The 57671-nt window shown below is 38.8% G+C and carries 49 protein-coding genes and 2 tRNA genes; 40 read left to right on the top strand and 11 right to left on the bottom strand.

Annotation, left to right across the window (positions count from 1 at the left end; genetic code table 11):
* Positions 1 to 83 precede the first annotated feature (83 nt).
* A complete protein-coding gene (locus J2746_RS04245; protein WP_209616826.1) occupies positions 84 to 1946 on the top strand; it encodes a DNA topoisomerase VI subunit B in 1863 nt (620 codons plus the stop codon).
* A 4-nt stretch (positions 1947 to 1950) separates the two neighbouring features.
* A complete protein-coding gene (locus J2746_RS04240) occupies positions 1951 to 3060 on the top strand; it encodes a DNA topoisomerase IV subunit A (RefSeq protein WP_209616822.1) in 1110 nt (369 codons plus the stop codon).
* An 80-nt stretch (positions 3061 to 3140) separates the two neighbouring features.
* Here the strand turns inward: J2746_RS04240 and J2746_RS04235 are convergent, their stop codons facing one another.
* Complete coding sequence (locus J2746_RS04235; RefSeq protein ID WP_209616820.1) at positions 3141 to 3836, bottom strand: tetratricopeptide repeat protein; 696 nt, start codon at positions 3834 to 3836, stop codon at positions 3141 to 3143.
* A gap of 112 nt (positions 3837 to 3948) precedes the next feature.
* Between J2746_RS04235 and J2746_RS04230 the strand changes: the two genes are divergently transcribed.
* Complete coding sequence (locus J2746_RS04230; RefSeq protein WP_209616818.1) at positions 3949 to 5034, top strand: mechanosensitive ion channel family protein; 1086 nt, start codon at positions 3949 to 3951, stop codon at positions 5032 to 5034.
* Positions 5035 to 5111: 77 nt separating this feature from the next.
* On the opposite strand, the gene cutA is transcribed toward J2746_RS04230, so the two are convergent.
* Positions 5112 to 5432 (bottom strand): divalent-cation tolerance protein CutA, encoded by a 321-nt coding sequence (cutA, locus tag J2746_RS04225; RefSeq protein WP_245249981.1) that lies wholly within the window; start codon positions 5430 to 5432, stop codon positions 5112 to 5114.
* 50 nt (positions 5433 to 5482) lie between these two features.
* Here cutA and J2746_RS04220 point away from each other — a divergent pair, with 50 nt between their 5' ends.
* The 3 genes from J2746_RS04220 to J2746_RS04210 all read left to right on the top strand — a co-directional run bounded on the left by J2746_RS04220 (position 5483) and on the right by J2746_RS04210 (position 7345).
* Positions 5483 to 6010, top strand: coding sequence for a DUF6141 family protein (locus J2746_RS04220; RefSeq protein WP_209616816.1), 528 nt, complete (start codon positions 5483 to 5485; stop codon positions 6008 to 6010).
* A 403-nt stretch (positions 6011 to 6413) separates the two neighbouring features.
* Positions 6414 to 6722: a hypothetical protein gene (locus tag J2746_RS04215; protein ID WP_209616814.1), complete on the top strand. Its 309-nt coding sequence runs from the start codon at positions 6414 to 6416 to the stop codon at positions 6720 to 6722.
* A 215-nt stretch (positions 6723 to 6937) separates the two neighbouring features.
* Positions 6938 to 7345 (top strand): hypothetical protein, encoded by a 408-nt coding sequence (locus tag J2746_RS04210; RefSeq protein WP_209616812.1) that lies wholly within the window; start codon positions 6938 to 6940, stop codon positions 7343 to 7345.
* Here the strand turns inward: J2746_RS04210 and J2746_RS04205 are convergent.
* Complete coding sequence (locus tag J2746_RS04205; protein ID WP_209616810.1) at positions 7338 to 8531, bottom strand: nucleotidyl transferase family protein; 1194 nt, start codon at positions 8529 to 8531, stop codon at positions 7338 to 7340. The genes J2746_RS04210 and J2746_RS04205 overlap by 8 nt on opposite strands.
* A gap of 314 nt (positions 8532 to 8845) precedes the next feature.
* Here J2746_RS04205 and J2746_RS04200 point away from each other — a divergent pair, with 314 nt between their 5' ends.
* From J2746_RS04200 to J2746_RS04190, 3 genes are read left to right on the top strand one after another with little or no spacing between them, the layout of a single operon-like run.
* Positions 8846 to 9217: a response regulator gene (locus tag J2746_RS04200; RefSeq protein WP_209616808.1), complete on the top strand. Its 372-nt coding sequence runs from the start codon at positions 8846 to 8848 to the stop codon at positions 9215 to 9217.
* 34 nt (positions 9218 to 9251) lie between these two features.
* Complete coding sequence (locus J2746_RS04195; RefSeq protein WP_209616804.1) at positions 9252 to 13016, top strand: response regulator; 3765 nt, start codon at positions 9252 to 9254, stop codon at positions 13014 to 13016.
* On the top strand, positions 13013 to 16612 hold the full coding sequence (locus J2746_RS04190; RefSeq protein WP_209616801.1) for a response regulator: 3600 nt from the start codon (positions 13013 to 13015) through the stop codon (positions 16610 to 16612). Before J2746_RS04195 ends, J2746_RS04190 begins: the two co-directional genes overlap by 4 nt.
* Positions 16613 to 16622: 10 nt before the next feature.
* Here J2746_RS04190 and J2746_RS04185 read toward each other — a convergent pair whose 3' ends face one another.
* From J2746_RS04185 to J2746_RS04175, 3 genes are all read right to left on the bottom strand, one after another.
* Positions 16623 to 17099, bottom strand: a complete 477-nt coding sequence (locus J2746_RS04185; protein WP_209616798.1) for a hypothetical protein — start codon at positions 17097 to 17099, stop codon at positions 16623 to 16625.
* A gap of 99 nt (positions 17100 to 17198) precedes the next feature.
* Positions 17199 to 19142, bottom strand: a complete 1944-nt coding sequence (locus tag J2746_RS04180) for a PAS domain-containing sensor histidine kinase (protein ID WP_209616794.1) — start codon at positions 19140 to 19142, stop codon at positions 17199 to 17201.
* Positions 19143 to 19172: 30 nt separating this feature from the next.
* A complete protein-coding gene (locus J2746_RS04175) occupies positions 19173 to 20084 on the bottom strand; it encodes a hypothetical protein (RefSeq protein WP_209616791.1) in 912 nt (303 codons plus the stop codon).
* Between the two features lie 114 nt (positions 20085 to 20198).
* Here J2746_RS04175 and ala point away from each other — a divergent pair, with 114 nt between their 5' ends.
* The 6 genes from ala to J2746_RS14640 all read left to right on the top strand — a co-directional run bounded on the left by ala (position 20199) and on the right by J2746_RS14640 (position 24192).
* On the top strand, positions 20199 to 21179 hold the full coding sequence (ala, locus tag J2746_RS04170; RefSeq protein WP_209616788.1) for an alanine dehydrogenase: 981 nt from the start codon (positions 20199 to 20201) through the stop codon (positions 21177 to 21179).
* A gap of 47 nt (positions 21180 to 21226) precedes the next feature.
* On the top strand, positions 21227 to 21865 hold the full coding sequence (locus J2746_RS04165) for a hypothetical protein (protein WP_209616785.1): 639 nt from the start codon (positions 21227 to 21229) through the stop codon (positions 21863 to 21865).
* 171 nt (positions 21866 to 22036) lie between these two features.
* Positions 22037 to 22531, top strand: a complete 495-nt coding sequence (locus J2746_RS04160) for a PepSY domain-containing protein (protein WP_209616782.1) — start codon at positions 22037 to 22039, stop codon at positions 22529 to 22531.
* Between the two features lie 115 nt (positions 22532 to 22646).
* Positions 22647 to 22859, top strand: coding sequence for a hypothetical protein (locus tag J2746_RS04155; protein WP_209616777.1), 213 nt, complete (start codon positions 22647 to 22649; stop codon positions 22857 to 22859).
* Between the two features lie 72 nt (positions 22860 to 22931).
* Positions 22932 to 23225, top strand: a complete 294-nt coding sequence (locus J2746_RS04150) for an ArsR/SmtB family transcription factor (RefSeq protein ID WP_209616774.1) — start codon at positions 22932 to 22934, stop codon at positions 23223 to 23225.
* Between the two features lie 310 nt (positions 23226 to 23535).
* On the top strand, positions 23536 to 24192 hold the full coding sequence (locus tag J2746_RS14640) for a PEF-CTERM sorting domain-containing protein (RefSeq protein ID WP_245249980.1): 657 nt from the start codon (positions 23536 to 23538) through the stop codon (positions 24190 to 24192).
* Positions 24193 to 24224: 32 nt separating this feature from the next.
* Here J2746_RS14640 and J2746_RS04140 read toward each other — a convergent pair whose 3' ends face one another.
* Complete coding sequence (locus J2746_RS04140) at positions 24225 to 24824, bottom strand: class I SAM-dependent methyltransferase (protein ID WP_209616771.1); 600 nt, start codon at positions 24822 to 24824, stop codon at positions 24225 to 24227.
* Between the two features lie 139 nt (positions 24825 to 24963).
* On the opposite strand from J2746_RS04140, the gene J2746_RS04135 reads away from it, so the two are divergent.
* From J2746_RS04135 to J2746_RS04095, 9 genes are all read left to right on the top strand, one after another.
* Entirely contained in the window at positions 24964 to 25392 is a 429-nt protein-coding gene (locus J2746_RS04135; protein WP_209616767.1) for a hypothetical protein, read from the top strand.
* A gap of 76 nt (positions 25393 to 25468) precedes the next feature.
* Complete coding sequence (locus J2746_RS04130) at positions 25469 to 26578, top strand: metal-dependent hydrolase (RefSeq protein ID WP_209616764.1); 1110 nt, start codon at positions 25469 to 25471, stop codon at positions 26576 to 26578.
* An 85-nt stretch (positions 26579 to 26663) separates the two neighbouring features.
* Positions 26664 to 27050: a hypothetical protein gene (locus tag J2746_RS04125; RefSeq protein WP_209616761.1), complete on the top strand. Its 387-nt coding sequence runs from the start codon at positions 26664 to 26666 to the stop codon at positions 27048 to 27050.
* A gap of 274 nt (positions 27051 to 27324) precedes the next feature.
* Entirely contained in the window at positions 27325 to 27618 is a 294-nt protein-coding gene (locus J2746_RS04120) for a winged helix-turn-helix domain-containing protein (protein ID WP_209616757.1), read from the top strand.
* Between the two features lie 15 nt (positions 27619 to 27633).
* Positions 27634 to 28311 carry a molybdopterin-dependent oxidoreductase gene (locus tag J2746_RS04115; protein WP_209616754.1) on the top strand — a complete coding sequence of 226 codons (678 nt, stop codon included), beginning with the start codon at positions 27634 to 27636 and terminating at the stop codon, positions 28309 to 28311.
* Positions 28312 to 28365: 54 nt separating this feature from the next.
* The gene (locus J2746_RS04110) at positions 28366 to 29121 is read left to right on the top strand and encodes an ABC transporter ATP-binding protein (RefSeq protein ID WP_209616751.1); all 756 of its coding nucleotides are present in this window, start codon (positions 28366 to 28368) and stop codon (positions 29119 to 29121) included.
* 18 nt (positions 29122 to 29139) lie between these two features.
* Positions 29140 to 29814 carry a heme exporter protein CcmB gene (locus J2746_RS04105; protein ID WP_209616749.1) on the top strand — a complete coding sequence of 225 codons (675 nt, stop codon included), beginning with the start codon at positions 29140 to 29142 and terminating at the stop codon, positions 29812 to 29814.
* A 106-nt stretch (positions 29815 to 29920) separates the two neighbouring features.
* Entirely contained in the window at positions 29921 to 30631 is a 711-nt protein-coding gene (locus J2746_RS04100; protein ID WP_209616747.1) for a cytochrome c biogenesis protein, read from the top strand.
* 41 nt (positions 30632 to 30672) lie between these two features.
* Complete coding sequence (locus tag J2746_RS04095; RefSeq protein WP_209616745.1) at positions 30673 to 31782, top strand: NADH:flavin oxidoreductase; 1110 nt, start codon at positions 30673 to 30675, stop codon at positions 31780 to 31782.
* Here J2746_RS04095 and J2746_RS04090 read toward each other — a convergent pair.
* Entirely contained in the window at positions 31746 to 32450 is a 705-nt protein-coding gene (locus J2746_RS04090) for an HAD family hydrolase (protein WP_245249979.1), read from the bottom strand. The two genes, J2746_RS04095 and J2746_RS04090, sit on opposite strands and share 37 nt — an antisense overlap.
* An 11-nt stretch (positions 32451 to 32461) precedes the next feature.
* The gene (locus J2746_RS04085) at positions 32462 to 33382 is read right to left on the bottom strand and encodes a bile acid:sodium symporter family protein (protein ID WP_209616743.1); all 921 of its coding nucleotides are present in this window, start codon (positions 33380 to 33382) and stop codon (positions 32462 to 32464) included.
* Positions 33383 to 33472: 90 nt separating this feature from the next.
* On the opposite strand from J2746_RS04085, the gene J2746_RS04080 reads away from it, so the two are divergent.
* Positions 33473 to 34147 carry a S4 domain-containing protein gene (locus J2746_RS04080; protein ID WP_209616741.1) on the top strand — a complete coding sequence of 225 codons (675 nt, stop codon included), beginning with the start codon at positions 33473 to 33475 and terminating at the stop codon, positions 34145 to 34147.
* Between the two features lie 42 nt (positions 34148 to 34189).
* Entirely contained in the window at positions 34190 to 34786 is a 597-nt protein-coding gene (locus J2746_RS04075; protein WP_209616740.1) for a DUF2119 domain-containing protein, read from the top strand.
* Positions 34787 to 35618: 832 nt separating this feature from the next.
* Here the strand turns inward: J2746_RS04075 and thsA are convergent.
* On the bottom strand, positions 35619 to 37256 hold the full coding sequence (gene thsA, locus J2746_RS04070) for a thermosome subunit alpha (RefSeq protein WP_209616738.1): 1638 nt from the start codon (positions 37254 to 37256) through the stop codon (positions 35619 to 35621).
* 216 nt (positions 37257 to 37472) lie between these two features.
* On the opposite strand from thsA, the gene dph5 reads away from it, so the two are divergent.
* From dph5 to J2746_RS04000, 14 genes are all read left to right on the top strand, one after another.
* The gene (dph5, locus tag J2746_RS04065; RefSeq protein WP_209616735.1) at positions 37473 to 38276 is read left to right on the top strand and encodes a diphthine synthase; all 804 of its coding nucleotides are present in this window, start codon (positions 37473 to 37475) and stop codon (positions 38274 to 38276) included.
* 62 nt (positions 38277 to 38338) lie between these two features.
* A complete protein-coding gene (locus tag J2746_RS04060; protein WP_209616732.1) occupies positions 38339 to 40117 on the top strand; it encodes an ATP-binding protein in 1779 nt (592 codons plus the stop codon).
* Between the two features lie 34 nt (positions 40118 to 40151).
* Complete coding sequence (locus tag J2746_RS04055; RefSeq protein WP_209616729.1) at positions 40152 to 40433, top strand: DUF357 domain-containing protein; 282 nt, start codon at positions 40152 to 40154, stop codon at positions 40431 to 40433.
* A 45-nt stretch (positions 40434 to 40478) separates the two neighbouring features.
* Complete coding sequence (locus J2746_RS04050) at positions 40479 to 40820, top strand: DUF555 domain-containing protein (RefSeq protein ID WP_209616726.1); 342 nt, start codon at positions 40479 to 40481, stop codon at positions 40818 to 40820.
* 9 nt (positions 40821 to 40829) lie between these two features.
* Positions 40830 to 41729 carry a carbohydrate kinase family protein gene (locus J2746_RS04045; protein ID WP_209616724.1) on the top strand — a complete coding sequence of 300 codons (900 nt, stop codon included), beginning with the start codon at positions 40830 to 40832 and terminating at the stop codon, positions 41727 to 41729.
* A 104-nt stretch (positions 41730 to 41833) separates the two neighbouring features.
* A complete protein-coding gene (locus tag J2746_RS04040) occupies positions 41834 to 43525 on the top strand; it encodes a type II/IV secretion system ATPase subunit (protein ID WP_209616721.1) in 1692 nt (563 codons plus the stop codon).
* 11 nt (positions 43526 to 43536) lie between these two features.
* Positions 43537 to 45483, top strand: coding sequence for a type II secretion system F family protein (locus tag J2746_RS04035; RefSeq protein ID WP_209616719.1), 1947 nt, complete (start codon positions 43537 to 43539; stop codon positions 45481 to 45483).
* Positions 45484 to 45493: 10 nt separating this feature from the next.
* Entirely contained in the window at positions 45494 to 47461 is a 1968-nt protein-coding gene (locus J2746_RS04030; RefSeq protein WP_209616717.1) for a type IV pilin domain-containing protein, read from the top strand.
* Complete coding sequence (locus J2746_RS04025; protein ID WP_209616715.1) at positions 47458 to 48390, top strand: hypothetical protein; 933 nt, start codon at positions 47458 to 47460, stop codon at positions 48388 to 48390. Before J2746_RS04030 ends, J2746_RS04025 begins: the two co-directional genes overlap by 4 nt.
* Positions 48391 to 48455: 65 nt before the next feature.
* Positions 48456 to 49511 carry an AmmeMemoRadiSam system radical SAM enzyme gene (gene amrS, locus J2746_RS04020; protein ID WP_209616713.1) on the top strand — a complete coding sequence of 352 codons (1056 nt, stop codon included), beginning with the start codon at positions 48456 to 48458 and terminating at the stop codon, positions 49509 to 49511.
* Positions 49512 to 49755: 244 nt separating this feature from the next.
* Positions 49756 to 49828: transfer RNA gene (locus tag J2746_RS04015), tRNA-Asn, on the top strand.
* Between the two features lie 20 nt (positions 49829 to 49848).
* A tRNA-Ile gene (locus J2746_RS04010) sits at positions 49849 to 49923 on the top strand.
* Positions 49924 to 50584: 661 nt separating this feature from the next.
* Positions 50585 to 53872, top strand: coding sequence for a PAS domain S-box protein (locus J2746_RS04005; protein ID WP_209616710.1), 3288 nt, complete (start codon positions 50585 to 50587; stop codon positions 53870 to 53872).
* 53 nt (positions 53873 to 53925) lie between these two features.
* Positions 53926 to 57156, top strand: coding sequence for a PAS domain-containing hybrid sensor histidine kinase/response regulator (locus J2746_RS04000; RefSeq protein ID WP_209616708.1), 3231 nt, complete (start codon positions 53926 to 53928; stop codon positions 57154 to 57156).
* Positions 57157 to 57185: 29 nt separating this feature from the next.
* Here J2746_RS04000 and J2746_RS03995 read toward each other — a convergent pair whose 3' ends face one another.
* Positions 57186 to 57593 carry an ATP-binding protein gene (locus tag J2746_RS03995; RefSeq protein ID WP_209616705.1) on the bottom strand — a complete coding sequence of 136 codons (408 nt, stop codon included), beginning with the start codon at positions 57591 to 57593 and terminating at the stop codon, positions 57186 to 57188.
* Positions 57594 to 57671: the final 78 nt, after the last annotated feature.

Raw genomic sequence — 57671 nt, 5'->3', positions numbered from 1 at the left:
GAAAAAACATTTTTATATATTCGGAGATATTATTTTCTGGTCATAATGGATCGTGACCAATAACGGATGAGGAAGAAATTTTTATGGAAAATCCAATTGCAGAAGAACTTGCAAAAAATCAAAAATCAATAAGTGTTGCCGAGTTCTTTGAAAAGAACAGGCAAATACTTGGTTTTGACTCTGCACCACGCAGTTTGATAACAACGGTCAAGGAAGCAGTGGATAACTCACTTGACGCATGTGAGGAGTCTGAGATACTTCCTGATATTTTCCTTCAGATAGAACGCTCAGGAAAGGACAATGTGGTTATCATAATAGAGGATAATGGACCTGGAATTATCAAGGAACAGATTCCAAAGGTGTTTGCAAAACTTCTATATGGTTCAAGATTCCACGCCCTCAAACAGAGCCGTGGACAACAGGGTATCGGTATATCGGCATCAGTTTTGTATTCACAGCTAACATCCGGACATCATACAAAGATCATTTCTAAGATTGGTCATGGTAACCCTGCACACTATTACGAACTAATGATCAATACCAGTACCAATGATCCGGAAATTCTGACGGATGATGTTGTTGACTGGGATCGTCCGCACGGTACACGTATTGAAATGGAAATGGAAGCTTCCTATGTGAAAGGAAGACGCCAGTCAATTTACGAATATCTCAAGGCCACAGCAATTGTAAATCCTCACGCCAGGATCACTCTTATTGAGCCTGATGGAAATCAGGAGACCTTTGAAAGGGCAACAGACAAACTCCCTGTTCCTGCAAAAGAAATTCTGCCGCATCCTCATGGTATTGAACTTGGAACTCTCATGAAAATGCTGAGGTATACGGAGAGACAGAAATTATCTCCTTTCCTGCGTTATTCTTTCTCAAAGATAGGTCATCTTGCAGCAGAAGAAATATGCAAGGCATCAGGTCTTGATCCTGAACTCGACCCTCATGAGATGACAAGGGACCAGTCTCGTAAATTGCTTGATGCTTTCTCTAAAGTAAAGTTAATGGCTCCACCAACTGATTGCTTATCTCCTATAGGTGAGGAATTGATCTATAAGGGACTTGAGAAGGAATTCAGTGTTGACTTCATAGGTACTACTACCAGAAATGCATCGGTTTTCTCAGGCAATCCGTTCATAGTTGAAGTGGGTATTGCCTATGGTGGTGAACTCCAAAAAGATGACCGTGTTGATATCATGCGTTTTGCCAACAGGGTTCCTCTTCTGTATCAGCAGGGTGGATGTGTTATCACTCATGCAATTGAGTCTGTTAAGTGGAAGCAATACGGATTGAATCAACCTGGTGGTGGATTACCAACCGGACCTGTGGTAATTCTTGTACACGTAGCATCGACAAATGTTCCTTTTACTTCCGAATCCAAAGATGCTGTGGCAGAAATTCCTGAAATAAGGGATGAAATAGAGCTTGCCATCAAGGAAGTAGCCAGAAAGATGAACAGGTATCTTAACAAACGTAACGATCTTAAAAAGAGACGTGAAAAAGAGGTTATTATCACAAAAGTATTACCAAAGATGGCAAGCAAGCTTGCTGAAACACTTGAACGTGATGTTCCTGACATAAATCCTGTTGTTGCAAAAGTTATGGGTAATCTTCTGGTTGACAGAATAGTACAGCCAGATGGCAATGGTGGTGCAAATATCTCCATCAGGGCCAAGAACTACACAAGTAAAAAGCAGAATTTCAAAGTGCATGATATGGTTCCTTTCGAGATTGAAAATGCAGTTCCAGAACCTAAGGTCATAAACATGGGGAGTGATTTTGATTACATATGGAAGCTCAGTGTTTCTCCCGGAGCCTCCAAAGTTCTCAGTTATTCTGTAGCCACTCTGGATGAGGAAGGTATTTCAAGACTTCCTACGTTGATCGTGGAGGGTCTTGATGAAGAACTTGTTACAGGTGCAAAAGCTATAAAGGGGTGAATAGATGGCAGATAATCTTTCTCAACAGAAAAAAGAACATGATGAGATGGCAAGCAATCGTTTGCTTGGTCTTGCAGGGAAACTTTATGATAATTTCATTGATGAAATTGTTCCCAGTGTTTCTCTTCCAAGCCGTACAAAAGCGAATATAGAATACAGTGAAGACAGTGATGTATGGGTTTATGGCGACAGGGAAACCGAGAGAAGTGCAAAGACTGTAAAAGGTGCTTTCCAGTTATTGAAAACCTCTCATGTTATAGATTTCCTTATAAAGAATCATCTTGGTCAGGACAGGGGTTCAACGTTAAGGGAGTTGTATTATATTTCTGAGAACTGGGATGTAGCAAAATTCCGCGAGCAACCTGAAAGTGATAGGCTGGTCGAGGATCTGGAGATCATTTCCGGCCTTCAAAGAGAATATTTCCACATGCGTCCTGAGGAAGATGGTGCAACTATGTTCGGTCCACTCCGTCTGCGTGAAGAAACAAAGCGTGGAGACCGTGTGATACACTGTCAGGAAGATATCGGAGAAAGTGGTTATCAGATTCCTTTCAATGTGGAAAATATCGAGTTCCTCGATACTGATGCCAAGTTTATAATCGCTATTGAGACTGGTGGTATGTATGCAAGGCTCATTGAGAACGGTTTTGATGAACGAAACGATGCCATCCTTGTGCACCTTAAAGGGCAGCCCGCCCGTTCCACACGTCGCATAATTAAAAGGATGAATGAAGAACTGGACCTTCCGGTGGTTGTTTTTACTGACGGTGACCCGTGGTCGTATCGTATCTTCGCTTCAGTTGCATATGGTGCTATCAAGAGTGCCCACCTTTCCGAATATATGGCAACACCCGGTGCACAGTTTGTTGGTGTTCAGCCTTCTGATATTGTGGAATATGAACTGTCAACGGATAAACTTACGGAAAAAGACGTTGCTGCACTGAGGAGTGAACTTACTGATCCAAGGTTCGAAAGCGATTACTGGAAAGAACAAATAAACCTGCAGCTTGAAATAAACAAAAAAGCAGAACAGCAGGCCTTTGCAGGAAAAGGTCTCGATTTTGTGACGGAAAGATATCTTCCGGAGCGTCTGACTGACCTGGGTATCCTCTGATACCCTTCTGTCCTTTTAGCTTGTATTCACTTTCTCTTAGCTTTATATTTAGCTTATAGTTAGCTTATTTCAATCATTTTTTATTCTGGCCTGAAGTTTCTGCATATGGCACTGGATGAGATCAACATAGATTTTGTGTCTTTATGCTGACACAGGTCATTTTTATGGAAGCGACAGGTTCCGCAGCAATATATTCTCTGGTTAAGCTTGTCCTGGATTATCTTCTCTTTAACAAGGTCTTCCCCAAAACCCTTGTAATATTTTATGTCTTTGTGACTGCATTTCATCTCATAAGCAAGTAGTGTGCTTACTGCCGGAGGTTCCCATTGTGTGTATACCTTATTGACAGCAAGTTTCTCTTTTGGTATCTGTGCTTCCCTGCGCGGCCTGATCTCTCCTCTTCCTTCAACGATAAGTGTCAGGTTTTCAACATGCTTTTTAATTTTTTCATTATCTGGCTGTTGTTTCAGTGCCCTGTTCATAAAGGTCAGGGCAGCTTCAAAAAGTTCCATTTTTTTCAACGTCAAAGATTTGTTATAAAGAGCTGGAATATATCTGGACATGTTATATTGTTTGAGGATTCTATCATAGCACTCGATAGCTTCATGGAACTTTCCCATTTTATGCAGAAGCATGCCTTTGTTGTTGAGCGCCACCGGATTATTGGAATCAAGCTCCAGTGCCATATCTAAATAATGCAGTTTTTTCTCAGAGTCTTTTTCATTGAGTCCCTTTTCAACCCACATGATTGCAATTTCTGAATTTGTTTCTTTCATTATTCGCATAATTTGCAAGGCTCTATATTATCCTTCTTGCTGGGAATATGTACTCCCAAAATCCTTTGTTAGTTTAAAAAAGTTTATATATGAAATACTCAAAACAAGCAACATGTTTCTGAATAATACAATCCCTGCTTATATCAATCAATTTATGCAATCCCAGTCCGGAGTGTTTGGTTCGGACATTGTGGCTGCTACAGTTGTGGTTGTTGCATCGGTTATACTGGCTTTCATCGCAGACTTCCTGTTTAAGAGGGTCTTCCTGCATTATGCTGCAAAGACGCGTTATGATTGCGATGACCTTATTGTTGATGCACTTAAAAAACCAATATTCTATACGGTTGTGTTTATGGGAGCTTTCATTTCGGCAGAAATTGTCTTCCCTGGAAATACTGCTATAGAGATAATCATGGGTCTTCTTCTTACAGGTCTGGGTATTTTATGGATTCTTGCTCTTTTGAGGATAGACAAGATCCTTTTCAAGCATGTTTTCTCACATCTTGTCGGGAAGACAGACACCAGGATGGATGATGAGCTTCTGCCTCTGTTCAAGAACATAGTTGACGTGCTAATTGTCTTCTTCGGTATTCTTGCGATATTGAAGGGTGTGTGGGACGCAGACATCCTGCCTCTTTTTGCTTCAGCAGGTATTGTAGGTCTGGCAGTTGCCTTTGCTGCACAGGATACGATCTCACAGTTCTTCGGAGGAATCTCCATTTATTTTGACCAGCCTTTTAAACCAGGAGACAGGATCGAGATCGATGATGGTGAGATTGGCATAGTTCAGGAAGTGGGTATTCGCAGTACCAGGATCAAGAATCTCTATAACAACATGATAGTGATTCCAAACAGTATAATTGCCAACAGCAAGATAACCAATTATACTTCTCCTGAAGAGACAATGATGGTCAAGGTAACCATTGGCGTTGCTTATGGTTCAGATGTTGAAAAGGTCCGCAACATCCTGACTGATATTGCAAAAAGTGTGAATTTCGTGCTTGATGACCCTTCACCTTATGTCAGGTTTGATAACCATGGTGATTCAAGTCTTGATTTTGCAATCGTAATGTGGGTGACTCATCCTGGTGAGAAATTCACAGTGATAAATGAGGTAAACACTAAGATCAATGCTGAATTCGAGAAAGAAGGTATCGAGATTCCTTTCCCTGTCAGAACTATCATTCATCAGAGGTAAGTATAAGATAATACAAGAGATCTTAATTAGATTGATTGCAGTTTTTTGCAATCCGTTTCCTTATTTCCTTTTTTGGGTCAATCCGTAATTTCTGATATCCATTCAAGGTATTCTTTATCGCCACTGATCTCCCACGATACTATTGCAGGAAGCTCATAGCTATGCATTTCTTTTATTCTGTCAGTAACCTTCTGTACTTTTGATGTTGTTGTTTTTACAGAGATTGCAAATTCTTCATCTTCCTCTATCTGGCCTTCCCATGAATATATCGAATCGATATGGTGTATGTTGACGCATGCAGCAAGCTTACTTTTCACAAGTTCACCGGCAATTTTCCGGGCTTCATCTCTACTTTCGGTAGTACTGTACACAATAGAATACATTGTTTGTTCCCTCATAGTTAGAATATTAACAATGATTATATATGTTCAGTTTCTTATTTTTGTTGATGACTTACGATGATAATTCAGATTCGATTATTTTCCGTGAGGTTCAGAAATTCCGGCAATTATGGTTGTTGATTCTTTTGCTTGCGACCACTGGTCTTGTTTGGTATTTTGCCATAGAACAGTTGGTATATGACCGCTCTTTTGGAAATAATCCCCTGTCTGATAGGGGAATGCTGATAAATCTGGTACTGATTGGGATAATTCTTCCTATTTTCATCTTATCCATTCGTCTTGTTGTTGAGGTGCGCAACAGTGGGCTTTACGTGAAGTTTTTCCCGATACATCTGTCTTTCAAGCATTTTACCTTTAGTGACATAAGTTCTGCTGAAGCAGTCAGGTATAGTCCATTGAAGGATTATGGAGGATGGGGCATAAGGTATGGTCGTAAAGGCAAGGCCTACAATATAAGTGGTAAAAAGGGCTTGTTGCTAACATTTACAAACGGGAAACGTTTGATGTTAGGGTCCAAGGAACCAGAGGTTTTGAAAATGTCAATAGAACAGGGAACGACTCGTCATAAATATTGAAAAATCGGTGTCTTATTACCGTATGATTAATCCATACATTTATTCATGTGCGGTTTATGCACTTTTCTTACATTTCATCAGTTACAGTTTATTGAATTATCTCTGCATACAATTCATAATTCATAAGAGCATAATTATTATGATTAAGTACTATGGAATTCCCGGACATAATTGTTCATATTTTCAATAGGAATTTTTGCTAAGCTTTTTAATCTATTTGTTAAAATAGTTTGGACAATAGCAAACATCATTGTTTGGTATTTCAAATTTGAAATATACAACAAAAATATGACTTTAATAAAAGAGCTTTTTATTGTAGATTTTTCTTTATGGTCATTAAAATGTATAATATCTTATCCAACTGTAACATTCAATTTTTATTCTATGTTGTTAATCTTAATTCATGCATGACAATCTTATAGAGCTCGATGATCATCATCTTCAACATTCCATTCCCACTTTGTCAATAAATGATGTTATTGATATTTTCATTGCATATGATGTCAGTTTCATCCGAAATTTTGGCTCTGATCTATACTATGTGGAAATGGTTGATGGGGAACCACTTGTTCCAATGAATGCAATGGGTTCCTATCCTCCGGGAATTGAAAAACTCTTTGACCTGATGACCAGGGAACGGATGAATATGCTAAGTTACAGGGGTGAAAAACTCTGGTTTTCATATTTTCCGGTAAATGATGAAGATCTGTAAACCTTCTATATATTTTCTTTTAGACTCAAAAGTTTAAAAGGGTGTTGTAATCCTTTTTTTTCGTACAGGAAGTACTATAAAAATAAATTGGATCGAAGAATTAAAAACATAATTTTAATAATGTGCAACATTTGCCTTTCTATGAGATGACTTATGTATATTTTTAATTCCATAGTCTTTTATATGATAGAAGTCAAATCATTTCCTGTGTGGGTATGAATATACTATATGATGTTAGGGACTGGTTCCACGAGTGTGATCGCTTCCTGTTCCTGGCGGAAGTTCATTATCAGAAAGAAAATGTAATTCCGTCTGAACACAGGTTTAATGAAGAGTTAACAAGCTCCAGACTTAATGATATGCTTAGTGATCTGAGGAACCTGAGTAAAGAAAGTGATTGCTGTGTAACTAGTGAAAACTGGGTTTCAAATGATGAGCTTTCACTGCTAAAAGAGACACTTGATAACATATCATCTGGTAAATGGGATGATATGGATGCTGAGTGTGTAGCAAAAGCAAAGGATATTGTTCATAAACTTGCAAATGCAGTTAATGCAGATATCATAAAGACAAATGATATGAGGGGCTGTCCTTCCATATACAATGCATGCAGGATTATATGAAACTGCATTTTCTCTCATTTCTTATCTTCGTGGAGGAAGTACCGTCATCAGCGTAGCAATCATATGAGACTATCTCGCAAATATCAGGGATATCAAAATCTTCACATATGTCTGCATTTTTTCTTCTGAACACTAGAAACCTTATATTGTGTTTTTTGAAGTGCTCTATTAGGCTTTGCATATCTTCGCCTTTTCTGTAGTAATTGACATTAAAGAGTCTGTTAAGGGTATCAGTACCTATAAGAAAAACTGAACCCGGGAAAAGAACAGCCTTGTCTGCAAAAAGAGGGGAGTTACTTAGATGGATATTTCCTGACGCCCCTTTTTTCATATCCTGCATACAGTTTCTGACTGATTCAAGTCTTTCTTTAAGGGATATGTAATCAACAGGAGGCTTGTCCACGTTAGCTAATGATATTTCGAAGTCAACTGGCATGTTGTATTTTTCTGAAGCTATCATGGCCATTTCAACATGATTCTTATGGCAGGGATTAAAAGAACCTGACATAATTATACCCGGCTCATTGGAGCTTTGTCCAAGATCTACTTTCATTGGAGTTGCATTTTCTCCTGAATTAATGCTTTCCAGTGTTTTTAATAACAGATCAGCAATCTCATTATCGACTTCCTCTTCACTTTTAATTATCAATGTTTTTCCATCAGCAGACCCCATCAGGATATTCTGTTCATCATACTTTTTCGGGTCACAAAGGGAAGCTATTGAGTCAAGGATATAATTCGCAGCAGTTCTTTCCTGTTCTTCCCTTCCATCGATGCAATTAAAAGCAATACCTGATACAGTAGTCCTGTTACATGACTGACTTGCAAAATAGACTTCGTGACTTCTGCCTTCACGCTCATTTCCCCTTTTGGCAAGTTTACATGTAATTCCAATTCCTATCAGGTTTAAAGGGTCTGATTTTTCTGAGCCTGAATCCAGGAAAAGTGCACGGCGGTAGGCTGCCATTGCCATATTCTTTGCGGTTTCAGCAGATGCATAGCTCTCCGGTTTTTTCCCGATCAGATCATGTAATGATTCTTTACAATAAGGTACAATTGCTTCAAGGAGAGTATCAGATCCTCCTCCATGGCGTAACAGTTTTCCAATAACTTCAGTTCCACCACCTGTTATTGTCAGTACTATTCTGAAAGATGACCTGTTTATGTCCATTATTTTATCTTCCATTCAGTTTTCCTCTTTTCCAGATTCTGCCGGTATTAAAGAAATGGACCTTCTATATGAATTCATTTCTCATTGGTCAATTAATCAGTTTTGTCTGACAATATTTTGTGGCAAGTGTATTTACTTTTCTAAATTGTTAACAGCGAATATTATTATGCGATATGCTTTTATAGAGTAACCAACTACATAAAATTATCATTCATTTATTATATTTATCTCCCGTATTAGTGACTTAGAACTATTTCCAATGTTCTCCGGATATTGTTGATGTTTTAAGGGTACAAGCAAAGAGGGATCTAAATATCTCGAGGGAAAAAATGTGCAACATACTTGTAATTGAGGACAATCCTGTAAATATGGAACTCACTGTGGACCTATTGGAATCCTATGGCTATCAGGTAACTTCTGCAGAGGATGGGTTCATAGCTCTGGAAAAGGTAAAAGAGAAAGAGTTTGACCTGATCCTTCTGGATATCCAGTTACCTAAAATGGACGGACTAGAAGTCCTTTCACGTTTAAAGGAAGATGGAAGTACAAAAGATATTCCTGTAATTGCCCTGACAGCCCATTCAATGCGCGGGGACGATGAGCGTTTCATTGCTGCAGGATGCATCGATTATATTTCCAAACCAATAGATATCCACAGTTTTAAGGAAAAGATCCAATATCACCTTGAAGCTTCAAACTGATGCTCTTTTTGCGTAAGAGTTCTTGAGGTGGAACATGAAACTACGCTCAAAGACGCTGATAGTTTTCGGTTTGACACTTTTCTTCCTGGTTTTAACTTTATACATAAGTTCAGGTTCTATCATTTTCCAGAGTTTTGAGGATCTTGAACGTCATGATGTTACTGATGATGTGGATAAAGCCATTGATTTTTTTGACCGGGGAATTTACAGTCTTGAAATTACGGCTCAGAATATGGGAACCAACCCCAGTCTGAATAAAGTAATATTGAACAATAATTCCAATTATGCGGATTCAAACTTTTTTAAAAATGAAAATGAATTAGTACCTGTAAATCTTGTTGTAGTCGTTGATAATTCTAACAATTTAGTTTACAAAAAAGCCTATGATTATAATTTGGATACTGAAGTTCCAGTTTCTGATGAAGTTCTTTCCATTATCTATAGCAACAATAATTCCATATTCTCCTCAATGTCCAATAATTATATTTCTTCAGGTATCGTAATATTGCCTGAAGGTCCTCTTATGATTGCATCACATACAATCCAGGACCCAATGGACAATTTCAGTTCAAACGGAACATTGATTATTGGTTCTTATTTCACTCCTGAAATGGCTGATTTTTTCTCAGAAGTATATAATACTCAATTAACTTATCATGTTCTTCAGGGTGTCAACCTGGATGAAAACATTTTAAATAAAGTGGTATTGACAGTTAACAAGCCTGAAAAGCTTTACATCGAATCCATTAGTGAGAATACTGTACTTGGATACACAGTGATCAATGATGTCTATGGCGAACCTGCATTGCTTCTTGAGATATCCAGTCCACGAATAATATATCAGAAAGCAAAGTCTACATTCGGATATCTTCTTTATGTGATTATTTTTGCAGGAATTTTGTACGGTACTGCAGGAACAGTATTCCTTGAAAACAGTATTCTTTCCAGATTATCTATTCTTAAGAAAAATGTAGATGTAGCAGAGGCTGATTTATCTTCGTATGAAGGTATGGAATTATCTGGAAATGACGAAATATCATCACTTGCCTTCAGCATAGATCATATGGCAGAAACATTAAATGAAAGAGAAACTCTTCTTTCTTCAATCATAGAATCAATCTCAGAAGGAGTCATTGTCATCGATGAAAATTATAGGATGACAAATTTCAAGTCAAAATTCATTGATCTCTGGGATATTCCGGAACACATTCTCGTTGAAAAGGATGGTCTCAAGCTACTTGATCATCTTAAAGACAGAATGATCAATTATGATTATCTTGTTTCCATGCTGCGCAAATATCACATGACAACAGCGAGTAATGTTGTAGTCATTCAATTTACAGATGGTACTTACTTTGAAGTCTCAACATTTCCCTTGTTCCGCAAGGATAAAGTTATTGGACGAATTCTCAGTTTCAAGGATATCACTGAAATCAAAAGAGATGAAGATCTTCTCCATGATAAAGAACAAAAATACAGATCACTTTTTGAAAGGTCCAATGATGCTATTTTCATTGTGAAAGAAGGACTCATACAGGATCTTAATGACAAAGCACGCCTGTTTGTAACTGATTCTGACCTGGGTATTATTGGTATACAGTTAGATGATCTTGTGAGTGAAGATAAACAGGAGATTTTACATTTCTTAATAAATGATTCTATCAAAAATAACTTCAGTAAAGAGGAACTGCAGATCAAAAAAGCAGATGGAACGTTGCTTGATGCCGAAGTAACTGCTACTCTGATAGATAAGGCAGATTCGACTGTCCAGTTAATTATTCGTGATATCACAGAAAGAAAGGAAATTGAAAGACTGGAGCATGAGAATCAGGAGAGAATGAGCCTTATTATAGACAACATTAATTGTGGTGTTTTTCTTATTGATGCTCACACCCATGAGATTGTGGATGTCAACACAACTGCTCTGGAACTGGTAGGTCGCAAAAAAGAAGATCTCAAAGGTCGTGTTTGTCATAACTTCATCTGCCCGACTGAAAAAGGAAATTGTCCGATAAGCAATTTACATCAGTCACTTGACAGGTCAGAACGTATGCTTATTAGGTCAGATGGCACAGAAATACCTATTCTCAAATCTGTTGAAGTAGTTAATTTTGGTGGACATGAGCTCTTTATTGAGAGTTTCATTGATATAACTCATATGAAAAACGCTGAAAAAGAGTTAATGGATGCTAAAGTCCATGCAGAAGCTGCAAACCGTACAAAGAGTGAGTTCCTTGCAACCATGAGTCATGAACTGCGCACACCTCTGAATTCTGTAATTGGTTTCTCAGATCTGCTACTTGACGGAAGTTTTGGAGAACTTAATGAAAAGCAATACAAGTTCATGGACAACATATCTCATAGCGGAAAACATCTGCTGAATCTAATTAATGATATCCTGGATATTTCAAAGATAGAAGCTGGAAAGATGGAACTCTTCTACGAAATATTTGATTTCTCTGATCTGGTAGCTGATCTTAATCTAATGATGAAGCCGCTTTCTTCAAAGAAAGGTATTCTGCTGGAGTTCAATATGGTTCCCAGAAGTATTTTCATTAATGCTGATCGGGGTAAGTTGAAACAGATAATGTATAACCTTATAGGTAATGCAATAAAGTTCACTCCTGATGGCGGAGAGGTAAATATAGATATTTCGATGAAGGATCAGATACTGCTGATAGGTATTCATGACAATGGTATAGGTATACCTAAAGAAGATCAGAATAAACTTTTCCAGCCGTTTGTGCAACTTGATTCAGCCAGTAACCGCAAGTTTGAAGGTACAGGTCTTGGTCTTGCTCTGGTAAAGAACCTCCTTGAACTTCATGGTGGTACTATTGAGGTTGATAGTGAACAGGGAAAAGGTTCTACGTTTTATCTCAAAGTTCCTCTGAACCTTAAAGACAAAGATCTTAATGCCAAAATTGCTGCAATGGACGATGACAAAGGTGAGATCCAGACTTCGATCATAAGTACAGCAGATAATCTGACAATTATCAAGCCTGAAGGATCAGATGGTACAGAACCTCTTATACTTGTGGTGGAAGATGACCCGAATTCAAGTGAACTTTTGAGTTTCATGTTAAATGAAGCAGGATTCAGGGTGATACTGGCAGAAGATGGTGCAGAAGCACTTGAAATAGCAAAAGATGTTAATCCGTTTGCCATCACTCTCGATCTGAACCTTCCGGGAATGGATGGTACTCAAATACTGGAGAACCTGAAAAAAGATAATTGCACATCCTCTATACCTGTGATGGTTCTGTCATCTCTTGGTGAAAAAGATGTGGGAATGGTTGTTGGTGTTGTGGATCACCTTACAAAACCTGTTGATTCGAATCGTCTTATGGATGTACTTTCCAATCTGGTGGAAAAGTCAGGAAAAACCTCCTTTAAGACACTGGTAATCGATGACGATCCAATGGTCGTTGAAATGATATCCGAGATGATAAGCTCTTTCGGTTATGATGTAATCACTGCAGGTGGTGGAAAAGAAGGTATTGAAAAGGCTTTTGAAACTCTTCCCGATGCAATGATCGTAGATCTGATGATGCCAGATGTCAGTGGTTTACAGGTAATATCCACTTTAAAGTCTGATCCACGGACAATAGAAATACCAGTTATCGTGTGCACCGCGAAGGATATGCAAGCTGATGAGATGGATTATCTCAATAACAATGCATTAACTGTGCTTCAAAAAGGCGAATTCTCAAAAGAGGATCTGCTGGAAATCCTTGGCAGTCTCCATGAAAAGTCAGAAAACGAAACATCTCATGGTTCCTGCTGGGTGAGCAAATGAAAGTAAATGTAATAAAAATATTTTCATTTGCATTAATGATATTGTTTATTTTCTCCGGGACTATTGGTGCTGAAGCTTTGAATGATAATGATACACTTGTTATTGGGGTTTTGGTAGGAGATACCCGGCAGGCATCTTTTGAAAGGCTCAATGGTACTGATGATTATCTGTCATCACAGATATCGGAGTTCACATTTGAAATGGTTCCAATGGATTTCGGTTCCATTCAGGAAGGTCTTTCCTCTGGTAATATTGATTATCTTATAGTCGATCCTGCAACGTTCGTTATACTTGAAAACTCCAATGGTGTCAGCAGTATTGCAACTATGGAAACAGTTGCCTATCTCCCACCGGATTATGTTCAGTATCAGTCCACATATTACCTTGGATCAGTTGTGTTTACTGAAAAAGACAGGGAAGATATTGCCAACATGGCAGATACTATAGGTCTTTCTTTTCTCGTAATGGATACTCCTTCAAATGAGGGCTGGTGGGTAGCAAAAAGGGAGTTTATAGAACATCGTATTGTTCCTGAATCTGACTTTGCTTCCCTTGAGTTCAACAATAATCCCGAAAACATAGCACATTCTATAGAAAACGGTGATTTTGATGTGGGTGTCCTTCCTTCAGGTATACTCGAAAAAATGCACATGGAAGGCAAAATCAACATTAGTGATTTTAAGGTAGTTCATCCTCAGGAATATGACAACTATCCCTTTTTAGTGAGTACAAGAATATATCCCGGCTGGGTCTTTGCCAAAGCTCCTGATACTTCCAAGTCCATTTCTGAAAGAGTTTCTGTTTCTCTTCTTAATATGCCATTTGGTGTGACAGACACAAGTAGCATTAAGGATGTTGCAGGCTGGACAGTATCGCAGGATTATAATTCTGTTATTGAATGCCTGATGGAAATAAAAGAAGGTCCATTCCAGGAACAGATAGATCTAATGGATCTTCTGGAAAGGATGAAGTATTTTTTGTTAGCTATATTGTTCTTACTGATTATTGCTACAGCAAGTGTATTTTACGTTAATAATCTTAACTCCAAACTTGAAAAGGAGATATTTTCCAAGAATGAAGCGGAAAAACTGTTGAAAAGAAAACACTCCATTGAAAAGACAATGCTAAATGTGTCTTCAATGTTTGCCTATCCCGGAGATGTTGATTTAGCAATAGACATGTCTCTGATGGAAATCGGCACTCTTTGTGGGGCAAGTCGTTCTTATCTTTTTTTTATAAGTGAGGACGGTGCATCAATGAGCAACACACATGAGTGGTGTTCGGAAGGTGTAGAAACTCAGAAAGATGAACTTCAGGAATTACCATCTGATATGTTTCCCTGGTGGATGTCTAAATTAAAAAATGATGAAATAATAAACATAACTGATACTTCATCGTTACCTCCTGAGGCATCGGCTGAAAAAGAGATATTGGAGATGCAGGATATCAGGTCAGTCCTTGTTCTGCCGGTATTCACGGAAGGAAATCTTATTGGATTTGTGGGCCTGGACGAGGTTGAAGGAACACGCGCATGGAATTCTGATGATTTTGATACGCTACATATGTTTTCAACTCTAATGGCCATAGTTCTTAAAAGAAGGAAGATGGAAAAATCCCTCTTGGAGAGTGAACAACACCTTAAAAGAGTTCTTGAAGGCAGCAATGAAGGTACATGGGATGTTAACCTGCAAGATGATTATCTAATCTTTAACAAGAGATATGCAGACATTATAGGCTATCATGAAGAGGAAATTGGTCGTAATTTTGAATGGATGCAGCGGCGTATTCATCCGAATGATGTGGATTGTGCTGTATCGGCGATCGATGATGTTCTTAATAAAACAATCAATGTAGCAGAATGTGAATATCGCATCCGTGGAAAGGATGGTAAATACAGGTGGGTTTCCAACAAAGGAAAAGTGGTTGAATATTCAGAGGCTGGTGAACCGCTGCATATTGCTGGTGTTCTTGTGGATATTTCCGAAAGGAAAGAAGCTGAAGCAGCTCTGCTTGCTGCGAAAACGACTGCTGAGGAAGCAAGTCGCACCAAGAGTGAGTTCCTTGCGAATATGAGCCATGAACTGCGAACACCCCTTAATTCGGTAATTGGTTTTGCTGATATACTGGCAGAAGGAACATTTGGTTCTCTTAATAATAAACAACAAAGGTATGTTAATAATATCTCCAAGAGTGGTAAACATCTGCTGAGCCTTATAAATGATATCCTGGACCTGTCCAAGATAGAAGCAGGGAAGATGACTCTTCATCCGGAGAAATTTGAGATAGGTGATTCCCTTGATGAGATCAGATCTATCATTTCGCCTCTGGCCAGAAAAAAGGATATCAAACTTATTATTGATATGGATCCCGATAGGATCACTATAAATGCAGATAAAGGCAAATTCAAACAAATAATCTATAATCTGCTGAGTAATGCCATAAAATTCACAGGTATTGACGGCTGCATTACAGTTTCTGTCAGGTTGCAGGAAGATTGTGTCCGCGTGGAAGTAAAAGATACTGGAATTGGTATTTCAAAGGAAGACCAGGAAAAGCTCTTTAAGTCTTTCACTCAGATAGATTCCTCAAGCTGCAGGGTTTACGAAGGCACAGGACTTGGTCTGGTTCTTGTAAAGAACTTTGTGGGGCAGCATTACGGAAAAATATGGGTGGAAAGTGAGTTAGGCTCCGGTTCATCCTTCATTTTTGAAATGCCTGTTGATTTTACTCGAATTTCCCAATCAGATATGTCTGACTCCAATAGTGAAAGTACAGGGGACTTTGATGAAAGTTCCGGATGTTCCTTTATCCCTGATATCGAAAAATCAGATGACTCAACAGATGATCGTCCCCTTGTTCTTGTGATTGAGGATGATACAAAATCACAGGAAATTCTGTCTTTTACTTTACAGGAAGCAGGTTATAATGTTAGGTTTGCTGAAAATGGAAATGAGGCTCTGGAACTTGCAAAGGAACTTCATCCATTTGCGATCACTCTTGATATCATGATACCTGAAATGGATGGATGGGATGTTCTTAAGACCCTCAAGAAGGACGAAGGGACTGAAGACATACCTGTTGTAATTATCTCCATTATAGATGAAAAAAAACTGGGCATTATATGGGGAGCATTTGATTATTTCGTGAAACCTGTCGACAGGGAGGAACTTCTTTCATCACTTGAAAGATTAAGAAAATATTGTTCTTGTGAAAAAGTTAACGTTCTTGTGATAGATGATGAACCTTCTGTGCTTGAACTCATGGATTCAGTGCTTTCAACGGAAGGCTATAATGTGATCACGGTTTCCAGCGGTAAAGAGGGAATAGACAAAGCTCTTAAGTGTTCCCCCGATGTTATAGTACTCGATCTGATGATGCCGGTAGTAGATGGTTTTGATGTTATAAGGGAATTGAAGAAACATCCTGAAACTATTGATATTCCTATAATAATCTGTACTGCCAAAGATCTGGAAGTTCATGAAAAGGAAGAACTCGATAAGAATGTGTCTTTTGTAATGCAGAAAGGAATATTCAATAAACAGGATCTTTTAGCATGCATCAAAAAAGTGGAGAATCTTTCAACAGAAAAGGAATGAGTACCGGCACTCATTCTTGTGGAATGTTGTCTACCTGAAGTTCAAACTCTTCATTGATACCATTCACATCTACTGTATAGCTTCCTTTCTCAAGACCGTAAACATCCAGAGCAATCGTTTCTTCAAATGGTACCAGTGCCTCAGTACACATTTTATCTGCAGGTCTTCTGGTTGTGATGTGAACTGTGAAGCTTTTAGTTTCTTCGTCATATGAGACTGTTTTTTCATCTATGGATGTACAGCCATCAGGCAGATAACCTGATGCAACTACACGTATCTGGACAGGGAATGATTCAAGTGTCAGTATCTGTATGCTTTCAACGGTTGCATCACCATAAATATATTCACTATTGTTCTCTTCCATTGGAACTGACTCATTCTCCGGAATAACCGGTGGCTCTGCACATCCCAATGAAAAAGTGGCAATAGTAACAAGTACAATTGTAATCAGTACTATTATTCCTATGAATGTATTGTTATTTTTCATAACTCTTCACTCCCCCATTAGTCTAATGAACCTGAACAGATAAAACTCTTACTAAAACTGCGAATTTGTTCGAAGCTAAAGAATAAAAAAGTAAAAAGTCTATTTGCAGACAGGTAGGGTAAAAGTAAAAGTGCTTCCCTTGCCGGGTTCACTTTCAACACGGATGTTTCCTCCGTGCAGTTCCACAAGTTCTCTGGAAAGTGCAAGGCCCAGTCCGGTTCCTTCATGGCTCCTTGATTCAAAAGATTCAAGCTGTGTAAAAGGTTTGAACAATTTTTTCATCCCTTCCGATGAAATTCCAATACCAGTATCAGTAACAGATATATGGATGAACTCTCCATCATTTTTTGTTCCGATGGTAACCGAACCACCTTCATTGGTAAATTTGATTGCGTTGCCTACAAGGTTATAGAGTACCTGTTTTAGTTTTGCTTTGTCAGCGTACACACATTCGTTCTCAGGCCAGGGATTGACATCTAGCTTGATCTCTTTCCTGCTTGCAGTATGTTGCAGGGTGGCAATTATCTCGGCAAAAGTTTCTATGACTGAGATATTTTCTTTATACAATCTCATTTTACCGGATTCTATCTTTGAAATGTCAAGTATCTCATTTATGATATTAAGCAGATGTTTTCCACTGTGGGAGATGTTATTGATGTATTTTGCCTGTTTGTCATTTATCTCTCCTGAGACCTGGCTCATCAATACGTCTGCAAATCCTATGACAGAATTCAGAGGAGTACGCAATTCGTGACTCATATTCGCAAGGAACTCGTTCTTTGTGCGGTTAGCATTCTCTGCAACAATTTTTGCATTAAGTAATTCATCTTCTGCTTTTTTTCTCTCTGTTACATCCGTGCATATTGAAAGGAAACGATTATCAGATATTTTGAGGGCTTCAATTGCTAGATAAAATTGAATTCCGTTTTTGTTCATAAATGCAAACTCGCCAGAAAACCTTCCGGTGTGTTTCATTTCCTCAAAATTGCTTTTACGATGAGGAATTTCATTTTGCGGGAATGTATCATAAAGATGCATTTTAAGTAGTTCTTTTTTAGAATAACCTGTTACTTTACAGGCTGCAGGATTTACATCAATGTAATTTCCGTCATCATCAAGAACAAATGTAGGGTGAGGTGAACTGTTTATGTATGTCCTGTATTTTTCCTCACTCTCCTTCAAGGCCTTCTGTGAAGTTTTTTCCTTGTGTATGTCAACAGCCATCTCGAATCTTACCATACGTCCATCAGGCCATTCGATGGCTTTGTCAATACAACGGTACCAGCGTTTATTTTTAATATTCTGAGTTTCCCAGATATGGTTTTTTCCAATATTTTCTCCAAATATCAGCTGATTGGTACAGAATGAGCATGGAGCACTAAATCCCTGAAGTACTTTGTAACATTTTTCACCGACAATATCGTCTCCCATGTCTTTTTTAATTGCACGGTTCGCAAAAAGAAGTTCGTAGGTAACAGGGTCAGCAACATATGCGGGGTCGTCAAATGCTTCAATTACTGAAAGAAGTTGCTCATGAGATTTTGAAAGTTCTTTTTCTTTTGTGCGTTGTTCGGTAATATCCCTGCTTATCCCCATAATGCCTATGAATTCACCTTCATTGGTGTACAAAGGTGCTTTATATGTTTCAAAGAACTTTTTTATTCCGTCCGGAAAAGTCACCCATTCTTCATTTTTGACAGGTTCTTTTTCTCGGGCAATTTTTTTATCGTTCATTCTAAAAGAATCAGCTTCTTTTCTACTGTGAAGGTCGTAGTCAGTTTTTCCCACTATTTCTTCAATTTTCATTCCAAAGGACTTTGCAAATTCAGTGTTACACAGAAGAAACTTCCCATTTTTATCTTTCCAGTAAACAAGTTCAGGCACTGATCTTAAAAGACCTTCAAACAGGATATTTTTCCTGTATAATTCATCCTTCCTGCCTTTTTTTAGAGAATTTAAAGATAGTTCCAGCTCTTCAATACGTTTTCTAAGATTATTATTCTCTTCCTCTAGGTCTTTATCCAATGGTCTGCTTGCTTTCATGGCAATTCCTATATTAAGATCGATATCATATCATTTTTTGATAAAATTGATAATTTCGATGATAAGGTCCATTGTTTCTTCAATTCTCAGTTCTTGAATTTCTTCCTTTTTTGGAATCATGCCGAAACTGTGACCTTCAGGTTTTAATTTAGGTTCCATGGAACTGACAAGTTCTATAAGATAGTCTATTGCTTCAGGGTTAATATCAAAGTCCTGTTTTTTTTCAGAGATTGCTTTAAGGAGTTCTCCTGTTCCCCTGAACCTTTCATTCAGATAATTATAGTAAAGTGAGCGGTGTCCTTCGCCTGCCAGGGGGAAGTTAGTTCTGATAAGATCCACCAGCAGGTTTTGTATGAGCTCTTTTGAGAGTAAAAAACTTGCCATGTAAAAACCCTGTTTGAAACAGGTATTGATCTCTGCACGGATGGAGTTATAGTGCTCATCAAAAAAATTGATGTCAATGAGCTTATTCTGTTTTACAATTGCGGATGAATCAAGGCCTTGTAGTGGATTTATTTTTACAAAGCGTTCCATCTCGAATGAAAAATCACTGGTCCTTGCCACAGATGCCTGCAGAATATCTCTCTGTTCCTTAATCCTTTTTGAGATTATAGCATCAGTATAACTTTTTGGCTTATCCTTAAAATATATCCCGTGTATATAATCCTGTACAGTGTATGTGTATTCGTTCATTCCTGTGCGTTTGTTTGTGTGATACAGGCTTTCAAATCTTGTGGCCTTGTCAGGAACCATACTTCTAATGAGTGGCAAACATTTTGTATACCATTTACTGTATTCAGAAATGAAGATATTACGGTTTTTCTGATATTCTTTCTCATTATTTGCAGACATTTCTTCTAGAAGTTCTACCATCTTATCTCCTGTTCTTATAAGTTCAGAGATATCTTTTTTTGGCATGTCTGCTTGATTCCATACCTTCATATATTATATAAAGTATCTTATATTATATAAGCTATGTTTTCAATATTAATAAACAGGCTTTTATTCTTTCAAACTGACATGTTTCATATATTTTAACAAAGGAGTGTTGTGGAAATGGATGTTCTGTGGCTTGATCAGTCTGATGTTAGAAGTATTATTGATATGCCCCTTACTTTAAGTGCTGTTGAAAACGGCTTCATGGAGCATGGTCTCAGGAAAGTACAGATGCCGCCGAAATCCTATCTCTATTTTGATAAGCATAATGGGGATTTGCGGACAATGCCATCGTTTATGGAAGAAAAAGATATTGCAGGCGTAAAAATTGTCAACGTTCATCCTGATAACCGGGAAAAAGGTTTTCCAACTGTGATGGCCGTCATGGTTCTCAATTCCACAGAAACCGGTGCTCCTCTTGCGATCATGGATGGTACACATGTAACTGATATGAGAACGGGTGCTGCAGGTGGAGTTGCTGCAAAATATCTGGCACGTCCCGATTCCCATGTGATAGGTATGGTTGGTACGGGTGGTCAGGCTCGAACCCAATTACTTGCATTGTCAGAAGTTATGGATATAGAGGAGTTAAAGGTTACCTGCAGGAATCTCTCTCATTGCGAATCATTTGTAAAGGATATGAAACATATAGTGGGTTGTGATTTCATACTTAAGGGAAATATTAAGGATGTATGTGATTGCGATCTCCTTGTAACAACAACACCTGTAAGAGAACCGATTGTAAAATCTGAATGGATTCATGAAGGAACTCACATAAATGCCATAGGTGCCGATGCCATGGGCAAACAGGAACTTGAATCTTCACTTTTGACTAAAGCAAATGTTGTTGTTGATGACATCATACAGGCATCTCATTCAGGAGAGGTTAACGTGCCGCTATCTCAGGGAGTTATCTCAGAATCGGATATCCATGCAGAACTTGGAGAGGTGGTTGCAGGAGTTAAGCAGGGAAGGCAGTCAGATGAAGATATTACGATATTTGACTCCACAGGACTTGCTGTTCAGGATCTTGTGACTGCGAACATGGTCTATACTAAAGCTGTTGAACTGGGTATCGGGAAAAGTGTGAAGTTGTTCTGAAAACTGGAATCAGGAAATTCTTATACCAAAAACAAAATAGAATTATTGTGGAAGAATCTGAAGAAGACAATGCAGAAGAGTTTGAAACTGAGAACTTTTCAGAACTCATCAAATATACATTTCCGGGCTATATTGTAGGTCTTATAACAGGTCTACTGCTGGATGCCTATGGTTATCAGCGAAGTCCTATCGGGCAATGGCTGGTAAGGACCCTTGCCGGAGAAGGAGAGAGTATATTTGAAGGAGTTTATTCAATACGCCAGCACTTAAAACCCAGCAGTCAGACAATGGCAGAAGCATATGGATGGGGTAAGCTCTTTGGTATTGCAGTTCCCTGGGTGATCGATCTTGGAAGCCGGCTTGCAGGTGTTGATGTCTATGGTATTGGGGGATTTTATATACCTTATTTCTACTCTCTCAGTGATCAGATAGGTGCAAACATATCAGGCCTGCTCTTTTTGAAGAGAGAAGAAGGTTCATGGGACGGGGCTTTTACCAGGTATGTACATCATCCTGTGATGCTTGCAAGCCTTGGTGTTATATTCATCGTACCAATAGGTCTTTTAAGTGCACGTTTTCTTGGGTTTAGTCCTACCACGCAGACCTTCACAGCCCTTGAAGCAATTGCTGCAAACCTTTGCTGGATACCGCCGCTTGTAGGATGGTATGTTGAAAGAAAAAAATAATAGTTCTCATCATCGTTTTTAGAATATTTTTACTTATTTTTCACGACTGCTAAAAAGAGATGTATATTTGCAGTTCAACAAAATCCTTATATATGGATATATCATACATATGTAGTGTTAAGACTACATATGCAGGACTATATACTCCTGTGATGCAGGAAGGTGTAAACAATGAAAAAAACTACAACAATACTCCTTGCTGGTATGCTCATTACAGCAATTGCAGGGATTGGAATGGCAAGCGCAGCAACAGATGAAAATGATGATAGTACATTCTTCGGACAGATGTCCAGATGGGCAGGACAATGTGTCGGATATGCTAATGGATACATGAATGGCTATGGATATGCTGACTGCCCGGTTTATGGAGGATATGCAACTGATGGAACAACAGTTGAGATTGCAGTAGACAATGTCGATGATGCCATTGATATTGCAGAAGCTGCAACTGATCAGGAAATAGCAGAATCCGATGTCTACCAGATGGGCAGATGGTGGGTATTCACTTACACAGATGATGATACTATCAAACAGGGTCGTATCGATTCATACACCGGTGATGTCATAGAAGATTTCTATGCAGATTCCACACAGGGTCAGTATTACCAGGGCGGACGTAACATGCGTGGAAACGGCTATGGTGGATACGGTGGCTGTGGCTATTGATGCTGATTATTATCAATCTATTTCAATAAACAAGTGTGGAAGGTCGAAAAGTAGTAATACTTTTCTTTCCATATACTCTTTATTAAAAATATAATTTTTAAGGATGAATATTAAAATGATGGGCACTAGCATGTATGGTTTTGGAATATGGGGCTTGCTTTTGAACATACTCATTGTCTTTTTAGTTGTCTGGGTGACAGTTACACTCCTCAATAAGTCTGGTACAGGGAGTTCTGAAAATAACGAACGTCTGGCCAGGGTTGAAAAAGACGTAGAAGACATCAAAAAGATGGTTCAGGATATAAAGGATAAACTTGATGAAATTTAGTTTATTTGCTTATGCTTTTATTCAACATTCTCAATATTATAGACCTTAGAACTAAATAAAGCGGGTTCTCAGATGACAAAAACACTTCAACAGATTATAACTATCGGAGAGGCCATTTCTCATCCTGTCAGGTTGAAACTCCTTTATCTGCTATCAGAAAGGGAGAGATACATATATGACCTGTCAAAGGAACTTGATCTGTCTCGTCAGGTTATACAGCTTCACTTAAAGAGACTGGAAAAAGCTGGCTTTGTTGAAAGTGACTTGAGGCTTGAAGATAATGATAACCGTGCAAAGAAATTCTATAAACTGAAAGAATTTGATGTTGAAATGGGAATTGATGACCTGAATAAAATATTCGGCTGAAATTCTATGTCGTTTCAAGTTGATGCACAAAAATACTGACTTTTTCTTGGAATTTAATTTCGTCACTTTTTCTTTTATTCTTATCTTTTTCCTGTTTAGCTTTTTGATATTGCTATTCAACATTGCAAATTATATCAGTCTCTATAAAATTTGATGGTGCACAATATCACAAATTATATATACTTTTTACACCACTTAAAATATAGATAGGATCAAGGGCTGAAAGAAATCTGGTCAAAGCTTTACAGATACTTACATACTGTTTTGTTTTGGAATCTCTTTCCAGGTATTTGATCCAATGGTGGTACAAATGAAAACAAAAACAAATTTTAATATAAAGAGAGTCTTGGCTCTCTCACTTGCAAGTATATTCCTTCTTACAGCAACATTGTCAATGACTGCAATAGCTGCTGATGATACAGTTATTATTCCTTATGGCGATTCCGGTTACAAATACAAGATAGTTGACAGTGACGAAGCTGGTAACTTTGCAAATCCTGATTTTGATGATTCCGTTTTTAGTTCAGGAGTTGCTGGCTTTGGATCAATCTATTCTGGTTGTGTCCTTACTGATGAACAGTATGTGAAGACAGAGTGGCCTGTAAACTCATATATTGCTGTAAGAAAAGAGTTCAATCTTCCGGCAGGCACAAGTGACCTTAAAGTGCACGTTGCTATTGATAATGATGTTGAAGTTTTCGTCAACGGCGTGGATGTGTCCAATGGTATGCAGACACATGATGGATGCCCAAGTTGGGATAGCTTTGTGTTTGATGTAGATGACAGCATCCTTAACGAGGGCACAAACCTCATTGCAATTCGTGGAAAGGATCGCGGAACAGCAAGTTTCCTTGACATCAAGGTCACAGCAGATGTTCCAAACACAGAGGAAATACCTGAATTCCCAACGATCGCTCTTCCAATAGCTGCAATCATCGGACTGGCATTCATATTCAAGAGAGAGTAGGCGAATAATTAATTCGCCATATTTATTTTTATTCAGGGTTTAGACTTTATCAACCTGAAAACATCCAATAGAGCCTTATTCTGAACTTCAAGAATATTAAGACCAGCTTTTTTTGCATTTTCAACTGTTTTTCTGTTGATGTTCACTCCCATAATTGCCACTGTAAGTGGGTTGAATAGGTCTTCAATGAAAGCAATAATTCTGTTGTCACTTTTCATATGCTCCAGATTGATAACCATGCCATCAGGTTTGCATACACGTTTTATCTCTTTTAGTGCAGCAACAGGGTTTGGTATGGAACACAGGACAAACGTAGTGATAACATAATCGAAGCTGTCATCCTTAAATCCCAGGTTTTCAGCATCCATCTGGTAAAGGGATATATTTTTCTTTTCTTTCAATCTCTTATTTGCATGAGCAAGCATTTTGTCGCTTATGTCAACTCCGACAACTTCACAGTCATCTGGATAGTAGGGTATATTCTTCCCGGTTCCTATCCCAAGGTCAAGCACCCTGCCGGACAATTCAGATAAAATCTCTTTTCTCCATTTACTGAACCATATGTGTTCCATAGGAATCTCCATAGTGTCAAAAACGTAGGATGCACGGTTGTACTTGGAAATTATTGACATATGTTTTTCTTTGTTCCCATTGCTTAAACAGTCTATGATACCTGTATGTGAATGTATCACTTTGGTGCTTTTTAAAAGAACTCTTATACCATGAGATATAAACTTCCTGAAGGAAGCACACAAGGAAGGATAGGATAGTATGGTTACAAAGCAGGAAGAATTCTGGAAAAGAGATAATTTCCTTGTTATAACAGATGGTACAAAGCCTGCCATGAAGTGGACGATCTCTGAGCTCAAAAAAAGAGGAAAATCAGTCGCAGTGCTTGATTATTCTGATAAGCCAATTGAAGGTTCGATCCAGGAAATATCGGAGGTTCCTGACAGCGTTAAAAATGTGATAATTGGCATTACAAAAAGCGAACCTGCCAGGGTAATTGAAAAACTGACAGAAAAGGGAATCACTGATTTCTGGGTTCACTGGAGGACAGATACTTGTGATGTCAATCATCTGGAGTATAAGCAGGGTCTGAAGATTATAACAGGAAGATGTCCGATGATGTATCTTGGTAGTAGTGGAAGCATTCATGGTTTCCACAGGTTCGTTTCGAAGGCTCTTGGAAAATACTGAGCTAATTGGTCATTAGCATCCTCCAAAAATATAAAAAGAAATAGTAACATCTTCTATATTGGGTGAGGATGACAGGATGGTAAATACACTGTCACATCTGGGAATCGGTTTACTCATAGCGTCAGTTGCAGGATTGAATAAAAGGCAGATTAAGATAGTTGCTTTCATGTCAATACTGCCTGATCTGGATTTCATATTGAATGCGTTGTTCCTTGCAATAGACGGTTATCTTGGTCACCCGATGTATAATGCTCTCTACTATATGATGGGTCACAGAGAGTTCATGCACTCAATAATTTATTCTTTGATTATAATCATTTATATATGGTATCGGGAAAAAGATCGGATGCTCACTATTGTTTCAGGTGCTGCGTTATTCAGTCACATATACCTGGATTACGTCACAAGCTGGAAAATGAGGCCATTTTTTCCTTTTATAAATGAACCATCAACAATAGGTGCAATTGGTTTTTTCGATCCGGTGGTAACACTCATTTCTTTTGTACCAATATTCTATATTCTGGCAGGCCGCGTCCGTGAAAGCAAAAACAATGGTAGCTATGTTAATGTTACGCATGCATCTTCAAAAGTAAATAGTCTTATTCGCTCATTTTTTCAGATCAATGGTAGCTGGCTTACTGGTATTTCAAAAGGAGAACACAGATCACTTTATAGGAAACTACTGGTCATATTTGTTTTATGGTGTGCTTTCAATCCGCTGGCAAAAGCAGTTTTAATATCAGATATCGAAAGAACTGAAGGTTACGATATTAGCTATCAGAATTCTTATCCGATTTCATTGGGAACTTTCCTTTCTGCATATGAGTTCAACGACACCGCATACAAAATCCTTACCTTAAGTTACTTGTCTGGTATAGAAGAAGAAGGATTTGTGAAAAAATGTACATGTGATCAGGATTCCTCTGCTCCATATATACAAAGGGCACTGTCTCTGTACAATTCAAGTCTTCCAGGAGAAGTAGATTATCCGGTGTACAATGTTTCAACTTATGATTCCAATGTCACAGTGGTTCTTAGCGATGCCCGCAATCCGTTTGCTGAGTATTGGGCCTACTTTAAAACTGAATATGTTTTTGTATTTGATGTTGATGGTGAAAACTATCAGGTCTATGTAAAAAGAAACGTTCAGTATAGTAAACCAATGCCTTCAGGCATGTTTGAGTGACTCTGTGAACATGATGGTCCGTATTAAGTACATGCTAATTTTATTCATGTACATCATTCTAAATATAATAACAAACTGCTTTTATATGAGTTCATGTAATGTAGTGATTGCAGTCAATTACAAGGAGATTGTGACATTGAGGGAAAATGAAAGCAATTTGGTTATGGATATTAAAATTCATGAGTTCGTTGACAAGGACACATGGCATTTGCACCTTGCATTACATGCAAACAATTTGTTGCTTGGCGTAGCATTTGCAAACCTTGGCAATTCGAAGTATGATAACGAAACCGTGGTAGCGGCAATACAGAGCCTAAAGAACGAATATTACAAGGCTATTGGATCTCCTATGAGATACAAGGACGGAAGTCTTACGTTCCTGCCTGCTGACCCGGGAATCGTCGCAAAAGAGTCACTGAAAACATCAATGGAGATGAAACATGTCTGCACCGCAGAAAAGGCAGTGGCTTGATCACATTAATATAAATGCTGGCAACAACGATCCCCTCAGATAAATGCACCCTCTTGCATTAACAAAATTGTTTGCTTTCAACAAGCCAGCATTTATATTTTATATAAATTCTACAAAGATGAAAGCAAGCATCTGAATTCTTTTAAATCAATTATACAACTCTAATTTTTGTAATTTTCTTGTTTGTATTTCAATCTGAGAGTTTATTCTAACACATTTCCGGCACAACACTTTTTACACTATACTTGCATAGTGAAATTAGGAGGAGTAGGAAATGCTGGACGATGATCTCGACGATCTTCTAGATGCAAAGCCTTCTGAGAGGGAAAGGGTAAAAGCGGAGCATGAACTTGCTCACAAGGCAGCTTCACACCCAATAAGGCGTCAACTTATAAGGGCAATTGGTGCATTCGGAGCTACAAGGAGTGAAATTCTGGAAAATACCGATCTTGATGAAAAAGTATTCAAGTATCATACAGAGTTCCTTATAAATGGAGAATTTCTCAACAAGATCGAGGATAAATATTCCCTGAGTAATAAGGGAATAGAGCTTCTTGAATGCATCTGATTTGGTGGTAATCTAATGATAAAGCTCAGGCAATACACTCTTTTGATAAGCTGTCTGGTAATCATAGTTCTTGTTTCAGTCAGCGGATGCACCGAAGATTCACAGAAGGGACAGCAGGAAATCAATACTTCAGGTGAAGCTACTGTTTTTGAAGGAAAAGAACTGACTCCTATATCCGAGCAACGTAATAATGGCATTAAAGGAACCCAGTACATAGATCAGGACACATACGAGCTCAGGATTTATGGTATGGTGGACAATCCTATGAACTTCACGTATGATCAACTCCTTGAATATCCATTTGTTTCAAGGTTCGTGCGTATGGACTGTGTTGAAGGCTGGGGATTTGATGCAAAATGGACTGGAGTAACAATGAACACGTTGTTCAATGAGACCGGTGTAAACAATAATGCAGCTACGGTTATATTCTACTCAGCCGATGGCTATTCTACAAGTCTTGATCTTGACTACATTGTTGAAAATGACATAATGCTCGCCTATGAGCTCAACGATATAACTTTGCCTGCAGACAGGGGATTCCCTCTGCAACTTGTAGCTGAGGACAAGTATGGTTACAAATGGGCAAAATGGATAACTTCAATTGAGGTTACTGATGAGTCTTACAAGGGATACTGGGAAACTGCCGGATATAATAACAATGCAGATGTAGGTGGGCCTGCGTTTGAGAGATGATCATCCGATACAAAACACTAATTTATATAATCTGAAAATGTAAATATAGCTCTAATGGCTCCAATTGACAGTATCATCTCTATCACAGGTCTTTCAAAGAGCTTCGGGCGAAGGAAAGCATTGAACAACATCAACCTTGAGATCAAAAAAGGTGAGTTTGTTACAATATTCGGTCCCAACGGAGCCGGAAAGACCACTCTTCTGAAGATAATGTCCACTATCATCAATCCTTCCAGGGGAAGTATTCTTGTTAATGGAATTGATGCCAAAAAGCATCCTGAAAAGATAAGGGGAATGATAGGTGCCATATCTCATGAGACTTATCTTTATGATGAACTGAAAGCAAGGGAGAACCTTGTTTTTTTTGCCCGGATGTACGGAATTGAGAATGATAACATCGACTCAAGAGTTGATTCCATTCTGAAAAGTGTAAATCTTCTTCAGCGTTCAGATGAGCGTGCCGGTTCATTCTCAAGAGGAATGAAACAGCGGCTTTCAATTGCAAGGGCATTGCTGCATCAGCCTGAAATTTTACTCATGGATGAGCCATATACCGGACTAGATCAGCATGCTGCTGCTAATTTTGAGCGTGTGCTCATGGGTACTGGAGATTCAGATGTTACAAGGATCATGATCACACATAACATCGAGCGAGCCTTTGAACTCTGTGACCGCATGCTCATAATGGACAGGGGAGAGATACGCTTTGACAAACTAAAAACTGAAATTGAAAGCGTGGAAGAGTTCAAAGAACAGTACCTTTCAATAGTGGAAAAGGATACGGATGCAGAGGGCATTAGTAACGTCTAACCTGCCTGTGGTGAGATTATGAAGAAAAGCCTCTACATTGCAGCAAAGGACCTCAGATCAGAGTTTCGCACAAAGCAGATGCTTAATTCCATGCTTATTTTCTCGCTTATTGTCATAGTTATTTTCAGCATCTCATTCGGGGATGTTCTCAGCCAGACAGAACTTGTAGAAAAACTTGCTCCCGGTGTGCTCTGGGTAGCTTTTACCTTTGCAGGCACTCTTGGACTTTCACGTTCTTTTGCAGGTGAGATGGAGAATGGTTGTCTTGAAGGACTGAAACTCTCACCAATTGACAGGAGTTCGATCTACATCGGGAAAACAATATCAAATGCAATCCTGATGTTCATTGTTGAATTACTCACGATACCAATCTTCATAGTTCTGTTCAACTACAACATCAGTGGAATTCCCGGACTTGCACTTGTAATCTTTCTGGGAACATTCGGTTTTGTAAGTGTGGGAACTCTGCTTTCAGCATTGTCAGCAAGCACAAGGGCAAGGGAGATCATGCTTCCAGTGCTTTTGTTGCCGTTGATAATTCCAGTGATAATTCCTGCTGTTATGGCAACCGGGACGATACTTACAGATGGAGGAATTGGTAGTATTGCTTCGGAACTCAGGTTGCTTGTTGTGTATGACCTGATATTCTTTGTAGTAGGGCAGCTTGTGTTCGAATATACTGTGATGGATTAGAAATCGAATATAATCGAGATGAATAAATTAGAATCTTCTTCTGGTCAAAGTCATGAGTTATGAAAAGCATTTAAACAAGGAGTTTTAATTAGGCAGAAGAACAATCATGCTCATTGACAGGAAAAAAGAAAAGGTACTTGCAATAATTACGGCTCCTGTTATGTTAATTGCCATCGGGATGATATTTTTCTATGTGCCCCAGATGAAAGGCAATGCCGGTGAGATACTTGACAGCAGTTTCAAGATATTCTATTTCCACCTGCCAATAGCTATGGTATCATATCTTGCGTTCACTGTTGTTTTCATTGCAAGTATAATGCACCTTAAAGGAAACAGTAGCAAATGGGACATCGTTGCCCATTCAGCCGCCGAGGTAGGTGTAGTATTTGCATTTCTTGTACTTGTAACAGGTTCAATCTGGGCAAAAGCTACATGGGGATGGTACTGGATATGGGAGCCGAGGCTTACAACCTCACTTGCGCTTTTCCTTGTATATCTTGCCTACCTGATGCTGCGTCAGGCACTGGAGGAACCTGAGAAGAGAGCGCGTCTTGCGGCTGTATTTGGAATTGTAGGATTCATCTCAGTCCCACTTAGCTTCCTTTCCATCAGGCTGTGGCGCTCAGCCCACCCGCTGATGTTCGGTGGTTCTTCATACGGAAGCAGTGGTGGTGGACTGGAAGGAACATCACTTCAGTTGACACTTGCTGTTAACATGCTGGCTTTTGCGTTGCTTTTTGCTTCACTGCTGGTCTACAGGATTAACAATGAAGCTTTGAAGGAAGAGCTTGAAGAAATGAAGTACAATCATTCCTGATCTAAGAAAAGCATATAAGCTTCTGCCATCAATATTCCTGCATGTTGTTCGAATCTATTATTCTGGGGAACATGGAAGTTCCCAATCGTTTTGTACGTTCTGCTACTCATGAGTGGATGGCAGAGCCTGATGGCACACCTACTGACAGAATTGGTGGCATGTATGAAGAGCTTGCACGTGGAGAAGTCGGGCTTATAATCACCGGATATGCATACGTCAATCCAAATGGGAAAAGTGACAATCTTCAGCAGGGAATCTATGATGATAAGTTCATCGAACCTTACAGGAAAATAGTCTCCAGGGTACATGAGCATGGAAGTAAGATAGTTGTCCAGATAGTTCATGGTGGCAGGCAGACAATGATGTCAGCTTCCAATCCGGTCATACTCGCACCTTCTCCTGTTACAAATAAAAAAAATGGTGTCACACCGGAGGAAATGACGGAAGCTGAAGTTCTTGAAAGTATCGAAGATTTTGCCAACGCTGCAAGAAGGGCAAAAGAAGCAGGTTTTGATGGAGTTCAGTTACATGTCGCACATGGTTTCCTGCTCAGCAATTTTATTTCTCCATACACTAACAGGCGCAAGGACAGGTGGGGAGGCTCAACTGAGAAGAGAACACAGATCATCCTTGACATAATCGACAGGATACATGAGATGATTGGAAATGAGTTCCCGATACTTGTCAAGCTGAATGCAACCGACGGTTTCCCCAAAGGCACAAAGAATGTTCTTGATGCACCGGAATGCGTGGAGATAGCAAAGATACTGGCTGCAAATGGTGTCTGTGCCATAGAGGTCAGTGGCGGAATCGTTGAAGCAGGACAGGAGATGTTCAGGACCAAAATAAAGAGTGCTGATTCAGAAGCATACTACAAGGGCTATTCTAAAATGATAAAGGAAGCAGTGGATGTTCCTGTTATGTTGGTAGGCGGTATACGTTCAAAAGTTGTCATGGAACAAATGCTCGATGAAGGATATGCTGATATGATATCACTTTCCAGACCTCTCATTTGCGAACCAGACCTTGTGACAAATATCAAAAATGGTGAGACAGAGGTCGCAAAATGTGTTTCATGTAACCTGTGTTCCGATGAGAGTGGTATAAAATGCAATTACGATTTTGATAATTCCGACCGTGAACATTCATAAGACGGTTCCAGTTCATTCAGGAACTCTACAAGGTGGGTGTGGTTTTCAATAACCATATCTGCCAGGTGGAATTTTTCAGCATCAAGGTATGTAGGCACTGCCAGGCAACATAATCCTGCTTTTTTGGCAGATTCAACTCCCATGGGTGCATTCTCTATCACAATTGCTTCATGACTTGAAATGCCAAGCATTTCAACAGCTTTCAGGTATGGATCAGGATTGGGTTTCCCACGTTCAACATCATCTGCTGTGACAAGTTCTCTGAAAATTCCCGGATATTCGGATTCAATGATGTCCTGAACAATAGGTCTGTCAGAACCTGAAACGACAGCAAGCTCAAATTTTTCTTTAATATTTGTAAGACATTCCGGCATCCCTTCAAAGACTCTGAATTCTGCTATCCTGTTAAATTCCGCAATATATCTCTCAACGATATTTAGTATATCAAACTGTGATGCATCTCCGCTTCCTTTCTGAAGAAGGAATCTCATAATATCAACGGTTCTTTCTCCTTCTCTCTCAAAGATATCCTGTTTATCCATTTCAACGCCAATTTCGTCAAAAATATGCTGAACAGCTTCTGCATGATCAGACATAGAATCAACAAGTACACCATCCATATCGAATATTACAGCTTTTAGCAAATCATCACCATGTGGGAGAAGCATCGGTTTGCATTCTATAAACTTGTTTTGTCATTGTCTGATGACCAGTATGCTGCAAGGGCAGAACCCATAATATTGTGCCATATACTAAACAACGCACCCGGAAGAGCCGCAAACGAGGAAAAATACTTCACCGCCAGTGCAACGCTCAGCCCAGAATTCTGCATTCCAACCTCAATTGCAATTGTTCTGGCATCCTTCTCATCAAATCCCAGCTTCTTTGAAAGCAGGTATCCACTGACAAGTCCGAATCCATTGTGAAGAATGACTGCAACGATAACCAGTTTCCCGGCAACAAGTATGCTGTCTTTATTCAGAGCGATTATTATTGCAATGATAAAAACGATTGTAGCTACTGATAATGCAGGGAACGCATGCCTGAAACGTTCAATGTGTTTGTCGAAGAATGTGTTCAGGAAAATTCCAAGTGCTACAGGCACAAGTACTATTTTCACGATACTCAGCATCATGCTTCCAACTTCTACAGGCACTGCCTGTCCGATGTAAAGCCAGGTAAGTGCAGGTGTCAGGATGAATGCAAGCAGTGTGGAAACCGATGTGAGTGTGATTGACAGAGCCACATCTCCTTTTGCAAGATAGCAGATTACATTTGATGCAGTTCCTCCGGGGCATGCTCCTAGGAGTACCATTCCTGCCATGATCCCAAGGGGAAGATTCAGTACGTATGACAGGATGAATGCGATAAGCGGCATCAGAATGTATTGTAGTGCGGTTCCGAGGACTATGACCTTTGGTCTTTTGAGCACCAGCAGGAAATCATTTGCAGAAAGTGTGATTCCCATTCCGAACATCACAACACCCAGAAGTGGGGTTATAGCACTTTTATATGGTGAAAAAACGGAAGGGTAGATGAAAGCCATAACTGAAAGCAGAATAGCCCATACTGGGAAGAGGGAGGTGAATTTCTTTATCATTATATAGTTCCTGAGAAATAATCCCTTGTGAAACTTTCCGTTCAATGTGGAACTATAATATAAATAGTACGTTTCCTTATTAATTGAACCATGAGACTGGATGCATACCTTGTGGAAACAGGATTCTTTAAATCGCGAGGAAGGGCCAAGACAGCCATACTAAATGGAAGTGTGCAGGTCAATGGTTCCATTGTGAAAAAGCCTTCAAAAGACATCAGTGCAGATTCAGATATTGATGTTGTCGAGGGACTTGATATGCCTCGAGGTTACTTCAAACTCAAAAGGATACAGGATGCAACATGTGTGATCTCTCCAGGTGATAAAGTGCTTGATCTGGGTTCCAGTGCGGGAGGATTTCTGATGATGGCATCTGAGGTAGCTTCATCTGTAAAAGGTGTGGAATTCAGCAGGGATTTTGATACTGAACTTGGGAAAATTGTCAGCGAAAAGGAAAATGTTACTGTGATGTTTGGTGATGTCTTCCAGATTCCTCTTGATGAGATGTCACCGGAACCTGTGGATGTGATTCTCAGTGATATGACACTGGAACCAATGGATTCACTGGCAGCTCTTGAAAGAGTGTTACCGCTGTTAAGGGACAAAGGTAAGTTGCTTCAGGTTATCAAAATGGGAAAAGAGAGGAACAGTAAACCCATTATCGCTAAAGTTGAATCTTTTGGCGTAAAGATACTTGATGTTCTGGACTCAGACAGGCAGGAGATATACATAGTCGCACAGAAAAATGGTCATTCTGAAAATCTGTGAAAGATCGAATCAGGCTGTCTAATAAACAAATTTAGGATCAACATGTCATACAGAATACTTGGGGAAGGAAGACCAGTAAGGTTGTTTGTGGCAGGTCTGCACGGTGAGGAATGGAAGGATACCACCGACATTCTTGAAAGTATACAGGCTCCGCAGACCGGGACACTTGCAATTATTCCTCTTGTGAATAAGGGAAACTATGTTTCAACACTAGATGACCGCTATTTTACAGAAATCGGGACTTCTATAATTGAAGCTGTGGAGGAATTGAAACCTGAAGTCTACATTGAGATTCATTCCTATTCCGCTGGGAACCTTGAAAAGCTGACAGGTGCAGGAAGATTGAAGCGTATCGGTGTGCCGGCATTCAGCAGACTTGATCATGATGTGCTTCTTGGTTCTGTGGCACCATACATTCGCAGGAAATATTTTCCACAGGACGCACTTTGTCTTACTTTCGAGATACAGAAAGATAATCCTTCTTCAAAGCAATATGCAAGGAAGATAATAAACAGGATGAAGGAGTTCACTTCACGAGACGAATTCCTTGAATGCATGCTTGATAAATATCCTAATCAGGCAAGAAAAGCAATTGATGATTATAAGGCATTCTATGGTCTTTCAGATGACCAGATATGATTTTAAAAAGTATTTAATTAAACTTTCAAAGTCCCTGTTTGGCCAAAAGGGGTTGGAGGAAAGAAATTATTGTAATTAAAAGTTTCTCATGGCAGGATACGGATCATGCCATGAGTGAATAATATACCATCATTGCAGTTGCAAGGGCGGTCATCATTCCGGCAAACTTACTTAGATCTATGTTGTTGTTGTAGTAGCGTTCTGTCATGATTTATCATGATATACAAGTAGTTTATAGTATATATAGGTTTGGTTTATTTATCATGATTAATCATTTCTGAATATATCGGTTACTTAAACTCAGCTCAGAAAGAAATTGATCTGCCCTATGAAAATGCCTGCTGAATGATTATAACAAATTAACAAATCTAAAAATCCTATAGTTTTTAAGATTATAATGTCTGCTACCGATAAAATGAATTCATTAATTCTATATATAATAATCGATTAAATTAGTTCGAGGAAAGTAATTATTGTAATTAAAAGTTTCTCATGGCAGGATCTGAATCATGCCATGAGTGAATAATATCCCATCATTGCAGCTGCAAGGGCGGTCATCATTCCGGCAAACTTACTTAGATTTATGTTGTTGTTGTAGTAGTGTTCTGTCATGATTTATCATGATATACAAGTGATTTATAGTATATATAGATTTGGTTTATTTGTCATGATTAATCATATTCAATTGTGCTGATATATCCGTGAGTTAATTTAGTTAGTAACATTGTTTTCTGCCAATGTAGAAAACTAATTGAGATACAAAAAGAAATTACGAATGAGTAAAATGATTAAAAAGAATAAAAAAAGGTATGGTGAAGAGGTTTTAACCTCTTTACAACATTCCTGCCATATCGTAGTTGTGTATGTTGTGCTCAGGTTTAACATCCATCATTGCCTGTTCCTTTGCACGGAGCATATCATCAACACGAAGTACAATGATTGCTGCTTCTGACGCAGATTTGATTGCCTGGGTCTTGACTCTCAGAGGGTCAACGATCCCTTTCTCAAGCATATCAACAACTTCGCCTGATTCAACATCCAGACCAGCATTCTTTATAGTTCCGTGTTTTGAACGCAGTTCAATAATTGTGTCAATGCTATCAAATCCACAGTTTGTGGCAATAGCTTTTGGAAGCTCTTCAATGGCATCTGCAAACGCGATAATTGCAAGCTGTTCACGACCTTCAATGCCTGAGGCATAGCTTCTGAGGGCTTGTGAGACCTCTATCTCGGATGCTCCTCCTCCTGCTACGATCTTACCATCCTCGTATACAGATTTCACAACATGAAGTGCATCATCGAACACGCGCTCAACATTATCGGTCACATGTTCTGAACCACCTTTAATAATGATGGTCATTGTCTTCGCATCTTTGAATCCCTTGATGTAGGTCTTCTCCTCGTGTTCATCTTCCTGTTCTACAAGTTCTGCGTATCCAAGGTCATCAGCTGTGATCTCGTTTACGTTTCTAACAAGAGCAGCGCCTGTGGAGTATGAAAGTACTTCCATATCCTCATCCTTGACACGTCTTGTTGCGTACATGTTTGCTTCCTTGAAGAAGTGGAGTGCATAGTCATCAATCTTTTTGGAACAGAATACAGCATTTGCTCCGGTGTCAATGATCTTCTGGATTGTTTTTCTGAAGTTTGCTTTCTCCTGTTCCTTGAAGTCGAACAGCTGATCAGCATTATCAACCTGAAGCTTGGAAGTTGTGTTTGTCTTAGCAAATACAAGTTCGGTATCAATAAGTGCTATCTTTGCGTTCTCGATGCGGCGTGGCATCTCATTGTGAAGCGCTTCCTTTCTTATAGAAATACCGTTAATGAGTTCTGTGTCCTGAACAGTTCCCCCGATTTCCTTTGCCAGTACAATATCTTTGTCAACGTCAACCTTTCCTTCATGCTCGATTGCATAGATAGCATCAACACAGATCTTTGAAAGGTGATTGCCTGCCATTTCTGACGCCTTGCCGGTAATGGAAGTGTTTGCTATTCTTTCAAGCATTTCCCTGTCAGTCTTGTCAACATTCACAGAGTAATCGTTAAGGATCTCAAGAGCTTTTCCGGTTGCCATTGTATATCCTTTTACAAGAACAGTTGGATGGACACCTGTCTCTATCAGTTTCTGTGCCTTTTCAAGAAGCGCACCTGCAAGGACCACTGCGCTGGTTGTACCGTCTCCTGCGATCTTTTCCTGTGTCTTTGCGACTTCAACGATCATTCTTGCGGTTGGGTGTTCGATCTCCATTTCCTCAAGAATTGTTGCACCGTCGTTTGTAAGGGTTATATCTCCCATGATGTTTACCATCATCTTGTCCATTCCCTTTGGACCGAGAGTTGTTTTAATGATGCCTGCAACTGCCTGTGCAGAAGCGATGTTCATTGATAATGCATCTTTTCCTGTTGTGCGCTCTTTACTAGGATCAACGATGACTATAGGTTGTTGTGCTTGATTGCCATATCCTGCCATGAATTCAGACCTCCAATAGTATAAATAAATTATATCAGTATAATTCTACATTTTCATGTATGAGTGAAACTAACTGTATGTGGTTCTATAAAAATATTACGACTTCTTTTCTCATTTCCATTCACTCTGCTGCCCTTCTGGCTATACATTAATGCTTCTTTAATTATTCCCTGCCATTCTCAAAGCATTTATCCAATAAGGACATATTTGCGGACTATGCTCACTTTCATAGGACTGGGCCTTTTTGACGGGAAAGATATCTCCCTGAAAGGACTTGAAGCTATAAAAAATGCTGATATGGTATTTGTTGAATTCTACACATCAAGACTCATGGGTAGTTCGCTGGAAGAACTCGAATCACTCTACGGAAAAAAAGTAAACCTTCTTTCCAGAGAGGACGTGGAAATCTCTCCTGACTGGCTTGCTGAAGCAAAAGATAAGAACGTGGCTTTCCTCACAGGAGGTGACACCATGGTTTCAACAACCCATGTTGATCTGAGACTACGTGCAAAAGATCTTGGTATCGAAAGCAAGCTCATACATGGCTCTTCAATTGCTTCTGCTATCTGCGGACTGTCCGGCCTTCAGAACTATCGTTTCGGAAAAGCATCAACAATCCCTCATCCGTTTACCAGCAGTCGTGGTGTCACGGTAGTATCTGAAACTCCTTATGATACTATCAAGCTTAACAAAGAGCACAATATGCATACTCTTGTCTTTCTCGATATCGATAAAGATAAAGGTTACATGACGGTGAACCAGGCTCTTTCCCTGCTTTTAGAAGTAGAGGAGAAACGTGGTGAAGGTGTCATGGAAAATGCCATTGCTGTGGGGATTGCCAGAGCAGGTTCCGAAGCACCTGTTGTTAAGGCAGGATATGCCCATGATTTAAAGAAAGAGGATTTCGGGGAACCTTTACATATACTGGTAATTCCTGCATCTCTTCATTTTATAGAAGCAGAAGCCCTTGTAAAATTGCTGGGTGCACCTGCAGAGATACTTGAAGGTCTTGATGACTGAGGGAAGATATAATAACACATAATAAACATAATACCGAAGACCATGAATTTGAGGGATGAAAAATGGTAAGAGGTTCAGTAGGCGTTATTTTCGGAGAAACAGGAACCTTTGAGTTCAAAGTAATGGTTTTTGACAGTTCCAAAGTGTATAGGGGCGCATACGTCAAAGTATGGCATGATGCGTCATCGGACGAGAAAGATCACACATGGGTACTAGGTCAGGTAATGGCCATAAAACGGTACAGCGATTCCTTTTCAATCGAAGAAGCTATGAAGGGACAACGTGCCGATAAAAGTGCTGACAAGATTGTTGCCGAAGTGATAATAATCGGTTCAAGGGATGAGACAGGAATGCTCCGTGCACCAGTGATCCCTTTCAGTCCGGGAAGCCCCATATTTGCAGCAGATGAGGGACTTACAAGATCAGTGCTCGGGCTCACAGGAAATGAAATGAATATCGGAATGCTTGAAGGCACCAATATCAAAGTGCAGTTAAGTGTCAACAGCCTTGTGCAGAAACACTGCAGTATCCTTGCAAAGACAGGAAGCGGTAAGTCATATACAGCGTCCGTGCTCCTGGAAGAACTGCTTGATCAAAATATTCCTATGCTTATTATAGATCCGCACAGCGAGTATTCATCTTTGAAGGTAGAAGGCGAGGGAAGTCCGGAAGATTTCAAACGTTTTGGTGTGAAACCCAAGGGTTACGGAAACAATATCACAGTATATACTCCTGCAAGCAAGGCAATCAATCCTGATGCGGATGAGTTGTTCAGGCTCAATGGTATGAATCTGACTGTCAGGGATCTTACGTCGGTTTTCCCTGATAATTTCTCAACCACACACACTGGTATATTGTACGAAGCAATTCAGAAATTACGTGCTGAGATGGAGACATACACTATTGATGATATTATATTTGAAGTTGGTAACGATAAAAGCAAGGCAAAGTGGATTGTTATCAATGCCCTCGAGCAGATAAGGGATACCAACATACTTTCACCGAATCCGACTTCTATAAGCGAACTTTTCCAGAAGGGAAAAGCTGCAGTAATTGACTTCAAGGGAGTTGCTCCAGAACTTCAGAGCATGATAGTTGCCAGTCTTTGTTCCGGTCTATTTGAGGCACGTAAGCTCAATCAGATCCCACCTGGTATGCTCGTTGTTGAGGAAGCACATAATTATGCTCCTGAAAAAGGTTTTAGTAAAACCACCAGTACTGACATTCTCAGGACTATCGCATCAGAAGGTCGTAAGTTCGGTCTTGGTATGATGGTTGTTTCCCAGAGACCTGCAAGAGTTGACAAGAATGTTCTCTCACAGTGCGGTACACAGGTAATAATGAAAGTCACAAATCCTAATGATCTTAAGGCTATCAGTAAGGGCCTGGAGGGAGTAACTTCTTATGTTGAGGAAGAACTTATGCGCCTCCCACCAGGCGTTGCCATGCTTGTGAGCAATGAGATCGAACGACCGGTGCTTGTGGATATAAGGATAAGAAAATCCAAACATGGTGGTGAATCTGTTAATGTTCTCCATGCCGCAAGGACACATACTCCTCCGCCACCACCTGAATTAATAGCAGGTAATGAACCTTCTGCCTCTGTTCCAGCCCCCGGCTCAGTATCTGATCCTGCAGTTTCTGCAAGTCCTTCAGTAGAAACACAGCAGAGTAATGATATTCTGGATATTCCGGTAATGGATGCACCGGTTCAGGATTCAGCTTTTACCCCCCCTCCCAAAAGAAAACCTTCACGGCCACCACGTGTTGAAAACAGGGATAATGAAGGTTCAGAGGGCGGTGGTAAGTTGTTCAAGAAACTTTTCAGGGCGAACAGATAATTAACTATGAATACAGTTGAACAGGTGATCTATAATGGCTGCTGACCTGAATGAAAAAGTTAAGAGATATGAGCGACTATTAAAAGAAGCGCTGAAAAAGGCTGAAATTGCCCCGATCCCGCAATCTCATATGTACACAGTAGCCGGAGATTATCACAATATGGCAAGTTCATACTATAATGATGGTCTTCACTTTGTTGAAATTGATGACCCTGTCAATGCTCTTGTCTGTTTCAGTTACGGACATGCATGGCTTGACGCAGGAGCAAGACTTGGCCTTTTTGACGTCGATGATGACGTGTTGTTTACAATATGAAATATTTAATTGAAGAAGAAATGAAGTTTAAATCGGAGAGATCTAATGTCAAATTATCATGTTATACTTGAAGCCGCCTGGTTGGTCAGAGACGTAAAATCAGCAGATGATGCAATAGGTGTTGCAATTTCTGAGGCAGGAAAGCGCCTGAATCCAAAGCTTGACTATGTGGAGGTAGACATCGGAACAACCTTCTGTCCTGCATGTGAAGAACCTATCAGCAGTGTTTTCATTGCTGCTAACACCGCAATTGTCGGTCTTGTTCTTGAAATGAAAGTATTTGATGCTGAAAGCCCTGAGCACGCATCCAGAATTGCGAAATCAGTTATCGGTCGCGCATTAAGGGATGTTCCTCTCGCTGTTGTTGACGTAGAGGAATTCGAGTAAGGTGTTCACATGGACCGGGCAATAACTGTTGTTGGACATGCAGCGATAGATCTTCTTTTTGATGTTGAGAATATTGCAGTTCACAATGAATCCCATCCAATTATTGATTACCACCAATACTACGGAGGAGGAGCTGCCAATATTGCAGTTGCAATAGCAATACTTGGGGGAAATGCTCAGCTTATATCTGCTGTTGGCGGGGATTTCGCTTCATCAGGATATGAGGGTGAATTTGAGAAGCACGGTGTTGACCTGTCACTTCTCTACAGATTCCCTGAGCATAAGAGCACAAGAGCTTTTGTTTTCACTGACAGGGAGCACAACCAGAGTACATATTTCCACTGGGGAGCATCCGTAGAACTTAAAAGTCTGGAACCACCGGAAGTTGATTTTGTACATCTTGCGACATCAGACTCAACATATAATGCAAGGATAGCCAAAAAGGCAAAGTTCGTTTCATTTGATCCGGGACAGGACCTTATAACCTATTCAAGAGAAAATCTTGAAAGCATCCTTGAGAACACCAATATCCTCTTTACAAACAAGCATGAGATTCAGCGTGTCTGCGACATGACCGAGAAATCAATGGACGATATTCTCAGCATGATCGAAACTGTAATTGTAACTTATGATTCAAGCGGCAGTAGAATCTACAACAGTGGAACTGAGGTAATAATACCAGTAGTTACTGTTAAAGCACTTGACCCTACTGGTGCAGGGGATGCTTACAGAGCCGGTTTCCTTCTTGCATACACACGTGGCTACCCACTGGAAGTATGTGGCAAGATAGGTTCCACAGTTGCTTCTTTTGCTGTTCAGAGCATCGGATGCCAGACTGATCTTCCAACATGGGATGCCATGAAGGCACGATATGAGGAGAACTTCGGTAAACTTGAACTTCCAGCTTAAGTGTGGATGGTTCATTTATTTTTCTTATTTTCCTATCATTTCCGTAGTTATTATAAAAATAAAAATCAAAGACTTTTTATATACTTGGTATTATATAATAACCAATGATGGAGCCCCAGGAACTTATAATTGAAGACAATCTCTCTCCAAAGGAGGAGATTTCTCCGAATAACGAAAAAAAGCCTTCCAGATTGTCTGTTTTTGTTGACACTATTAGATCTGGAATTTATTCCATTAGACATCCGCGTACCAGAATTCCTGATTATGATCCGGAGTCAGACGGTCCATTGCTGGAGTTTGAGGTTCCTGAAGGATTTAATGAGGTTGAACGTTACTGGGTAAATGAACCCTATTCATTCATCGTCATTCTGGAAAGAGGCAACATCTATCATTATCATGTTGTTGAGCCAATGCTGACCTTATATGAAAAAGACATCCTTGAAAGAGTATACGATGATCTCCAGGATATTCTGAGTCTTGGTGGCGTAAATACAGAGAAAGACAAGGAAACCGCGCTCATGGAGCACGCGCTAACTCTTTTTAACAGGTATCATGCAAGTCTGGAAATATCTTCAACTTACAGGATACTCTACTATCTCAAGCGTAATTTCCTGGGACACGATCGTATCAATTCACTGATGCTGGATCCGAATATCGAGGATATCTCATGTGATGGTGTAGATATTCCGGTCTTCATGTATCATAATAAATACCGTAATATCAAGACTAATATTGCCTTTAACGAAGAGGAACTCAATTCTCTGGTAATAAAACTCTGCCAGAAAAGTGGAAAACACATATCTATAGGTGAGCCCATGGTGGACGCTACACTTCCTGACGGTTCACGTCTTCAGGCAACCCTCGGAAAAGAGATTACCACAAGAGGCAGTTCATTTACCATAAGGAAATTCCGCAGCGATCCGATAACACCTATAGATCTTGTAAACTATAATACATGCAGCATTGAAATGATGGCATATTTCTGGCTTGCTATGGAAAACGGAGATTGTGCCATATTTGCCGGGGGTACTGCATCAGGTAAAACTTCCATGCTCAACGCAGTATCACTTTTCATTCCATCATTATCAAAGGTTGTATCCATTGAAGATACAAGAGAACTGACACTTCACCATGACAACTGGATCGCAGGTGTCACCCGCAAACCACTGAGTATGAACAATGCAGGTGAGATAACCATGTATGATCTGCTACGTTCAGCTCTCAGGCAAAGACCTGAATATATTCTTGTAGGAGAGATCAGAGGTGAGGAGGCTCTCACACTATTCCAGGCCATATCAACAGGACACGCCACGTATTCAACAATGCACGCTGGTGATGTACAGACTGTTGTCAACAGGCTTGACAGTCCCCCACTGAATGTTCCCCACGTGATGCTCCAGTCCCTTGATATTCTTGGTATTCAGGTGCAGACATTCGTAAATAACAAAAGGGTTCGCAGAACTCAGAGTCTGGTGGAAATTACAGGCATTGACTCAAAAACCGGTTATATTCAGATAAACGAACTCTATCGCTGGGATCCGGTGAGTGATACTTTCATGAAGACTGGTGATTCTTATACTCTTAACAAGGTAATGCTTTCAAAAGGATGGGACAGGCAAAGACTTTCAGAAGAGCTGGATAGAAGAGCACATATCCTGGAATACCTTCGTGAGAAGAATATGCGTGATTACGTACGCCTATCACTTGTGGTACAGGCTTATGATGCAAATCCGGATGGGGTTCTTGATGCAATTGATTCAGACACTCTTCATGTGATGATAGAACAGAACATTTAGGAGCATCCGTAATGGATATTATTGATACAGCTGCCCATCTGATATTCGGAAAATATGTGAGGAGACATATCCATCGATATGAGGACCAGCGTGTATTGATACGTAAAGCCGGACTGGGTATGCTGATCGAACAATACATTGCTCAGACTTATTTCTTTTCACTTTTAATTGCGCTTATTGCAGGTTTTATAGGTTTGTTTGCCGGCTACTACCTGCTTGGGAATGTAAGGCCGCATATGCTTGGTGTTGGTACTGAGTATCCATGGATATGGTCAAATTTCCATATACTGTTAAGTATCGGACTTGCTGCCATATTTTCAATAATTGCATCTTCACTTACATATTATATATTCATGTCAATACCTGAGGTACAGGCAAATGTGAGAAGTACTCTCATAAATCAGTCACTTCCACATACAACTGCATATCTCTATGCAATGAGTCATGGAGGTGGAATGAATCTTATTGATATAATGAAATCTCTGGCACAGAATTACCATATATATGGTTCTGCAGCGGAAGAAGTTGGTTTCATTGTGAAGGATATGGAATATTATGGCACTGATCTTCTCCAGGCAATTGACCGTGCCGGGCAGAGGACCCCTTCCAAGAAGTTCAAGGATTTCCTTGACGGATTGACATCTATTGTGACCAGTGGTGGAGATGTTACTTCCTACCTTAAGGCAAAAAATGACCAGTACCGTCTCACCGCCACAAAAGAGCAGAAAATATTCTTTGAGACTCTAAGTGTGCTCGCAGAAGTATATATCTCAGCATTTGTTGCTGGTCCGCTCTTCCTGATCACAATCCTCGTTGTCCTGGGTCTTGTTAATTCAAGTTCTGCCAGCATTCTTAATTTGATAGTTTATATGATAATCCCGATTGGAACGGTAATCTTTCTTCTTCTTCTTAATTCACTGACGAATGATAACCCAAAGATACCTGATTTCTATGTTGTGGAAAAGAAACTTAATGCTTTTTCCCACGTGGAATTAAAAGAAGGAGAACCTGATGATGAAAATAAAAGAAAAAAGATGTATTACTATACCAAGATAATCAAATTTGTAGACAAGGTTACAAATCCTCTTGCACTTTTCACAAATAATCCATCATATATTCTTTTTATTACTGTGCCAGCATCGCTCATATATCTGTTTTATGCAATTAATGCGTACATTAATGTTGCCAATATCATCTATATCAACAGTTTCAATGTTCTGACTGTAAGCATAGTCGATGACCAGATATTCATAGCACTTATAATTCTGCTGGTGCCTTACATCATATTTGATGAATTGCGATCCTATCGTGTGAAGCAGATCGAGTCCAATATTCCTGATTTTCTTAATAATCTTGCCAGCATTAACGAGGCAGGTATCCTTCTTGTAGATGCTATCGTTATGAGCATGCAGCTTAAGATAGGTATTCTTCATTCAGAGGTAAAGCGTCTTGTAAACGATATTTCATGGGGAACAAAGCTTGATGATGCATTGAAAAAGTTCGAATTCAGGATACGAACTGAAATGACACGACGTATAATCAATCTTATTATAAAGGCAAATGAGGCTACCAGTGATCTGAAAAGTGTGCTGACCATAGCAGCTCATGATGCTGATATCCAGAGACAGCTTAAAAAAGAGCGTAATGCTGAGATGTTTGTGTATGTTTTCATCATCTATATTTCTTTCATGGTCTTTCTGTTCATTGTTTACATACTGGCAGCGTATTTCCTTCCTGCAATGCCTGCATCGACCGAAGGCACGATCTCAGGCTTGAGTCTGTCAACGACATTTGATCTTGAGAAATATACCCTTCTGTTTTTCCATGCAGCCATGATACAGGGATTCTGCTCCGGTCTGGTGGCAGGAAAAATGGGAAGTGGAAGTATTCATTCAGGTTACAAACATTCCATCATGATGATGTCTATTGCTTACCTTTTGTTTACATTTTTCATCTGAGGTGAAGTTTATGGGAACACAGCTTGAACATAGCACTAATAACAAATCCGGGATCAAACAACTTTTTCGGGATGATAATGCAGTTTCCGAGATAATAGGTGAGGTTCTTTTAACTGCAATAGCTGTGCTTGCATTTTCAGTTATAGCTGTTTTTATATTCTCATATCTTGAATCTGATGATATTGTGCATGCTGATATAGATGGCTGGGTGGATGTGAATTCTGATACTGTCTACATAAGACATACAGGAGGAGAAAGTATCGACCTTAACAAGGTTGAGGTAGTTCTGAACCTTAATGGTACACGCAGGGACCTTTCTTCATCCCAACTCGAGCAGATAATTGGAAGTAATAGTTGGAATCTCGGACAAACCATAGTCATTGACGCAGATGTTCTATGGAATACCACTATCAATGAGGATGATTACGTAGGTATGATATTGTTGCAGAAAGATTCTAATTTTGTAATCGAAAGTGGTTCACTTCTTGGAGAGGAAACCGGAATCGATTCAGGAACCAGTGGAAATGGTAATACCAGTCAGCAGCAATCACCATCTGCTGCCTTTACATATTCACCACCGAGTCCGGGTACATACGAGCCAGTTGTTCTTACTGATCTGTCTTCAGATCCTGACGGAACTGTTGTAGGATGGTCATGGAACTTTGGTGATGGAGGAACATCTACGGATCAGAATCCAACTCACCAGTACTCTGCTGAGGGGATTTTTACTCTAAGTCTTACTGTTACCGATAACGATGGCAACACGGATAGTACTTCCCAGTCCGTAACAGTCGTAGCTCCTGCAGGCACTTTTGCAGATCAGATTACTCTGAACACACCGTCAAAAGGTGGCGTAATTAAAGATGGTGGATATATCAGCTTTACCAATGATGGTAATTACAGATATATAGACATAGAAGGTACCAGATACAATTTGAACCAGAATGATGACATTAAACTTGAAGTTGTAAATGATCAGACAACAGGTAGCATTTCGATGAATATAGGTAATTCCCAGATATCAACCTTTGATTTGAATGCCAATCTATACATAAATGATGTTCTGCAGGACACTGGTCAGGTTACTGATTTGTATGTACAGCCAATATCGAATTACTATTCGACTTTAAGGTATGAGCTTCCATCCGATTTAAGCCAGACTTACCTCGAAGCAGATGGTGATGTCATAATTAACTGGCAAACAAATGATTCTGCTATTAACATTTCAAACATTGGTTTCTATGGCTCAGGAAGTACTCAGGTTAATTTCGATTCTTCCAGCACATATATTACATGTAGTGGCTACTACCAGCTTTCGTCTCCTGAGCAAAACGAAGAACCAGAAGTTTCATCTGTACTTCCTGTATCAAGATGGAAGTTCGATGAAGGCTCAGGTTCAATTGCTTATGACAGCATTGGTGATAATGACGCAAATATCTACGATGTCCAATGGTCCCAGGGTCAATCAATAAATGGTTCAGCTATGTATTTTGATGGAAATGGTGATTATCTTGTGATTTCTGATGATGGATCACTTGACTTTGATCAAAACATGAGTCTGGTGTTCTGGCTAAGGCTGAGAACTAATAATGATGTCTGTATCATAGGTAAAGGAATTAATGATCAGGATAATTTCGATCTTTTTGTTAGCGGTGGTGAACTCTGGTTTGAGTGGACAAGCTCCGGTTATCATTATGTGCAGACATCAGGGATGAATCTTGCACAAAACAATTGGTATCAGATAGGAGTTGTTGTTGACGGAAGTGATGTTAACTTCTATAAAGATGCCACATTTGTTGAATCACTTTCAATGAACGGTTTTTCACTTGCACCCAACAATAACGATATGTGGGTCGGCAGGCAGAACTATGGAAGCAACAACTATTATTTGCGTGCTTATCTTGATGAACTTGAAATTTACAATGTAACGCTGGATGAGTCGGATATGGCAGACTACTATGCGAGGACGAATCCATGAATGGAATGGAAAATAATTCTGGTATGAGAAGTAGACAGGATGAAATGAAGGCATTCATGTCTTCTGAAAAGGCCATTTCTACAGTGGTATCTGCTGTTCTCCTTTTTGGCATACTGGTTTCTGTTATAACTCTTGTTTACGTGCAGTATATCCCTGAATGGAAAACCTCTGCTGAAAAGTCACATATGGATGATGTCTTTTATGATATGGCAGAGATGAAGAACGAGCTTGATCTTCTTTCCGGTTATGCAAGAACTGAGCCTTCAACCAGTCTTTCTGTAAGTGTACCCGTGAAAATGGGTGGTGGCTCACTTCCAATATTCAGTCCCGGTAAGTCAAGTGGAAGACTTACAATTAATGAAGGTGATTTCGGACTGAGTATTGTGGGTACTACACCGGGAGTAGATTACGATAGTGATTCTTTTCTTCTGGATCTTGGTACTGTAAGTTACAGGTCTGATAATGCTTATTATGTAAATCAGAACTATGTTTATGAAGGCGGAGCTCTCATCCTGGCACAGAATAGTTTTTCATTGATGCGTCTTGGTCCTCAAATGGATATCAGGAAAATGGACAATTCCAGTAATATTACTGTGGAATTCAACTTAGTTGATCTGAATGGTCAACGAAAATCTATCAGCAGTAATTCCATTGAAGAGGTCAATTTCAGAACAAATGGATCTGACTCTCTTTACTGGGATGGGGTTCTTTTCACAGATATGACAATGACCCTGCATACTTCTTATCCTGCGTCATGGGAGAGCTATTTTGAATTAATGGCTGATGATGCAGGTATTGACTCATCTGAATATTCAGTAAGTTCAAATGATACTGCAGTTGTTTTTTTCCTTGAAGGTAGTGCCGGGGAAGATATCCATATCAATGTAACAAAAACATATTTTGATGCAAGACTGAATCTTCTGTCATGAGTAGTTCACGCTTAAATGCTTAGTTTCATCAATGATGAGATCAAATCTTCAAATGGGGATCTCTGATGATAAAGGAAGCTATGCTATATGAGAAACTTGATGATGGAAAGGTTCAGTGCAAACTATGTGCCCACAGGTGCAGGATCTCACCTGGAAAACGTGGTTTTTGTGCCGTGCGGGAGAATCGGGAAGGAACACTATACACATTAAACTATAATGTGGTTTCCAGTGAAGCTCTGGACCCGATAGAGAAAAAACCTCTTTATCATTTTTATCCGGGTTCAATGGTCTATTCTCTGGGAACCATCGGCTGCAATTTCAGATGTAAACATTGTCAGAACTGGACAATTTCGCAGATAAGTATAGATGAAGCACATGCCATTGAAATGAGTCCCGAAGATGCTGTGAAAAGAGCCGTAGCTTCCGGGGCAAGGTCAATTGCATGGACTTATAATGAGCCGACCATATGGTTCGAGTACACTTATGATTGTGCCAGACTTGCAAAGGAAGAAAGTCTTGCCACTGTTTATGTTACAAACGGCTACATGACCCCTGATGCTCTGAAAATGATCGCTCCCTATCTGGATGCTTACCGGGTTGACATCAAAGCTTTTACAGAGGAGTTCTACAGGGATATTGCAAGTGCGAAACTTGCACCGGTTCTTGAGTCAGCAAAACTTGCAAGAGAGCTGGGAATGCATGTGGAAGTTGTAAATCTTGTTATTCCTACACTTAATGCTTCTGAGGAAGAGATAAGAAAGATGTCAAAGTGGATATATGATAATCTGGGTGCGGATACTCCTGTTCATTTTACGCGTTTCCATCCTTATTATAAATTGCAGGATATTTCTTCTACTCCGGTGAGCACTCTGGAGATGGCTTATTCCGTTGCAAAGGAAGAAGGTCTGGATTATGTATACATTGGTAATGTTCCAGGAAATGGCCATGAACACACTTTCTGCCCAAAGTGTGGGGAGATGGTTATAAAAAGGGGAATGTTTGGAGTTGAGTCACTTGAGATGGCTGATAACTGCACTTGCCCACGTTGTGGTGCGCCAATAAAAGTGGTATGTGATGATCAGGACATTTCTACCGAAGACTTAGCGGAATTTTCTTATTAAAAATAAATGGTATGTAACAGTGAAATGTTACTTTATATTAAGTCTATCTGGCATTCAACCCCTTTGTTTCTAGTGGAACATATATGTTACAGGATATATTATTATCATAATGATGATGGAGTCAATATTCAAATAAAATTTGCTTCAAAATAGGTGCTAAAAAAGATGAAAAATGCCATACAATCAAAAGGTTTAAAAGCAATAACTGCATTAGAGGAATTCGCGCCTAAGCGCCTTGCTGAGAGCCGCAATAACTCAGTTGGTAGAGTGTCTGGCTGTTAACCAGAATGTCACAGGTTCGAGCCCTGTTTGCGGCGCTTCAAACTTTTTTCGCATTGGGCCTGTAGCTTAGCCAGGTTAGAGCGCTCGGCTCATAACCGAGCGGTCACCGGTTCGAATCCGGTTAGGCCCATTTTAAAACTTTAGGTAGTCTCTCTTAATCTCATTTTTTATTCTTTATTCTGCTAAAGAATTAAATTCATTTTGTCTATTCTGTGGGCAACTCAATATGAGTACATTTAAAAGGATTTTGATAAATCCGATTGGCTTACTGTTTTGTTTTTTATACGCTGACTTGTGTTATGCCATTTCTTAAGTATATAGTACTATTTAATTATATTTAGGAATATGTATCTTTGCTAATCTCTTGGACTAACTGATTTGTAAGAATAAAATGATTTTGTAGATTTCTTGACTTGAATCGCATCATTTAGTATTCATTAGATGAAGTTATTAATCCATAATATGGGTTATTTATAAACTCGATAGAAAACTCATACTTTTTCTTTGGTTTAGATTAATGATAAAGCTCTGAGAAGAATGTTCTAATTTACCAAGATAAAAAATATAAAGCGTATTCACTATACTTTTTATTGTAGAGTGAGGTTCTTATTTATGAAACTTATATATACAATATGTTAAAAACGAATGAGTGCAAATATTACACATATAATTCGATTTTGGTCATAATACCATAAATAAGTATAATGTTGTATAATAGTGAGATGTATAAAACCAACATAATCTCTGAATGAGATCTATATGCCTGAAACAATTGTTATGAAGGTGATGAATTGTCTGGAAATATCAGCGGATCTGAAATAGAAAATACAGAAGAAAATGTATCAGGGAGTGAAGCAATGTACAGAGCTTTATTCAAAGACAACCAGACAGTAATGTTGTTAATGGATCCTGAAACTTTAGAGATAATCGATGCGAATGATGCAGCATGCAAATATTATGGCTGGACATTTAAAGAGATCACAAATAAAAATCTCTATAAAATAACTTATCTTCCTGAAGATGAGTTAAAAAAGGCAATAGAAGAGTCAAAGAATAAAATAAAAAACTATTTTTTATTTAAGAATAAACTGGCTAACGGCGAAATACGTGATGTTGAAGTCTATAGTTGCCCGATATCATTTGAAGAAAAAATTCTGATATATTTAATTGTTAATGACGCAACTGATACTAATATTTCAGAAATGACAATTGAAGAGTTAAATAATCTGGATAAAACTATTCTTGATTCTTTAGATTCAAATATTTGTGTGCTTGACGAAAAGGGCAATATCCTTATAACAAACAAAGCCTGGGATAATTTTGCTATTGATAACTCCGCTGACATTGAAAAAGTAAGTGTAGGTACGAACTACATTCAAATATCAAAAGAATCAAAAGGTGAAGATCGGGATACAGCGTTAAAGTTCGTTAAAGGAATTGAAGATGTTATTTCGGGATTTAGTGATAGTTTTGAACTTGAATACCCGTGCAATTCACCTGATGAAGAACGCTGGTTTGTGGGAAAAGTTCATCCTTTTGGGACAACCAATAGTTTTCCACGTAAAGTTGTCATATCTCATATAAATATCACTGATCGAAAAAAAATCGAAAAAGAGATAATAAAAAGTGAAGCAAAGTTCAGAAGCTACGTAGACAATGCTCCTGAAGGTATTTTTGTTGCAAATGAAAAAGGTTCTTATATTGAAGTGAATAAAACTGCATGTCAGATGACAGGGTATTCGGAAAAAGAATTGCTGGAAAAGAATATCTTTGACATTACCCCCTTTTCAGACCATGAATATCTGATAGACAAATTCAATGAAGTTAAAAAAAGAGGTTCATCTAATCTCGAGATCCCCTTTGTAAAAAAAGACGGAACCAAAAGATGGTGGAGTATGACAGCTGCAAAGATTTCAGATGATCAGATAATTGCATTTAAAACAGATATAGAAGATAGAAAAAAAGCTGATATTGAATTATTGCAGGCATTGAATACCTCTATTCAAAAAGAAAAAGAAATACAGGAACTTTTGAACGTAACACAGTTCATCCTTGATATCAATGATTTTGAAACAGTAGCAAAACATATATTTGATGCATGTGCACGGGCAATAGGGGCAAAAGCAGGATATGTGGCACTTTTGTCAGAAACAGGAGAAGAGAACGAATTACTCTTCTTAGAAGATGGAGGGCTACCATGTTCGGTGGACCCTGATCTTCCAATGCCTGTCAGAGGTTTACGTGCTGAATCATATAATACAGGCAAAGTAGTATATGAAAATGATTTCATGAACAGCAAATGGGCAAAATACATGCCGCATGGGCACATGGACTTGCCTAATGTTCTTTTTACACCATTGAACATAGAAGGTAAAACTAAAGGAATAATGGGTTTTGCCTATAAAGAAGGAAATTTTGATGAAAACGATTCCAGGCTTGCAAAATCATTTGGTGAATATGCTGCCATCGCACTGAAGAACAGCAGAAATTACGAGTCACTGGAAAAAAGTAAAATCAAAGCAGAAGCATCAAATATTGCTAAATCAGAGTTTCTGGCCAACATGTCCCATGAGATTCGCACTCCCATGAATGGTATTCTTGGTATGACAGATCTACTTCTGGATACAGAACTCAGCGATGAACAAAGAAATTATCTGGAAACTGTTAATACAAGTGGCATGGCACTGATAGAACTTATCAATGATATATTGGATATTTCAAAGATAGAAGCGGGAAAATTGGAACTCGAAAATATTGAGTTGAATCTACAGGACCTTTTGAAAGAACTTGACTCATTACTGTCCCTGAAAGCCTCTGATAAAGGACTTAACTTTGAATGTAAAATTGAACCTGAAGTTCCCACACATATTATGGGGGATTCTACCAGACTGAAACAAATATTGACAAACCTGATTGGAAATGCGATCAAATTCACAGAAAATGGAGAAGTTTCAGTTAATATCAGTCTTGAGTCAGAAACAGAATCAAAAGCTTTTCTTAAATTCTCTATAAAGGACACAGGTATAGGTATACCCGAAAATAAAAAAGATCTTTTGTTCAACAAATTCATTCAGGCTGATGGTTCAACGTCACGTCGTTTTGGAGGAAGTGGTTTAGGACTTGCTATTTCCAAACAACTTGTTGAAATGATGAACGGGGAGATAGACTTTAACAGCAAAGAGGGAATAGGTTCTGAGTTCTGGTTCAGGATACCTTTTAATAAAAGTCTGAAATACAGAGAACAAGAAAAGGAACTTTCAGATGTTGAGAAAAATAAATCATTTATTAGCGATGATAACAGAAATCTGAGAATTTTGCTTGTTGAAGACAATATAACAAACCAGATAGTAGCCCAGGGTATGTTAAAAAAAATAGGTGCCAAGGCTGATCTTGCAAAAGATGGCTTCGAAGCTATCGCTGCTCTCAAAAGGTTTCCATATGATATTGTTTTGATGGATGTACAAATGCCTTTGATGGACGGATTGGATGCCACCAGGCACATAAGAAATGAAGAATCAGCGGTTCTGGACCAGAATATTCCTGTTATTGCAATGACAGCACATGCAATGGCAGGTGACAAAGAAAGATGTCTTGAAGCTGGAATGAACGATTACATTTCAAAACCTTTTTCTTTAGCAGAGTTTAGAAAATTAATAGAAAAATGGACAAGGATATTATCCGGGGATCTTCCCGGAAATAACCCATCAACGGAAGAAGGTACAATTTCCACAGAAAAAATAGTATTTGACAGGGAAATACTTATGGAAAAGACCATGAATGATGTAGATCTTGCAAAACATCTTGTTTCTATTACTCTCAAGGATATTCCTAATTATTTTAATAATTTAAAAACAGCTATTTATGAAAATAAAAAGAACGATATTAATAATTATGCCCATACACTGAAAAGTTCTTCTGCAAATGTTGGTGCTCTGGCATTCCATGAAACTATCAAAAAAATTGAAGTATTATGTGAAAAAAACAAATTTGAAGAAACAATTTCTTCAATTCCGGAACTTGAAAAGCAATTAGAATTACTTAGATTGCACTTAGAAAAATTTATAGATGAAATGAATTAAAACTAAATTTGAGATGTAAGATCGAGATAATTATAAGGAAAGGAGAGCAAATAATGGATGATAATCTTGAATGCCTGAAAAACAAAGCAGAAAAACTCCTCCAGGATGAATATGATAATGTTGAGGATCTTTCCAATGAAGATATTGAATCCATTATTCACAACTTCAGGGTCAATCAAATTGAACTGGAACTCCAGAATGAAGAACTAAAAAGCATCCATGACGAACTTTTGCGTCAACGGGAAAACTATTATAATCTTTTTGATAAAGCTCCAATAGGCTATGCATTACTGGATGAGAAAGGTTTTCTGAGAAAAGCTAATAAGAGACTTTGCGAAATCCTTGATATTCCTGAATATGAATGCATAAATGAACCATTGTCAAAATATATACTTGAAGAAGACAGGGTCATCTATATGTCCCGCTTTAAGGCCTTTTTTAAAAAACCTGAAGATAAGACGATGGAACTGCGGTTAAAAGGAAAAAATGAAAAGATTTTTTACATGGAGATCAAAGGGAGAAAAGAGACAGATGGTTTATTTAATTTATTGAAAGAAAACAGTGAAGACCCATGTAGTTATATAATGATGACTTTCAATAATATAACCGCCCGTAAAAAATCAGAACAGAATTTTAATGTTTTCTTTGAAACCCTGGATGATATTGTTACCGTATGTACAATTGAAGGAAAAATATTGCATACAAATAAAGCATTCAATGAGAAACTCAATTACAACGAAGAAGAAATAAAAAAGATGAACATTTTAGATCTTCATCCCGTTGAGTACCAGAAAGAAGCTGAAAATATATTAGATTCAATTTTCAGAGGAGAAATGGATTGCTGTCCACTTCCTCTTCAAAACAAGTCTGGAGACCATATTCCTGTAGAAACAAGGGTATGGTTTGGAGAATGGAACGGCCAGCGATGTTTGTTCGGACTTTCCAGAGATCTGTCTATACAGCAGGCAGCCCTAGACAAATTCCAGAAGCTCTTTAATAACAATCCAAATCCTATTGCCGTATCTTCTATGGAAGGGAAATATCTTGAAGTCAACAATGCTTTTTTAGATAAACTTGGATTCCAGAGGAAAGAAGTGATCGGCCGGTCTCCAAATGAAATTGGGATTATCGTTCAACCGGAAATACATAAAATAGCCTTCGACGACCTTCAAAAAACAGGTTCTTTTAAAGGTATAGAGATGGAAGTCAGGAACAAAAAAGGTGATATTCTCTATGGCCTCTTTTCAGGTGCGGTTATAGAAAATCATGGAAATAGAAGTCTAATTACTGTTATGTCGGATATTACCCTGCAAAAACGTACAGAGATGTTATTAAAAGAGAAAGAGGACTTGTTACAATCTATAGTGAACATCCTTCCGGGTACCCTTAATGTGATGGATGCAGATTACAATATAATTACTCTTAACAATATAGATTTCAGATTGAAATTAACTGATTACAATTCCGCAAGCGATCTGATTGGCAAAAAATGTTATGAGGTGTTTATGAAAAGGGATGCTCCATGTCCGTGGTGCAAAGCATATAAAGTTCTTTCAACAGGTGAAACTGTATTGGATGAAACTAGTCCTGATGATATGAGAGAGATCAAAACAGGAAAAGCACTCAAATTGTCCTTAAGTCCAATTAAAGATGATTCCGGTAATGTCAGAGGAATTGTAGAGTATGGATTTGATATAACTGATTTAAGAAATGCCAAATCAGAGGCAGAAGCAGCAAACAGAGCGAAATCAGAATTCCTGGCTAACATGTCTCATGAGATCCGTACACCGATGAACGGAATTCTTGGTCTGACCGATCTTCTTCTTGATACTGAACTTAGTGGTAATCAACGACATTATCTGGAGACTGTGCAGTTAAGTGGTGAATCGTTACTTGAATTGATAAATGATGTACTTGACATCTCAAAAATAGAGGCTGGCAAATTAGAACTGGAAAATGTTGAGTTTAATTTGAAGGAAACGCTTGATGAAATAATGAAACTTTTATCATTCAAAGCTCAAAAGAAAGGACTTGATTTCATCTGTGAAACCGAAAATGATGTTCCGGTATATTTAATGGGGGATCCGGGAAGATTAAAACAGATACTTACAAACCTTATTGGAAATGCAATCAAATTCACAAAGCATGGTGAAGTAACTACAAATGTTAAATTAGAAGCTGAAGATGCATCCAGTATAATGCTACATTTCTCTGTAAAAGATACTGGTATTGGCATACCGGCTGACAGAATGGATCTTTTGTTCAATAAATTCAGCCAGGTCGACGGTTCAACTTCCCGTATATATGGAGGTACAGGACTGGGGCTTGCTATTTCAAAACAGCTTGTGGAAATGATGGAAGGTGAAATAGGTGTCAAAAGTAAAATGGATGAAGGCTCAGAGTTCTGGTTTACAGTCAAGTTTGATAAGTTGATACAAGATAAAAACAAATGGATCCGGAATCCCAATGTTCAGAGAGGGATTGATTCCTCAACACAGAAGACTGAAAACGATGATCTGAAAGTGTTACTGGTAGAAGACAATCTTACAAATCAGATGGTTGCAAAGAGTATGCTTCAAAAACTAGGTTTTGAAGTGGATGTTGCAATTAATGGTTTTGAGGCCATCAAAGTTCTAAAAAACAATCCATATGATATTGTTCTGATGGATATACAAATGCCTGTAATGGATGGATTTGAAACTGTACATCATATAAGGGATGAAGAATCTGAAGCCCTTGATCATAAAGTTCCTATCATTGCAATAACAGCACATGCTATGGCGGGTGACAAAGAGAAATGCTTTGAAGCCGATATGGATGACTATATTGCAAAACCTTTTTCATTAAAAACACTTAGCAAACTGATGAATAAATGGTCACTTAAAATAAAAGAAGAACAGTCTCTTAAAAACAAATTGGATGTAGAACAGTATTCATCGATTTCATCTGAAATGGTCTTTAACAGAGAATTTTTGGTGGATAAAATGATGGGGGATGAAGATCTGGCCGGGCATATGGTCGCTGTTTTTGTGAAAGAGATTCCAAAAAGTGTGGACCTTTTAAAAGATGCTCTTTGTGAAGGGGAAAAAGAAACTGCTAACAGTTATGCTAATAAGATGAAAAAATCATCTGCAAACATAGGTGCCTTTGCTTTAAGTAAAATTGCAGGAAAAATAGAAGAAATGACAAAACAAGAGAATCTAAATGATGTTGATTCCCTGATCTCAGAACTGGATCATCAATTTGAATTGTTATTGAAGAATTTACATGAATTGAATGGATGATCTTTTTAACCAAAAATCAATACAAAGATTTATTCATATTCCTTATTTTCCGGATCTACAGGAATCTTAAAAATAAAATTACTGCCTTTTCCAGTTTCGCTTTCTACCCAGATATTTCCACCGTGCATTTTAACAAGTTTTTTTGTCAGCGCCAGTCCAAGCCCTGTACCATTATATCTTCTGGAAATAGAACCATCGATCTGTACAAATGGATAAAATATAGTTTCCAGTTTTTCAGGATCAATGCCTATTCCTGTATCTCTTACTGAAAAAAGAATTGTGTTATCTATACTTGTAACCTCGATTTTCACCAGGCCGCCTTTATTTGTAAACTTAATAGCATTGTCCAGCAGATTATACAATATCGTTTTGATCTTTTCTTTATCACCAATTATATTTATTTTTTGATTAAGTACTATATTATAGTTACTAACCAAACTTTTATTACTTATAACCTATAATAATAAATTATGGTTAAAACTGAACAAATTCCAATTGAACATCACCTTTCAACA

The sequence above is a fragment of the Methanolobus bombayensis genome (assembly GCF_017873415.1).
GTDB lineage: Archaea > Halobacteriota > Methanosarcinia > Methanosarcinales > Methanosarcinaceae > Methanolobus > Methanolobus bombayensis.
This window is presented reverse-complemented; position numbering and strand designations above follow the sequence as displayed.

Excerpts from the sequence above, each read along its gene's own strand:
- J2746_RS04125 (WP_209616761.1), top strand. The coding sequence starts at position 26,664 with ATGAGTTCATGTAATGTAGTGATTGCAGTCAATTACAAGGAGATTGTG.
- J2746_RS04195 (WP_209616804.1), top strand. The coding sequence starts at position 9,252 with ATGAAACTACGCTCAAAGACGCTGATAGTTTTCGGTTTGACACTTTTC.
- J2746_RS04205 (WP_209616810.1), bottom strand. The coding sequence starts at position 8,531 with ATGGAAGATAAAATAATGGACATAAACAGGTCATCTTTCAGAATAGTA.
- J2746_RS04030 (WP_209616717.1), top strand. The coding sequence starts at position 45,494 with ATGGGAACACAGCTTGAACATAGCACTAATAACAAATCCGGGATCAAA.
- J2746_RS04180 (WP_209616794.1), bottom strand. The coding sequence starts at position 19,142 with ATGAAAGCAAGCAGACCATTGGATAAAGACCTAGAGGAAGAGAATAAT.
- cutA (WP_245249981.1), bottom strand. The coding sequence starts at position 5,432 with ATGAGGGAACAAACAATGTATTCTATTGTGTACAGTACTACCGAAAGT.
- J2746_RS04105 (WP_209616749.1), top strand. The coding sequence starts at position 29,140 with ATGAAGAAAAGCCTCTACATTGCAGCAAAGGACCTCAGATCAGAGTTT.
- J2746_RS04200 (WP_209616808.1), top strand. The coding sequence starts at position 8,846 with ATGTGCAACATACTTGTAATTGAGGACAATCCTGTAAATATGGAACTC.
- J2746_RS04060 (WP_209616732.1), top strand. The coding sequence starts at position 38,339 with ATGGTAAGAGGTTCAGTAGGCGTTATTTTCGGAGAAACAGGAACCTTT.
- J2746_RS04175 (WP_209616791.1), bottom strand. The coding sequence starts at position 20,084 with ATGAAGGTATGGAATCAAGCAGACATGCCAAAAAAAGATATCTCTGAA.
- J2746_RS04025 (WP_209616715.1), top strand. The coding sequence starts at position 47,458 with ATGAATGGAATGGAAAATAATTCTGGTATGAGAAGTAGACAGGATGAA.
- J2746_RS04055 (WP_209616729.1), top strand. The coding sequence starts at position 40,152 with ATGGCTGCTGACCTGAATGAAAAAGTTAAGAGATATGAGCGACTATTA.
- thsA (WP_209616738.1), bottom strand. The coding sequence starts at position 37,256 with ATGGCAGGATATGGCAATCAAGCACAACAACCTATAGTCATCGTTGAT.
- J2746_RS04120 (WP_209616757.1), top strand. The coding sequence starts at position 27,325 with ATGCTGGACGATGATCTCGACGATCTTCTAGATGCAAAGCCTTCTGAG.
- J2746_RS04150 (WP_209616774.1), top strand. The coding sequence starts at position 22,932 with ATGACAAAAACACTTCAACAGATTATAACTATCGGAGAGGCCATTTCT.
- J2746_RS04040 (WP_209616721.1), top strand. The coding sequence starts at position 41,834 with ATGATGGAGCCCCAGGAACTTATAATTGAAGACAATCTCTCTCCAAAG.
- J2746_RS04045 (WP_209616724.1), top strand. The coding sequence starts at position 40,830 with ATGGACCGGGCAATAACTGTTGTTGGACATGCAGCGATAGATCTTCTT.
- J2746_RS04215 (WP_209616814.1), top strand. The coding sequence starts at position 6,414 with ATGCATGACAATCTTATAGAGCTCGATGATCATCATCTTCAACATTCC.
- J2746_RS04035 (WP_209616719.1), top strand. The coding sequence starts at position 43,537 with ATGGATATTATTGATACAGCTGCCCATCTGATATTCGGAAAATATGTG.
- J2746_RS04085 (WP_209616743.1), bottom strand. The coding sequence starts at position 33,382 with ATGATAAAGAAATTCACCTCCCTCTTCCCAGTATGGGCTATTCTGCTT.
- J2746_RS04140 (WP_209616771.1), bottom strand. The coding sequence starts at position 24,824 with ATGTCAATAATTTCCAAGTACAACCGTGCATCCTACGTTTTTGACACT.
- J2746_RS04240 (WP_209616822.1), top strand. The coding sequence starts at position 1,951 with ATGGCAGATAATCTTTCTCAACAGAAAAAAGAACATGATGAGATGGCA.
- J2746_RS04090 (WP_245249979.1), bottom strand. The coding sequence starts at position 32,450 with ATGCTTCTCCCACATGGTGATGATTTGCTAAAAGCTGTAATATTCGAT.
- J2746_RS04220 (WP_209616816.1), top strand. The coding sequence starts at position 5,483 with ATGACTTACGATGATAATTCAGATTCGATTATTTTCCGTGAGGTTCAG.
- J2746_RS04080 (WP_209616741.1), top strand. The coding sequence starts at position 33,473 with ATGAGACTGGATGCATACCTTGTGGAAACAGGATTCTTTAAATCGCGA.
- J2746_RS04245 (WP_209616826.1), top strand. The coding sequence starts at position 84 with ATGGAAAATCCAATTGCAGAAGAACTTGCAAAAAATCAAAAATCAATA.
- J2746_RS04000 (WP_209616708.1), top strand. The coding sequence starts at position 53,926 with ATGGATGATAATCTTGAATGCCTGAAAAACAAAGCAGAAAAACTCCTC.
- J2746_RS04115 (WP_209616754.1), top strand. The coding sequence starts at position 27,634 with ATGATAAAGCTCAGGCAATACACTCTTTTGATAAGCTGTCTGGTAATC.
- J2746_RS04100 (WP_209616747.1), top strand. The coding sequence starts at position 29,921 with ATGCTCATTGACAGGAAAAAAGAAAAGGTACTTGCAATAATTACGGCT.
- J2746_RS04110 (WP_209616751.1), top strand. The coding sequence starts at position 28,366 with ATGGCTCCAATTGACAGTATCATCTCTATCACAGGTCTTTCAAAGAGC.
- J2746_RS04185 (WP_209616798.1), bottom strand. The coding sequence starts at position 17,099 with ATGAAAAATAACAATACATTCATAGGAATAATAGTACTGATTACAATT.
- ala (WP_209616788.1), top strand. The coding sequence starts at position 20,199 with ATGGATGTTCTGTGGCTTGATCAGTCTGATGTTAGAAGTATTATTGAT.
- J2746_RS04135 (WP_209616767.1), top strand. The coding sequence starts at position 24,964 with ATGGTTACAAAGCAGGAAGAATTCTGGAAAAGAGATAATTTCCTTGTT.
- dph5 (WP_209616735.1), top strand. The coding sequence starts at position 37,473 with ATGCTCACTTTCATAGGACTGGGCCTTTTTGACGGGAAAGATATCTCC.
- J2746_RS04235 (WP_209616820.1), bottom strand. The coding sequence starts at position 3,836 with ATGAAAGAAACAAATTCAGAAATTGCAATCATGTGGGTTGAAAAGGGA.
- amrS (WP_209616713.1), top strand. The coding sequence starts at position 48,456 with ATGATAAAGGAAGCTATGCTATATGAGAAACTTGATGATGGAAAGGTT.
- J2746_RS04210 (WP_209616812.1), top strand. The coding sequence starts at position 6,938 with ATGAATATACTATATGATGTTAGGGACTGGTTCCACGAGTGTGATCGC.
- J2746_RS04050 (WP_209616726.1), top strand. The coding sequence starts at position 40,479 with ATGTCAAATTATCATGTTATACTTGAAGCCGCCTGGTTGGTCAGAGAC.
- J2746_RS04155 (WP_209616777.1), top strand. The coding sequence starts at position 22,647 with ATGATGGGCACTAGCATGTATGGTTTTGGAATATGGGGCTTGCTTTTG.
- J2746_RS04230 (WP_209616818.1), top strand. The coding sequence starts at position 3,949 with ATGTTTCTGAATAATACAATCCCTGCTTATATCAATCAATTTATGCAA.
- J2746_RS04190 (WP_209616801.1), top strand. The coding sequence starts at position 13,013 with ATGAAAGTAAATGTAATAAAAATATTTTCATTTGCATTAATGATATTG.
- J2746_RS04160 (WP_209616782.1), top strand. The coding sequence starts at position 22,037 with ATGAAAAAAACTACAACAATACTCCTTGCTGGTATGCTCATTACAGCA.
- J2746_RS04075 (WP_209616740.1), top strand. The coding sequence starts at position 34,190 with ATGTCATACAGAATACTTGGGGAAGGAAGACCAGTAAGGTTGTTTGTG.
- J2746_RS04130 (WP_209616764.1), top strand. The coding sequence starts at position 25,469 with ATGGTAAATACACTGTCACATCTGGGAATCGGTTTACTCATAGCGTCA.
- J2746_RS14640 (WP_245249980.1), top strand. The coding sequence starts at position 23,536 with ATGAAAACAAAAACAAATTTTAATATAAAGAGAGTCTTGGCTCTCTCA.
- J2746_RS04095 (WP_209616745.1), top strand. The coding sequence starts at position 30,673 with ATGTTGTTCGAATCTATTATTCTGGGGAACATGGAAGTTCCCAATCGT.